This window comes from Coleofasciculus sp. G1-WW12-02, from assembly GCF_040219735.1.
Taxonomy (GTDB): Bacteria; Cyanobacteriota; Cyanobacteriia; order Cyanobacteriales; family Coleofasciculaceae; genus Coleofasciculus.
On the sequence record NZ_JAVJRX010000101.1, the window covers coordinates 1 to 57,671 of the forward strand.

At 45.3% G+C, this 57,671-nt stretch carries 54 protein-coding genes (1 of these 54 running past the window's edge); 19 read left to right on the forward strand and 35 right to left on the reverse strand.

The features are described from left to right. Window positions 1–245 precede the first annotated feature (245 nt). Window positions 246–2,198 carry a glutamine--fructose-6-phosphate transaminase (isomerizing) gene (glmS, locus tag RID09_RS16645; RefSeq protein ID WP_446337045.1) on the forward strand — a complete coding sequence of 651 codons (1,953 nt, stop codon included), beginning with the start codon at window positions 246–248 and terminating at the stop codon, window positions 2,196–2,198. Here the strand turns inward: glmS and RID09_RS16650 are convergent. Then, on the reverse strand, window positions 2,181–2,324 hold the full coding sequence (locus tag RID09_RS16650; protein WP_446337046.1) for a hypothetical protein: 144 nt from the start codon (window positions 2,322–2,324) through the stop codon (window positions 2,181–2,183). The two genes, glmS and RID09_RS16650, sit on opposite strands and share 18 nt — an antisense overlap. A 250-nt stretch (window positions 2,325–2,574) precedes the next feature. Between RID09_RS16650 and RID09_RS16655 the strand changes: the two genes are divergently transcribed. After that, window positions 2,575–2,784 carry a hypothetical protein gene (locus tag RID09_RS16655; RefSeq protein ID WP_446337047.1) on the forward strand — a complete coding sequence of 70 codons (210 nt, stop codon included), beginning with the start codon at window positions 2,575–2,577 and terminating at the stop codon, window positions 2,782–2,784. 8 nt (window positions 2,785–2,792) lie between these two features. Here the strand turns inward: RID09_RS16655 and RID09_RS16660 are convergent, their stop codons facing one another. Then, the gene (locus tag RID09_RS16660; protein WP_446337048.1) at window positions 2,793–3,845 is read right to left on the reverse strand and encodes a pentapeptide repeat-containing protein; all 1,053 of its coding nucleotides are present in this window, start codon (window positions 3,843–3,845) and stop codon (window positions 2,793–2,795) included. Between the two features lie 1,595 nt (window positions 3,846–5,440). Between RID09_RS16660 and RID09_RS16665 the strand changes: the two genes are divergently transcribed. From RID09_RS16665 to RID09_RS16675, 3 genes are all read left to right on the forward strand, one after another. Further along, window positions 5,441–6,463 (forward strand): CHAD domain-containing protein, encoded by a 1,023-nt coding sequence (locus tag RID09_RS16665; RefSeq protein WP_446337049.1) that lies wholly within the window; start codon window positions 5,441–5,443, stop codon window positions 6,461–6,463. Between the two features lie 134 nt (window positions 6,464–6,597). After that, window positions 6,598–7,245: a Crp/Fnr family transcriptional regulator gene (locus RID09_RS16670; RefSeq protein ID WP_446337050.1), complete on the forward strand. Its 648-nt coding sequence runs from the start codon at window positions 6,598–6,600 to the stop codon at window positions 7,243–7,245. 945 nt (window positions 7,246–8,190) lie between these two features. After that, window positions 8,191–8,802, forward strand: coding sequence for an alpha/beta hydrolase (locus RID09_RS16675; protein WP_446337108.1), 612 nt, complete (start codon window positions 8,191–8,193; stop codon window positions 8,800–8,802). 69 nt (window positions 8,803–8,871) lie between these two features. Here RID09_RS16675 and RID09_RS16680 read toward each other — a convergent pair whose 3' ends face one another. From RID09_RS16680 to fraC, 3 genes are all read right to left on the reverse strand, one after another. Then, a complete protein-coding gene (locus RID09_RS16680) occupies window positions 8,872–9,654 on the reverse strand; it encodes an ABC transporter permease (protein WP_446337051.1) in 783 nt (260 codons plus the stop codon). A 56-nt stretch (window positions 9,655–9,710) separates the two neighbouring features. Next, window positions 9,711–10,730, reverse strand: coding sequence for a DUF5357 family protein (locus RID09_RS16685; protein WP_446337052.1), 1,020 nt, complete (start codon window positions 10,728–10,730; stop codon window positions 9,711–9,713). Window positions 10,731–10,809: 79 nt separating this feature from the next. Then, window positions 10,810–11,370 carry a filament integrity protein FraC gene (fraC, locus tag RID09_RS16690; protein WP_446337053.1) on the reverse strand — a complete coding sequence of 187 codons (561 nt, stop codon included), beginning with the start codon at window positions 11,368–11,370 and terminating at the stop codon, window positions 10,810–10,812. A 250-nt stretch (window positions 11,371–11,620) separates the two neighbouring features. On the opposite strand from fraC, the gene RID09_RS16695 reads away from it, so the two are divergent. Next, window positions 11,621–12,754, forward strand: coding sequence for a cob(I)yrinic acid a,c-diamide adenosyltransferase (locus tag RID09_RS16695; RefSeq protein ID WP_446337054.1), 1,134 nt, complete (start codon window positions 11,621–11,623; stop codon window positions 12,752–12,754). A 57-nt stretch (window positions 12,755–12,811) separates the two neighbouring features. On the opposite strand, the gene RID09_RS16700 is transcribed toward RID09_RS16695, so the two are convergent. From RID09_RS16700 to holA, 9 genes are all read right to left on the reverse strand, one after another. Further along, window positions 12,812–13,462 carry a cytosine deaminase gene (locus RID09_RS16700; RefSeq protein WP_446337055.1) on the reverse strand — a complete coding sequence of 217 codons (651 nt, stop codon included), beginning with the start codon at window positions 13,460–13,462 and terminating at the stop codon, window positions 12,812–12,814. 34 nt (window positions 13,463–13,496) lie between these two features. Further along, the gene (locus tag RID09_RS16705; RefSeq protein WP_446337056.1) at window positions 13,497–14,387 is read right to left on the reverse strand and encodes a hypothetical protein; all 891 of its coding nucleotides are present in this window, start codon (window positions 14,385–14,387) and stop codon (window positions 13,497–13,499) included. Between the two features lie 6 nt (window positions 14,388–14,393). Further along, entirely contained in the window at window positions 14,394–15,773 is a 1,380-nt protein-coding gene (locus tag RID09_RS16710; RefSeq protein WP_446337057.1) for an AAA family ATPase, read from the reverse strand. A gap of 165 nt (window positions 15,774–15,938) precedes the next feature. Beyond that, window positions 15,939–16,328 carry a nuclear transport factor 2 family protein gene (locus tag RID09_RS16715; RefSeq protein WP_446337058.1) on the reverse strand — a complete coding sequence of 130 codons (390 nt, stop codon included), beginning with the start codon at window positions 16,326–16,328 and terminating at the stop codon, window positions 15,939–15,941. Between the two features lie 181 nt (window positions 16,329–16,509). Then, window positions 16,510–16,872 (reverse strand): Lin0512 family protein, encoded by a 363-nt coding sequence (locus RID09_RS16720; protein ID WP_446337059.1) that lies wholly within the window; start codon window positions 16,870–16,872, stop codon window positions 16,510–16,512. A 58-nt stretch (window positions 16,873–16,930) separates the two neighbouring features. Further along, entirely contained in the window at window positions 16,931–17,368 is a 438-nt protein-coding gene (gene ureE / locus RID09_RS16725; RefSeq protein WP_446337060.1) for an urease accessory protein UreE, read from the reverse strand. Window positions 17,369–17,394: 26 nt separating this feature from the next. Further along, window positions 17,395–17,865, reverse strand: coding sequence for a DUF4168 domain-containing protein (locus tag RID09_RS16730; protein ID WP_446337061.1), 471 nt, complete (start codon window positions 17,863–17,865; stop codon window positions 17,395–17,397). Between the two features lie 115 nt (window positions 17,866–17,980). Then, the gene (locus tag RID09_RS16735; protein ID WP_446337062.1) at window positions 17,981–18,463 is read right to left on the reverse strand and encodes a DUF4168 domain-containing protein; all 483 of its coding nucleotides are present in this window, start codon (window positions 18,461–18,463) and stop codon (window positions 17,981–17,983) included. 216 nt (window positions 18,464–18,679) lie between these two features. Then, window positions 18,680–19,660: a DNA polymerase III subunit delta gene (gene holA, locus RID09_RS16740; RefSeq protein ID WP_446337063.1), complete on the reverse strand. Its 981-nt coding sequence runs from the start codon at window positions 19,658–19,660 to the stop codon at window positions 18,680–18,682. A gap of 33 nt (window positions 19,661–19,693) precedes the next feature. Here holA and RID09_RS16745 point away from each other — a divergent pair, with 33 nt between their 5' ends. Both RID09_RS16745 and RID09_RS16750 read left to right on the forward strand, forming a co-directional pair. Beyond that, window positions 19,694–20,482, forward strand: a complete 789-nt coding sequence (locus tag RID09_RS16745) for a DUF1868 domain-containing protein (RefSeq protein WP_446337064.1) — start codon at window positions 19,694–19,696, stop codon at window positions 20,480–20,482. 94 nt (window positions 20,483–20,576) lie between these two features. After that, the gene (locus RID09_RS16750) at window positions 20,577–21,899 is read left to right on the forward strand and encodes an IS200/IS605 family accessory protein TnpB-related protein (protein WP_446337065.1); all 1,323 of its coding nucleotides are present in this window, start codon (window positions 20,577–20,579) and stop codon (window positions 21,897–21,899) included. Window positions 21,900–22,002: 103 nt separating this feature from the next. Here RID09_RS16750 and aroF read toward each other — a convergent pair whose 3' ends face one another. From aroF to RID09_RS16775, 5 genes are all read right to left on the reverse strand, one after another. Then, window positions 22,003–23,061 carry a 3-deoxy-7-phosphoheptulonate synthase gene (aroF, locus tag RID09_RS16755; RefSeq protein ID WP_446337066.1) on the reverse strand — a complete coding sequence of 353 codons (1,059 nt, stop codon included), beginning with the start codon at window positions 23,059–23,061 and terminating at the stop codon, window positions 22,003–22,005. Between the two features lie 133 nt (window positions 23,062–23,194). Beyond that, window positions 23,195–23,671 (reverse strand): photosystem II biosynthesis protein, encoded by a 477-nt coding sequence (locus tag RID09_RS16760; RefSeq protein WP_446337067.1) that lies wholly within the window; start codon window positions 23,669–23,671, stop codon window positions 23,195–23,197. 16 nt (window positions 23,672–23,687) lie between these two features. Next, a complete protein-coding gene (rpsO, locus tag RID09_RS16765; RefSeq protein WP_446337068.1) occupies window positions 23,688–23,957 on the reverse strand; it encodes a 30S ribosomal protein S15 in 270 nt (89 codons plus the stop codon). 93 nt (window positions 23,958–24,050) lie between these two features. Further along, a complete protein-coding gene (gene ruvX, locus RID09_RS16770) occupies window positions 24,051–24,485 on the reverse strand; it encodes a Holliday junction resolvase RuvX (RefSeq protein ID WP_446337109.1) in 435 nt (144 codons plus the stop codon). Between the two features lie 74 nt (window positions 24,486–24,559). Further along, window positions 24,560–25,804, reverse strand: a complete 1,245-nt coding sequence (locus tag RID09_RS16775; RefSeq protein WP_446337069.1) for a GNAT family N-acetyltransferase — start codon at window positions 25,802–25,804, stop codon at window positions 24,560–24,562. 357 nt (window positions 25,805–26,161) lie between these two features. On the opposite strand from RID09_RS16775, the gene cruF reads away from it, so the two are divergent. Then, the gene (gene cruF / locus RID09_RS16780) at window positions 26,162–27,100 is read left to right on the forward strand and encodes a gamma-carotene 1'-hydroxylase CruF (protein ID WP_446337070.1); all 939 of its coding nucleotides are present in this window, start codon (window positions 26,162–26,164) and stop codon (window positions 27,098–27,100) included. Window positions 27,101–27,143: 43 nt separating this feature from the next. Further along, window positions 27,144–28,316 carry a 2'-O-glycosyltransferase CruG gene (gene cruG / locus RID09_RS16785; RefSeq protein ID WP_446337071.1) on the forward strand — a complete coding sequence of 391 codons (1,173 nt, stop codon included), beginning with the start codon at window positions 27,144–27,146 and terminating at the stop codon, window positions 28,314–28,316. Between the two features lie 158 nt (window positions 28,317–28,474). Here cruG and rnhA read toward each other — a convergent pair whose 3' ends face one another. Further along, entirely contained in the window at window positions 28,475–29,374 is a 900-nt protein-coding gene (gene rnhA, locus RID09_RS16790) for a ribonuclease HI (RefSeq protein ID WP_446337072.1), read from the reverse strand. 366 nt (window positions 29,375–29,740) lie between these two features. On the opposite strand from rnhA, the gene RID09_RS16795 reads away from it, so the two are divergent. Further along, window positions 29,741–31,864 carry a DNA polymerase III subunit gamma/tau gene (locus tag RID09_RS16795; RefSeq protein WP_446337073.1) on the forward strand — a complete coding sequence of 708 codons (2,124 nt, stop codon included), beginning with the start codon at window positions 29,741–29,743 and terminating at the stop codon, window positions 31,862–31,864. A gap of 160 nt (window positions 31,865–32,024) precedes the next feature. Here RID09_RS16795 and RID09_RS16800 read toward each other — a convergent pair whose 3' ends face one another. Further along, window positions 32,025–33,443: a glycosyltransferase gene (locus RID09_RS16800; protein WP_446337074.1), complete on the reverse strand. Its 1,419-nt coding sequence runs from the start codon at window positions 33,441–33,443 to the stop codon at window positions 32,025–32,027. Window positions 33,444–33,578: 135 nt separating this feature from the next. Between RID09_RS16800 and RID09_RS16805 the strand changes: the two genes are divergently transcribed. Then, window positions 33,579–34,796, forward strand: coding sequence for a bifunctional sterol desaturase/short chain dehydrogenase (locus tag RID09_RS16805; RefSeq protein WP_446337075.1), 1,218 nt, complete (start codon window positions 33,579–33,581; stop codon window positions 34,794–34,796). A gap of 93 nt (window positions 34,797–34,889) precedes the next feature. Here the strand turns inward: RID09_RS16805 and RID09_RS16810 are convergent, their stop codons facing one another. From RID09_RS16810 to galE, 11 genes are all read right to left on the reverse strand, one after another. Then, entirely contained in the window at window positions 34,890–36,170 is a 1,281-nt protein-coding gene (locus RID09_RS16810) for a glycosyltransferase family 4 protein (protein ID WP_446337076.1), read from the reverse strand. A 342-nt stretch (window positions 36,171–36,512) separates the two neighbouring features. Further along, complete coding sequence (locus RID09_RS16815) at window positions 36,513–38,135, reverse strand: glycosyltransferase family 39 protein (protein WP_446337077.1); 1,623 nt, start codon at window positions 38,133–38,135, stop codon at window positions 36,513–36,515. Window positions 38,136–38,167: 32 nt separating this feature from the next. Continuing rightward, window positions 38,168–39,310, reverse strand: coding sequence for a hypothetical protein (locus RID09_RS16820; RefSeq protein WP_446337078.1), 1,143 nt, complete (start codon window positions 39,308–39,310; stop codon window positions 38,168–38,170). A gap of 39 nt (window positions 39,311–39,349) precedes the next feature. Next, window positions 39,350–40,879: a glycosyltransferase family 39 protein gene (locus tag RID09_RS16825; protein ID WP_446337079.1), complete on the reverse strand. Its 1,530-nt coding sequence runs from the start codon at window positions 40,877–40,879 to the stop codon at window positions 39,350–39,352. A gap of 55 nt (window positions 40,880–40,934) precedes the next feature. After that, window positions 40,935–41,684, reverse strand: a complete 750-nt coding sequence (locus RID09_RS16830) for a class I SAM-dependent methyltransferase (RefSeq protein WP_446337080.1) — start codon at window positions 41,682–41,684, stop codon at window positions 40,935–40,937. A gap of 42 nt (window positions 41,685–41,726) precedes the next feature. After that, window positions 41,727–43,031: a glycosyltransferase family 2 protein gene (locus RID09_RS16835; protein ID WP_446337081.1), complete on the reverse strand. Its 1,305-nt coding sequence runs from the start codon at window positions 43,029–43,031 to the stop codon at window positions 41,727–41,729. Between the two features lie 27 nt (window positions 43,032–43,058). Then, window positions 43,059–44,129 (reverse strand): glycosyltransferase family 2 protein, encoded by a 1,071-nt coding sequence (locus tag RID09_RS16840; RefSeq protein ID WP_446337082.1) that lies wholly within the window; start codon window positions 44,127–44,129, stop codon window positions 43,059–43,061. Window positions 44,130–44,174: 45 nt separating this feature from the next. Continuing rightward, a complete protein-coding gene (locus tag RID09_RS16845) occupies window positions 44,175–45,458 on the reverse strand; it encodes a glycosyltransferase family 2 protein (RefSeq protein ID WP_446337083.1) in 1,284 nt (427 codons plus the stop codon). 16 nt (window positions 45,459–45,474) lie between these two features. Continuing rightward, on the reverse strand, window positions 45,475–47,250 hold the full coding sequence (locus RID09_RS16850) for an ABC transporter ATP-binding protein (RefSeq protein WP_446337110.1): 1,776 nt from the start codon (window positions 47,248–47,250) through the stop codon (window positions 45,475–45,477). An 81-nt stretch (window positions 47,251–47,331) separates the two neighbouring features. Continuing rightward, window positions 47,332–48,495 carry a glycosyltransferase family 2 protein gene (locus tag RID09_RS16855; protein ID WP_446337084.1) on the reverse strand — a complete coding sequence of 388 codons (1,164 nt, stop codon included), beginning with the start codon at window positions 48,493–48,495 and terminating at the stop codon, window positions 47,332–47,334. A gap of 23 nt (window positions 48,496–48,518) precedes the next feature. Beyond that, window positions 48,519–49,601: a UDP-glucose 4-epimerase GalE gene (galE, locus tag RID09_RS16860; RefSeq protein ID WP_446337085.1), complete on the reverse strand. Its 1,083-nt coding sequence runs from the start codon at window positions 49,599–49,601 to the stop codon at window positions 48,519–48,521. A gap of 260 nt (window positions 49,602–49,861) precedes the next feature. On the opposite strand from galE, the gene RID09_RS16865 reads away from it, so the two are divergent. Next, entirely contained in the window at window positions 49,862–52,399 is a 2,538-nt protein-coding gene (locus RID09_RS16865; protein WP_446337086.1) for an AAA-like domain-containing protein, read from the forward strand. Window positions 52,400–52,443: 44 nt separating this feature from the next. Here the strand turns inward: RID09_RS16865 and RID09_RS16870 are convergent, their stop codons facing one another. Together RID09_RS16870 and RID09_RS16875 are read right to left on the reverse strand one after the other, a co-directional pair. Then, entirely contained in the window at window positions 52,444–53,340 is an 897-nt protein-coding gene (locus RID09_RS16870; RefSeq protein WP_446337087.1) for an alpha/beta fold hydrolase, read from the reverse strand. A gap of 98 nt (window positions 53,341–53,438) precedes the next feature. Further along, window positions 53,439–54,056: a Uma2 family endonuclease gene (locus RID09_RS16875; RefSeq protein ID WP_446337088.1), complete on the reverse strand. Its 618-nt coding sequence runs from the start codon at window positions 54,054–54,056 to the stop codon at window positions 53,439–53,441. A 366-nt stretch (window positions 54,057–54,422) separates the two neighbouring features. On the opposite strand from RID09_RS16875, the gene RID09_RS16880 reads away from it, so the two are divergent. The 5 genes from RID09_RS16880 to RID09_RS16900 all read left to right on the forward strand — a co-directional run bounded on the left by RID09_RS16880 (window position 54,423) and on the right by RID09_RS16900 (window position 56,857). Then, the gene (locus RID09_RS16880) at window positions 54,423–54,704 is read left to right on the forward strand and encodes a hypothetical protein (protein ID WP_446337089.1); all 282 of its coding nucleotides are present in this window, start codon (window positions 54,423–54,425) and stop codon (window positions 54,702–54,704) included. Between the two features lie 17 nt (window positions 54,705–54,721). Continuing rightward, the gene (locus RID09_RS16885) at window positions 54,722–54,991 is read left to right on the forward strand and encodes a UPF0175 family protein (RefSeq protein WP_446337090.1); all 270 of its coding nucleotides are present in this window, start codon (window positions 54,722–54,724) and stop codon (window positions 54,989–54,991) included. Then, window positions 54,988–55,467: a DUF3368 domain-containing protein gene (locus RID09_RS16890; RefSeq protein ID WP_446337091.1), complete on the forward strand. Its 480-nt coding sequence runs from the start codon at window positions 54,988–54,990 to the stop codon at window positions 55,465–55,467. The genes RID09_RS16885 and RID09_RS16890 overlap by 4 nt, the downstream gene beginning before the upstream one ends. A 261-nt stretch (window positions 55,468–55,728) precedes the next feature. Next, the gene (gene clpS / locus RID09_RS16895; RefSeq protein WP_446337092.1) at window positions 55,729–56,016 is read left to right on the forward strand and encodes an ATP-dependent Clp protease adapter ClpS; all 288 of its coding nucleotides are present in this window, start codon (window positions 55,729–55,731) and stop codon (window positions 56,014–56,016) included. A gap of 22 nt (window positions 56,017–56,038) precedes the next feature. Continuing rightward, window positions 56,039–56,857, forward strand: coding sequence for a CPBP family intramembrane glutamic endopeptidase (locus RID09_RS16900; RefSeq protein WP_446337093.1), 819 nt, complete (start codon window positions 56,039–56,041; stop codon window positions 56,855–56,857). Window positions 56,858–56,897: 40 nt separating this feature from the next. On the opposite strand, the gene RID09_RS16905 is transcribed toward RID09_RS16900, so the two are convergent. Beyond that, complete coding sequence (locus tag RID09_RS16905) at window positions 56,898–57,128, reverse strand: DUF3134 domain-containing protein (protein ID WP_446337094.1); 231 nt, start codon at window positions 57,126–57,128, stop codon at window positions 56,898–56,900. Window positions 57,129–57,191: 63 nt separating this feature from the next. Here RID09_RS16905 and RID09_RS16910 point away from each other — a divergent pair, with 63 nt between their 5' ends. Continuing rightward, a protein-coding gene (locus tag RID09_RS16910; RefSeq protein WP_446337095.1) for a PAP/fibrillin family protein crosses the window boundary here: on the forward strand, window positions 57,192–57,671 show its 5' portion. The gene runs 105 nt beyond the window's last position; only the first 480 of its 585 coding nucleotides appear in the window; the start codon lies at window positions 57,192–57,194; the stop codon falls past the right edge of the window.

Consider the following 57,671-nt stretch of genomic DNA (forward strand, 5'->3'; position numbering starts at 1 on the left):
TCAATATTTTGATGAAAGCGTTGCGAGGTCTTGCACAACTACCGTCGGGCAGACGGAAAGTTACGCCTGGGGATGAGATGACCCCCTGCTCTTGTGGGGAAACCCAAAGGAGTAAGGTTGCTCGACGAGCCAGGAAACCCCGTCAGTAATGAGGGGAATCCCCTCCACGACTCGCAAGCAGGGTGGGGAGGATGTCAAATCGCATAAGATGTTTAAGGCATCATGTTTGAGGAGGGAGCGGTTCAATGTGTGGAATCGTCGGCTATATCGGCACGCAACCAGCGACAGATATTTTAATGGCAGGGTTAGAACGACTCGAATATCGAGGCTATGATTCTGCTGGAATTGCCACCGTCGGGGAAGGAAAAATTCAGTGCGTTCGCGCTAAGGGTAAACTCTATAATTTACGGGAAAAACTTGAACGCACCGAGAACCAAGCCAGACTCGGTATTGGACATACCCGTTGGGCAACTCACGGGAAACCCGAAGAATACAACGCCCACCCCCATACCGACACCCATCATCGCGTAGCCGTGGTGCAAAATGGCATTGTGGAAAACTATCGGGAATTACGGGAAAGCTTAAAAAAACGGGGACATGAATTCCGTTCTGATACCGATACCGAAGTGATTCCCCACCTGATTGCCGAATTTCTCCCCGAACCCTCAACCCCTGATTTTCAAAACCCGAATGCCTTGCTAGACGCCGTGCGCCAAGCGGTGAATCAACTCCAAGGTGCGTTTGCGATCGCACTTATTTGTGCAGACTATCCCGATGAACTCATTGTCGCACGACAACAGGCTCCTTTAATCCTGGGATTTGGTCAAGGGGAATTCTTCTGCGCCTCCGATACCCCCGCCCTTGTCCCCCACACCCATGCAGTGTTGAACCTAGAGAATGGGGAACTAGCACGGTTAACCCCCCTAGGGGCAGAAGTCTACAACTTTAACGGGGAACGTCTTCGCAAATTCCCCCGCACCCTCAACTGGAATCCCGTACAAGTGGAAAAACAGGGATTCCGTCATTTCATGCTCAAAGAAATTTTCGAGCAACCGGGTGTGGTGCGAACCTGTTTAGAGGCTTATGTTAACAGTAATTGGTCTGTGGGAGAAAAGGATGGCATTACCCCAATACCTGATCAAAACCAAGTCGCCGGAGAAACCCCATCCACAACCACGCCGATACAATTGGGACTTCCCGAATCCTTGTATGAGAACTTAGAACACGTTCAGATATTGGCATGTGGCACCAGTTGGCACGCCAGTCTGGTGGGGAAATACCTGCTAGAACAATTAGCCGGAATTCCCACGATGGTACAATATGCCTCAGAATTCCGCTATGCCCCCTCACCTCTGACGCGCAATACCCTCACCATTGGCGTCACCCAATCCGGAGAAACGGCTGATACCCTAGCCGCGTTAGAGATGGAAACACGGCGACGCAGTGGTTTAGGAGTAGAGTATCAGCCGCGATTGGTGGGGATTACCAATCGTTCAGAAAGTTCCCTGGCGCATTTAGTACCGCATATTATTGAAACCTATGCCGGAATGGAAATCGGTGTCGCCGCCACTAAAACGTTTGTCACTCAGTTAGTGGCATTTTACTGTTTAGCCCTAGATTTAGCCTATCGACGCCAAACTCTACCCCCGTCGCGGATTGCCGAAATTATTGAAGGGTTGCGCCAACTTCCCTCCCAGATTGAATTAGTCCTATCCAGTCAGGAGCATTATATTGGAGAGTTAGCCACTGAGTTTGCCGAAACTCAAGATTTTATCTTTTTAGGGCGCGGAATTAATTTCCCCATTGCCTTAGAAGGGGCGCTGAAACTTAAGGAAGTTAGCTATATTCACGCCGAAGGGTATCCGGCGGGGGAGATGAAACACGGACCTATTGCCCTATTGGATGCCAAAGTTCCCGTGGTTGCGATCGCGATGCCTGGTACTGTATATGAGAAGGTGCTATCTAATGCCCAAGAAGCCAAAGCAAGGGATGCGCGATTGATTGGGGTGACACCCATGCATGATCCAGAAGCCGCTCAAACCTTTGATATTTTATTATCAGTGCCTGTAGTCGAGGAATTACTCTCTCCGATTCTGGCGGTGATTCCATTACAGCTTTTGGCATATCATATTGCTGCGCGACGGGGTTTAGATGTCGATCAACCTAGGAATTTGGCAAAATCAGTCACGGTGGAATAACTCCCCACTTCCCAATAATTTCCCGTCTTCTAGCCGCACCTCTGCCCGAATCATCCCCAGTTGCGCCTGTCGTAGGGCTTCTGATGTAATCGCTGCACTCTCTAACTGACGGTAAAATTCGCTCATTTTCATAAACAGCACAGGCTCTCCCAAATTTATAACTCTTGCCCACCTTACCTAAAATCGGCTGATCTATGGGGAGCGTCTTATATGAGATTTTCTCTCATTTGTGACATATATCACTACATAACTTGATCACAGATCACGATTGGCTTTTTAGAAGAATCACAAACCATCTTTTAGAACGATCACAAGATTGACATAGAAAATCATTCATAATTATGACAACAAAAAGAATTTAATATTTCTGAAGTCAATGAACGTTACTCTGCCTCATACAAATATCGAAGATTTAGTGACTCAAATTTTAATGAATCGCTGCATCACCCCCTCCGACCAGCAATTTTTAAACTGTGCGTTACTTTATAAAGATAGTTTAAAGGAGCATGAACGAATTCTCATTGAGCGAGTTTTTTATGGTGTCCGACATGGATTGCTTCAAATTCTGGAATCCACCTCGGTTTAGAGGACGCTCTAGGAGTGTATCCTACCATTGGGCATGATAGTTCCGGCTAAGGAAGCATTACTTAAATCCGCTCCCATTAAATTCGCGCCAATTAAGTTAGCCCCCTTGAGATTAGCATGACTCAAGTTAGCATTAGTTAAATAAGCCAGAAGTAAACCCGCTCGCTTTAGATTTGACTGAGCTAAGTTAGCATGGTCTAAGTTTGCCTCTAGCAAATTAGCCCCTGACAAATTGGCTTTATATAAATTAGCTCGGTTCAGGTTGGCTTTGCTGAGTTGGGCGCTCTGCAAATTGGCTTTTTTGAGGAGCAATCCACTCAGATTGGCGAGACTGAGATTCGCGTTTGGCAAATGGGCGCCAGTCAGATTAGCCCCCGTAAGATTCGCTTGACTCAGATTCGCACCACTCAAGTCAGCCCTTGACAAATTGGCATGACTCAGATCAGCGCCCTTGAGATCTGCATCACTCAAGTCAGCCTCTGTCAAATTAGCATCTCGCAAATCTACCCGATGTAAATAGGCTCGAATTAAGCAAGCGCCCGTCAGGTTGGCTCCCCTTAAGTCGGCTTCGCTGAGAATGGCTCGATTTAACGTAGCACCCTTCAAATCGGCGGCTTTGAGACTAGCACGGCTGAAGGTGGCTCCCGTACAGTTTGCCTTTGCCAGTTTGGCTCGTTTCATTTTGGCATCGATGAGACTGGTGCCAATTAAGGTAGCATGTCGCAAATCCGCGTCGATTAGGGTAGCGCCACTGAGAATCGCACCACTCAAATCAGCTTCCTGGAGAATTGCAGCAGTCATATTAGCTTGGCAAAGCGTGGCTTCAATCAATAGTGTGTTCTTAAGATTAGCCTTGCTTAAATCTGCATCCTTAAGCTGAACACCAATCAGTTTAGCTTTGGCTAAATTAGCTCGCTGCAAATGGGCAGCACTCAAATTAATGCGACTCAGATTCGCTTCAGTTAAATCGGTTCCCATCAAATTCACTCCGGAAAAATTTCGTTCTCCCGTTTCGTGCAAACTCAGAAGTTTGGATTTACTTAAACATTGAATTGATTTCATAAAAACTGCCTGGTTTTATGGCTTTGGTTTGGCTACAGGCTATCCATTATGGTGTCAACTTGCATTCTATAAATTAGGATTCACCTTCTCCATAAATAAAATCATGGATGAATCCCAACAAATATAAAATTGCCCTCAATAAATGGGCAGTCTAAAAAATGGTAAATTTGTTCAGTTTAGGGTTGGAATCTAGATTTCAGTTAATTCCATCTCCCGATAAAATGCTTAGATAATGGATGCCACAGTTTCTGGACTAATTCGATATACCAATCGTTATTGATTCATCAAACTGTCGTTTTTTATTCAAACTTATGAACATAAATCAGCTTGTGGCGAATCCGTTTTTATCACCTCCAAAAGTTGGCATAACTAAAGCATAAATAATAGGTATAACTCATCGCCAATTCACGGTTTTGTTTCTACCAATCTCTGAGGTCAGTGCGGTATAAATAAGTGATCAGCGAATACCTCATCTCAACCTCGTCCATTGAGAAAACTGGAGTTATTTCTCAGGGGAAAACTACGGTTTTCAATGTAAACGCGGTTTAAGAGATATAAAGATAATCAATATCCTGAGCATCAACTAGGAGATAACTGCTCGCTGATATTAGTTATTCCCACCGCTACAAAAAGCCTTTTCCTGACGATGAGTTTTCATGCCAACCAGGTCTGGGCATTAAGCTAGAAAAGTCGCTGATTGCTAATGCCCTAGTGAATTTTACTGCTGCTCCCAAGTCTTGAGGAGGCGTCATACCGTTGGAGTTGGATTGCGTTAGCTAGTTGTTTGTAACTGATCGCCCAATTGTCAGTCGCGGTGACATACTCCCACACCAGAATCTTTGATTTGGTGTGGGCTTCCAAGCTTCACAACTTGGATTTCCTGGTTTTTCCCGTTCGGCTGACGCTCACGGCGGAAGCCTTGCGGGATTTCGACACTTACCTAGACTGAGACGAGTACATTTCAGTCCCCGGTAGACCGTCTGCACAGGCAGTTTCCATTCCCGCCAGCCCTGCGGTACTGGTTAGTTTGATTTGCGTTGGTTGTTGATGATCGAATTCGAGAATCAACTCACACTGCAGCAATTTCAACTAGCTTTGTGAGCAGATGTATCGAAGTCAATGTCAATTTACCACATTGAGGTTAGGGGAGTCGAGTGTATCCCAACGCCCAATTAAAAATTATGGCGTGGGTCTTATTGCTCCCCCTCTCCCCCCACCATTAGATAAAAGGGCTTTAAATAGCCATCTGTCTCCCGATTCGAGATCCCCTCAGACTATACGTCGCCAACAGGTTGACTTTGATTAGTCCAAAGGATGACAAGAAGCCATTTCGAGACAACTCATCCTTTAAAGATAATCCTTAGATGCCAGATCCGGCAAGGTATGATTCATGGCAAAATTTGCCGAAGAAGCCGATTCCGATCAAAAATCATCCCCCAGATGTTCACCTTCCTGTCATTAGGTAGTGGAGATAACAATTTTTGAGTCACGAGTATGGTAGGATATCTTGATACAAATTTTCAGAAAAACAAACGTTTACCCCTATGTTGTTCCCCGGGGGCAAACGTGCCGGATGTCTACCGCACACCATACCGATGATAACCACTCCCTCATCAAACCCAAAGCTCTTGGGCTATTGGGCTTATCTAGCTATTGAAAAACATTTCCAGAGAACCATTCAGTATGAAACTGATGTTCTCAAGGATAAAGATCCTGAAGCGCTACACCAAATGCGTGTAGGGATGCGACGGTTACGAACAGTAGTGAAAGGTTTTGACCCAGCCTTGGTGTTACCCAAAGCCGCTAGGGAGAAAAAGATTGCTAAAGTAGCGCGACGGCTGGGACAACTGCGGGATTTAGACATCATGCAAGATGCGCTGCAAAATCAGTATCTGCCCACTTTGCCCAACTCTGAACAAAAAATCGGCAAAAAAGTATTAGGCACTTTAGCAAAGCGGCGTCACCATGTCTTAGTTCAGGTTAAGAAAACCCTCAACGACAAACCCTATCAGGAAATGAAACTGGCATTTCAAGATTGGTTGCAGACGCCGACTTACGGATTTTTTGCCGAATTTCCCATTGATCAGATTTTGCCTGACTTACTGTTACCGTTTGTGAGTCAGTTTTTCCTCCACCCCGCATGGTTGATGGGCGTAGAATTCTCAGACGGACAGAAGCAGGTGACTCAGGATTTGAGTTTAGAGAATGTCGTTGAACTCTTAAGTAGCCAGAGTTCAGTGTTGCACAGTTTGCGGAAACAAGCTAAACGAGTGCGCTATCAAATGGAATTATTTACTGAATTTTATGATACGCCCTATCAGGATTATGTGAAAGAGATTAAATCTATTCAGGGTACTTTGGGACAAATTCAAGATAGTTTCGTCTTGGCAGAATTTCTATCGGATTGTCTACACTTAGAAATTAAGAAGGAACTACCAACCCTAGTAGAGCAGTTGAGTGGCAATCGTTATCAATTATGGCAGGAATGGCGAGCGCTCCAGGAACGATATCTCCATCCCGAAACCCGCCAGGACTTGCGTCTAATCGTTGTACACCCGCTTACCACCACAACTTATCCCTCACCTGTTAGTGTCGAAGACACACAACATGACAACTAGAATAAATACCTCATAAAAATAAAATATTTAATTGACTTAATCTTTTGATTACCGAGCCTTTACCTTGATTGCTTACAGTAGAGCTGCCCTGCTATACCAGCTTGTGAAAATCTGGCTGGAGAGAGTTGCAGCTCATGATTCCAACTTCCAGAGCCGTTTTGGACGTAAACCCGACTCAATCTTTTGGTCAAGCCGAAATCCAAGATTCACGTCGATTGCATTTTTATGCTAAAGGGGACAAAATTCCCCTAATTGCTCAAGGAGTTTGGCAAGTCTCTCTAGGAGTAGTTCAGCTGAGTACCCTTTGCCAAAATGGAGAAGAGGTGTGGCTTGGTTGGGCAGAACCTTCAATGTTTTTTGGTCGTTGGTTTTCTCTACTGAGTGCTTACCAAGCTATAGCATTGTCTGACGTGCATCTGATTTGGTTTTCTTTAGAAGAGATTAATGATTCACCTCGATTGGCTCAGGTAATATTACCGCAAGTTATACACCGGATACGCCAAAGTGAGGCACTCCTAGCCATCGCGGGTCAGCGTCGAGTTGAAGATCGTTTACAACACTTGTTGCTGTTGATGCAACAGGAAATGGGTCAACCTGTACCCGAAGGGACTCGTTTGAAGATACGCCTGACGCACCAAAACCTTGCCAATGCCATCGGTACGACCCGTGTTACCGTCACCCGACTCCTGAACAAGTTAAAAAATCAGGGCAAGATTAGCTTTGATAGCAATCGCCACATTATTGTTAAACAAGGTAGCTTTAAAAATATTGCTGAGTGGTAAGGAATTAGCTCTCCAACTTCTGCAAGAAGTTGGGGAGCGGGTCAGGGCTGAGTAACTGTAAGTGACATCTCCTACACCAAGTGAGTACAGTATGGTGTAGGCTCTAGAGCGACTCCAGCTATTGCCTCGGACATTGACTGAGCTTTATTAACGACACGGGATGCCCCACCGCGCCGGACAATACAAAAGTTTTGTCACCTGCTCCTTGTACTGCTGGAATTTTACCCGCCCACAGATGCGACTACGTGTAGTCTGTTTCTGGACTCAAGCCTATATCCCAGGTTGTCTTGGTTGAGAGTACAGGCAAGCGGTTAGCTTTTAATTTATTTAACCTGCACCTGATAAGGGTAGCAAATTGAAACTGTTTTGACAACCATGAAACAGTGAACAACGCGAGTATCAGATAGGGAATATGAGCATCTAACCAAGTTCTGCAAATTAACACAAAAAACCCAATCTGATGTTGTCAATCAATGGAGTTCAATACCCCATTGATTGACCGCCTATCCCTCTCACGCCAATCTAAATACAGATATGGCGTGAGGCGTTAGGCGTCCAGCTAAATCATTGGACACCTCTATCGATTTATTACCCAAACCCCCCTGTTGAATCCATGATTGTCCCCTGCGTCTTCCCAGGACGAAGGATAATTTTTTTTTAAGTCAACTGCTATATTTTCTCGGATTGAACGCCAGAGAACGCCACCGTCCGGGAAATTTAGGCATTCCATGACAAAAAATAACCCACTTGATGTCATGGATGTAGCGATCGCTTATCCCGCTCCGGCGAGAATACCCCTACTATACAAGAGAGGGATAGTGGGGAATGAATCACCTCTGGTGAGAAAACTTGTTTTCGTTTCATTCGGATGGTATTCATCCTCGCAGGTATAATACCTTTGTAACCCAAGTATGGTCACAGGTTAAATTTTTCAGGAGTAAGCCCCTGTCTTTGGAGACGATTTCAATTCCACCAGCTACAGGTCAACAACCAGTCGGACTGGTTGTGATTTTGCATGGCTGGGGGGCTAACGCTAAGGATTTGCAACCTCTAGTGCCAGCATTGGCTCTATCTAATTACCATGTTTTGCTACCCAATGCACCCTTTACCCACCCCCATGTGCCTGGAGGCTATATGTGGTATGACTTGGAACGAGAAGATTATCAGGGATTGGCACAAAGTCAGCGTCTTTTGACAGACTGGCTAAAGTCTTTAGAAAGTTTCACCCATATTCCTCTTGGCTCTACTATTGTGATGGGCTTTTCTCAAGGGGGAGCCATGGCTCTAGATGTTGGCTTACATTTACCCTTAGCGGGTTTAGTGTCAATGAGTGGTTATTGGCATCGTACACCTCAAGAGATTGAACCTCCTTTGCCCCCTGTTTTAATCGTTCATGGTAGACAAGATAATGTTGTCCCTTTGAGGGTAGCTCATCGATTGCGGGATTATTTACTCGCCTTAGGCGCCCCGATGCAGTACAAAGAAGTGGATATGGGGCATGAGATTGCGCCTGAAGTGGTAGAAATTGTGCAGGATTTTATTTTGGTGAATACATGAAGTAGGGAACAGGGGTGCACAGGAGGACATGCTTCGCCCAATCCCCAATCCCTAATGCCCAATTACCAATTAAAATTCACGTCGGGAGAAAATCAGAATCGCGATCGCAAGCAGCAAGATCGTGTAGACTATGGCATAAGCGGCATGTCCTAACAGAGTCAAAGAGGAAGGGAGCAACCCATAAACCGCCTCATTTTTCAAATTCAGACGAGATAAATCGGGTAACACTAAGTAAAGAGCTTGGGTTATCGTCTCTAGAGTCGCGTTTTCACTGAGTTTCCCTAACTCCAGCACATCGCGACTCAAATGTCCCATTAAATAAATACCAACGGTTAGGAGTGTGGCTAGAATTGAGCTGGTGAATACGCCAAACATTAGCGCTACAGCTACAATTAGGCTTAACTCTAAAAACTGATAAAGCGCCGAAATCAGTAGGCTGACTAAAGGGTAATTAATGCCATTGAAACTGAGGAGAGCTAAGTAAATAGCTGTCATGGCGATAACCAAAACCGCAAGGACTCCTAGTAACCCTAAATGTTTGCCAATAATTAATTCTGCCCGTGAGATGGGTTTAGGGATTAAAACCAAGACAGTGCGTTTTTCGATTTCCTTATTAATCAAACCTGTCCCGACAAATATGGCAACGAGTACTCCCAAAACACCAATCGCCGCTAAACCTAAATCCATAAATATTTTATCTTCTGTGGTAGCGGCAACTTCCCCCAGGAGTGGTATCGCAACAACCAACAGCAGGGCAAAAAAGCCAATCACATAAAAAATGCGATCGCGAATGACTTCCTGAAACCCATTCGTGGCAATTGTCCAAATTCTACCTAAAGTTTTAGTTGTCATTTGTTTTTTGTTCTTTGTTCTTTGTCAATTCATTCGTTGCGTCTAGAATTCATAATTCATAAAGTTGGAGATTGAGAGGTAACAATCGGTTTAGGAACGCCCCATCCTTCTGCCGGATCGCATTTTACCTGACCGAGAAGACTAATACCGATGTCAGTTCGCCGAGTGACGGATATGATCTGACAAGACTTGGTGAGTAAGTAGGGTTGGGGTTGCGATCGCGGACCTTGCCAAAGGGCTTGTAGGTCTAAGTTATACCCCGAATCCCGGAGCGAAATCTCTCCGGAACTCACTTGCCACAAATTGTCTTCTTTAATATCATCAGAGGTGAGTTCTTGCATCACTTGGGCTTTAATCTGCTCAATCAATTGCTCGCGTTCACTGGGGAGAAGCATTCGCTCGACATCCGACCAAGGTTGATTATCAAGTCGTTCTTCTAAGCGAGATGCCATCAAATCTAAAATGGTAACCCCCCGGGGTAACCTTTGCTGGGATTCCTCGATGGTTATTCTGACAACAAAGGCACTTTGTCTAAATGTATCAGCTGTGATTGTGGGATATTGAACTAACCAGTTTTGCACCAGAAAATAGAATTGAAACCAACTGCTTAATATCAACTGAGTTGTGAATAGCCACACCAGGGGTTGACGTTTGTCTCTATCGGGAATTTTGGGCTTAAAATTGCCATCTAAACAAAGGGGCAATGCGGCAACTACTGCCGATACGAGGGGCCAGAACACTAAAGCATAGGGTGATAATTCTCTTGTAAAAACGCCAGAAAGATAAATAGTAATCAGCGCTCCAGTAATCCAGGGACTTAAGGAAACTTTGCCAATGCTGAAGGCTTTATTGCTACTCGTCGCCCAAAAGACACCTAGAATTAAAAATAACCAACTAAAACTCTCTAATAGAATCTTAAAAATGTTCGTTGCCCAAAATGACATGAGCCAGGAGAAAATACTTAGCCCAATCAAGGTCTGCCAAGAGAAAGCCTTAGAAGGAACAAATACTCCTAATAAGAATTTCAGGGTATTGTTGAACCAATTCAAAAAATTATCAAAAATATTCTTGAGCATCGTTTTGATTTAAAAATAGGGTTTAGGGGCTTCAGGATAGTTAGAATTATCCCGAAGGTATTTCAGGTTAGGGATAGATTCAGAGGGCGCGATTAAACTCCAGAAACCGTAACACCAAAATTAGCAAAATAGCGCTGTAGCTATAGGCATTAGCCAGTAGCACAGCAAAGGCAGGATTAGGTTTTGATTGGGTAATTTTGCGCTTGGGCAAATTAAGCAAGCTGGGTCTTTTATTTGATAAATTGGAACTCGTATTCAACTGTTCCGGGTTATCATGAATCCAGATTTTTAGTAATTCCAACCCCAGCAGTTTGATGATAAAAGTAAAAAAGAAAATACAAATGCCCAGTGAGATTATTAGAGGATTTGCTTGATCTAATCTACTGCCAATGGGATGATCGAAGAAAATAAAACTAACGATTTGATTCTGCAAAAATCGGGGCAATATAGTTTCTAGGAAGAAAAAAGTTAACCAACCAATGACAACGCTCCATAAATTCAGTGAGGTGGCATATTGAATACTGGTTTTCCGAGTGAGTTTTAGCCGTTGGTGCAAAACCCTGGCTTCTAAGGCGATCGCAACCAAGAGGAATAAGATTTGAAAGAGGAGCAGTTGTAGGGGCAAAACAATATCTATCATAATAGTTTCCTTTTGATCGATGTATCAGTTCCTCGTGTAGTGCGGAAAAATTAAGGAGCGATAAAAAAGTAGATATGATAAACCTAACATCCTTGGAGGCTTCTACCTGCTACCTTATTCCCCCATAACGGCAACGGGGATATTTTTATACTATATTAGACTGGCTGGGATAAAAGGGTGAAGGTTATTCTTAATATTCCCAGTTGTATCGTTAAACTGAGTTGGGTTGATAAAGTCCCAAGGATCGTCAATGACTAGGACAGGTATTGGTATTCGCACGGCGGCTGAGCGTACAGAACGCATCACCGGTCAGATTCATGTTTACGATGGCGTGGGTAAGGGGAAGTCTCAAGCCGCATTGGGCGTGGTTTTGCGCTCGATTGGTTTGGGGATCAACTGTGCAGAATCCAGTCGGGTGTTATTGTTACAGTTTCTTAAGGGACCGGGACGGAACTATGATGAGGATGCGGCGATTGAGGCGTTGCGACGGGCGTTTCCTCACTTGATTGATCAGGTTCGCACGGGACGAAGTGAATTTTTTACTAAAGAGGAAGTAACCCGGTTTGACAAGCTAGAGGCGCAGCGAGGGTGGGATGTGGCGAAAGGCGCGATCGCGTCAAATCTCTATTCGGTTGTGGTTCTGGATGAGTTGAATCCCCTGCTGGATTTGGGGTTACTCCCGGTTGAGGAGGTGGTGCAAACCCTGACAAATAAACCCCCGTCTCTGGAAGTGATTGTCACGGGACGAGGAACGCCGCCAGCGCTGTTGGATTTGGCAGATTTACATAGTGAGTCGGTTCCCCACGATCACCCGGTTTCTCGGGAACAGGGGATTGAGGGAATTGAAATTTATACGGGTGCGGGGAAAGGGAAATCGACCAATGCGTTAGGAAAGGCGTTACAAGCCATTGGTCGCGGAATTAGTACGGATAAATCCCACCGGGTTCTGATTATGCAGTGGTTGAAGGGAGGGACAGGGTATACTGAAGACGCCGCGATCGCAGCCTTACGCCAAAGCTACCCAAATCTGGTGGATCATCAGCGTTGTGGGCGAGACGCGATCGTTTGGCGGGGACAGCAGCAAATTTTGGATTATGTAGAAGCAGAACGGGGATGGGAAATTGCCCGGGCGGCGTTAGCGTCAGGGTTGTATAAAACGATTATTCTGGATGAACTGAATCCGACGGTTGATTTGGAACTGTTGCAGGTTGAACCCATTGTCGAGGCGCTGTTACGGAAACCCCGTGATACGGAAGTCATTATCACAGGTCGTTGTAAAAATCAACCCGCTTACTTTGAATTGGCGACTGTCCATTCGGAGATGATTTGTCATAAGCATTATTGTGACAAAGGAGTGGATTTGAAGCGAGGGGTGGATTTTTAATGGTCATGGGTCATTTGTTAGGGAACAGGGGAGTACGTCAACTAAGCTAGAGTGGGGCTATTTCCAATCGACAAACTGGGCATAGAGATAGGCGATCACTTCCCCAATGACGGTTCGTACCCCTTCGCTAGAGTGCCACCACTGTTTAGGATCATACTCTTGAGGTTCAGCCGCAATCACACCGACTCGGATTTCTGGTTCTAATACCGCTTTAAATATAATCCAGCTTCGACGGGCATGAGGTCCTAAGGAATAAAGATTTATCGATTTTACGTCTAATTCGGACGTCGATAACCATTCCCGTAGGGCGATGGCGCTTGCTTGAGTTCGATGTTTAATCACCTTGGGGGCGGGAACAGCTACCAGTTGTTCTGGGTTAAACCCCAAAACGATAAATGTGGCGGCGGTGAGTTCGGCAAAATTCTTGTATTGGGCTAAATAATATCCCTTCGAGACGGGTAAACCCGTGGTAATCAGGTGATTATAAGACCCGCGCTGGAAGAGTGCGATCGCGTCCTTAATTGCATAATCCGGTATCCAGCCTTCCACCACTATGACATCAGCCGTCACGGGAGAGTTAACCGCTAGGAATGGGTAGATAGTGCTGAGAGTGAATACCATTAAAGCAATTATACAAATAAATGTAACTATCCATCCCTGAATAGTCAGAGTCCATTGGCTTTTGCGATGAATGAAACGAATTTTCATTTTAGTTTATATTTGTCATTAACACCAACCTATTTCAAGGACTCAGGCGCTCCAGTAAACGCTGAAATAGATGTTCTTGAGCTAATTCTTCAGCCTCAACACATAGCAATAAATTTACAGCAACATTTTTCGGGTCATGAAAATTTTTTCTATTTTTTGCAACTTTATTCTTTATGTACCAACACAAAATATCAATAAAATCATGACCACGTATCTTACACCTTCGCTCTGTTATCGTATTTGTTTTTAATTCTTGGAGTTTAGTGACGAATATCGACTGACTGTTATACTGGCTATTCTTGTTGAGGTATTTTGCAATAAATGATTCTGTTTCCAATTCGATGGCTGTTCCCTTAAAACTACAGCACTTTCCCAGATCTTTTTCTTTTAACCAAGTCATCTTCAGGTCAAGTGCCTCATTTGTCGCCCTGATCAGAAATAACTCCTCAAGCACTTTCGATAAGTTATCTAAAATTTCATTGACTGGTATGTTAGATAATCCTAAAGCAATTGTCATGAATTTATCCAGTACCTTCTCATTAAACAAGTACATTTCCAGGGAGGAGTAATCGGTAAACAGTAAAATATCACACTCATAATTTTTCTGAAACAACCAATCAAAATCTTTATCCGCAATACAAGTTAAATGAGAAGGAATCTCTGAAAGCTGATGTTTTATATCTAAAGCAAGGGCAATAACACGATCTCGATTATTGTTATTTAATTCAAGTTCATTAAGTCTCTCAGCCGGAATATCAACTGTATCGATTACATATATGGCAAAGTCTTGCTGTCCTTTCTGTTTCAGGAACCATTCTATCAAATCTTTATCTGTCGTACCTTCAACATATATATCACGCAAATCAGGCTCAAGTTCATATCTAGCGACTAATTCCTCAAACTTATGTCGATACTCACTCTCCATTTTTAACTAATCAGCTTGGTTTTCTAACTTGATAACGTTCCGGCGGTATTGAGCCAGTAATTCCAATGAATGAGTGGCAAGCATAAACTGAACTTGACTACCCTCAGTGAGAGCCAGCAATGTCCGAATAAATTGACGCTGCCATTTAATATTTAGGGATATTTCGGGTTCATCAATTATGAAGATTGTTGCTTGTTCGCGGGCAGTTAGCGTATTACAAAATAAAAGTAAGAGTTGCTTTTCTCCAGAAGAAAGCATCTCCGGCAGAATTTCCATGCCTGATTCTGTCATTATACTGATTCCCTCTCGCACATGTAATCGTATCCTTTTGTCTCGAAAAAATATATTATTTATTGTGTCAACAAACAATGTTAATAAATCTTGTGTATATTGCAGAGCATCCATTCTAGCATTTACACTGTCAAGGTAGGGTTGTAAAACGTCCAAGATAATAGAATGTGTATTTTCTGCAGCATTTTTTAATGTATCGATAAGTTTTTGGTTGCTTAGGGGTGACATTAAGCCAAAGCCAGAAAAATCCTCACTACGTTTCTGTTGAACTTTTAGAGCTTCAATCAAATCACCAGGTAATCCTTTTCTTTCCTCTATAGCCGCTTCGCCTGAGTTAATAATTCGGGTAAGTATCTCTTCATAAAGATTATGAACATTAGCAGATCCTGCATTAGAACCCTTCAAGGCTTGCTCACGAATCCACTCCTCAGCTCGCTGTATAGATGTTCTCAAAGCAATATCTGTATGAATGTTCTTAGATTTAATTATAGATAAAGGTCTATATAAACCTTGATCCATATCTTCAAATAGAAATCTTTGAGCTTTTTGCATTTTCATTTTAATATTATAGGGAATAAGAATGTCACTATCATCTTCCTCAAAAGCATCACTACTTAAAACTCGATCATCACCCAGTAAGTAAATATTGATTTGCAAGTTGGATAATGATTGCAAAAAAGCATCATCTTCGCCTCTAAGTTTACCATTGTGATCGACTTTGTAGTTTGCTGTCGTAACATCATCTTTACCTCGCAACAGTTGAACTTGAAATGAGCCAGTCAATTGGTCAGGTTCGCGGCTAGCAACGATATGGGTTCCATCAGCAAGTGAAACTGAAAATTCTGCAAAAGGAATTTGTGCTAATACTGTACGATGACCACGATTTTGCCCTGGTGAAAGAAGATGAAACAGAAGGTTTAAAATAGTCGTTTTACCAGAGCCATTATCTCCATATAAAATTAGAAGTGAATTCTCTAACTGAGTATCTTTATCTTTGAGCTGTAAATTGTATGTATATCTACCAAATAGTCGTTTCACATTAATAGATACCACCGACAGGGGAAAAGCAACTGTATTAATTTCACTGATAACCATGGTAAGCTTTATCACTAACGAGTTGGACAAAATCAAACTTTACGGTTGAAATTAGCAATGAATAGGGAACAAAAGGATCTAAGTCTTTTCACAATCTTTACTCAGTTCCCAAAATTCAGATCGAGTTACTGACTATATTCTAAGAGTTAGGCTTAGGGGAGAAATTCACGATTGTTTTAGTTGGGCTATCATATCAGCGGGATTCCAGTAAGCACGAGTGCTTTGTATTTTACCCGCTTTATTGACTTCAAACACAGTAATTCCTTCAAACGTTACCGTTTTCCCACTCTTACTTAGTCCTTGCATTTTCCACTTAACAGCAGCTTCATTACCCGCTACAAAAATATGATCGATTGTCGATTCCAGTTGTTTAAACATTCCCTGTAGCTGAGCAAAAAAATCCTGAAATCCTTCATGAACTTTTGTGGGAGGTTGTCCTACCGGATCATGACTAATGGCATCTTCGGCAAAGTGATCCAGCCAACCGTCGGGATTCATCGCTGCCACTTTGGTAAAATAGGTTCTGATAAGTGCTTCAATAGCGTCTGTTGACATTGGTTTATTCTCCATTGCTGAATACTTCTAGAGTAAAATTGGTAAAACCCGATGCATCATAATGGCGAATTCCCAACTCGGGTTTTTATGGGTGAGTTACGGCAGATATCTCATTAAATGCTCATTTGACAAGATTAAACTTCCGCCTAACCCACCCAACACAAAATGAATAGTTTCTTCATTAAGTTTCCACTAAAACGGTAACGGCGGCAACAGCAATTAGCATTTCGTCATTTTTATCATTGAGTTCAGGAATGGCTCGACCTTGAACCACCATTCCACCCGATTGTACGGTGAGTGATTTGCGACCAAAGGGTAACATGGCGAGAACCTCCTCCTGTCGCACTTGTTCCGGGTAAGGTACAGCGACTTGCACTTCCACAATCATTTGATTGGGATCGCTCAAACCCGCAACTTCCCAGACACCGGGTAAAGCGTTGTGCGCGATCGCGTTCCGCACAGCCCTAGATGCAGCGACAGTGGGTTCCTGTCCATGTTGGTCTACCCCCATACCCATTTCAATAATCAAACGTTTGCGAGTCATAGCAACTGTTATATCCTAAATAATGCATAACTTGTATTTTGTGACATACTCCCGACACTTATCTGTGATGGTGATACGCGCCAATTTCGGGTTGAAAGGGGACAATTTCTGGCTTCACCTCCACGCCTAACTGATTGAGCATCGCCTGTAAAACGGGGTCAGGTGATAAGCGTAAATAGTGGGGAGTGAGTTCTAAGGGGACATGGCGATTACCCAGATGATAAGCAGCTCGCAGTAAACTCAGAGGATTGGAGGAAGTAATGGTTAAAACAGGTTCGGGTTTCGCCGCAATCTGAACCACCACCTCACCTGTCTGTGATTGGAGTAAATCCCCATCGTTGAGGATAGTCCCTCTCGGTAAACGCAGATACAAACTTTGACCCTCTGGGGTTTCAAAGCGGTAGCGCGTCCGGGTGCGTTCCTCTGCGGTGAGGGAAAGTGTAAAATTAACGGAGATTTCTGTTGCTGAGTTCAATCGTTGCGTCAACATCAGCATAAATCGCCCAACTTGTCAAGCTAAAGTTACCGTTGCAGGCGAATCAGTTCATTCTGAATTTGCCGTTGTAAATCAGGGTCTAATTGGGCAGTATAAGTCATGGCGTTAAATTGAGCCATGCTGAATCCCTGGCTTTCGCCAAGTTCTTTGGCGGTGTTGCAGTAGTTGACTGCAATTCCTTGAACATCAGAAGGGAGTTCTTTGAGGGAATCGGGTTGGGTACAGGTAATACTAGGAATCTGCTCTTGATTCATCTGTTGCTGAATTTCGCTGAAGGCAGTCTGACGGCTACCTTCTATCGCCAGAAGCGCCTTGGCGTAATTTTTGATGTCCTCTTCAGTGATGGTTTCGGCTGGCAATGGGGAGATAGAGGGACTAGCCTCTGGATTGGAGTTAGATGCACATCCAGAGAGGATGAAGGCGAGTGCGGCGATACAACTCGTCCAGGGAATCCTATAGGTTTGCGATCGCGCCTGTATGGGCATGGAATCCGACAAAGTAGCTTTATTTTGACAGGTGTTGACCCTTTGGAACTCAATAAAACTCAGGGTTCGATGTTTTATCTATAGAGTTCCTTACCGAGGGTTATCATACCACAAGAGTGGTTGATCGTTACCTTGATTCTTGCTGTCTTTGTAATGCATCTTGAATCCGTTGTCGTAAATTACCATCTTTTTCCGCCAGACGTGTAATTTGGTTGAATCGAGAGGGGGTTAAATAATTGTTGACCAACGCCGAAGCTTGGTTACAATAATTGTTGGCAATTGCTCGCGCCTCCTGAGACGGCAGTTGATTGATGGTTTCTGATCGATGACACTGGATATCGGGAATGTTGCCATTTACGATTTTTTTAATTTCGTTATAGGCAACTTGACGTAGGGGTTCCATCGATAAAACCGCTCGAGCGTATTTGTTGATATCATCCTCTGGAACGGCTTGTTGAGCATGGACAGCACGGTTGAAGTCCAAGGTTAGGGACTCTCGGGCAAGTTCGGGGATGAACCCAGACAGTAAACCCAAGGTGGTTAGTGCCGTTACAATCAGTGGACGAGAGAAACGAGTCAAATGAGGGTGATTACAGTAAAACGTAATCATGACGATTGCAAATAATTAAAAGTACACAACAAAACCCACAGTGGGCTTGTTTTTCCTGAACTATTTTAGGGGATAGAAGTTCCGCTATTTAGAGATAAGGGGGTAGCTGAGCTGGGGAGCTGGGGGAGCTGGGGGAGCTGGGGGAGCTGGGGAAGTTAACTCAAAACTCTAACCTATTCCCTATTCCCTATTCCCTGACGAATGACGAATGACAAATCAACAGCAAATTTGGCACAGTTTGATCACCTGGGTTTGCAGGGTGGAGAGTTCATCAGCACCTCGTTTGAGGCTGACATCTAACTCTAGCAGGACTCGTAAAGTTGCGGTTAACTGATCTAGACTAAGGTGCTGCACCTCTTTTTTCAGGAAGTAAATACGCTTGGGGTTACCGACTTCGGCGGCGGTAGCAATGACTTTTATATCCTTTTCCCCTTGAGTGATCATTAGCTTGACCCATAACCAGGTGCGAAACTGTCCCACGAGGGTGGCGACGATTCGTAATGGGTGTTCGTTGTTGTTGATTAAGTCAGCAATGAGTCCCAAGGCTTTGGTGGTATCGCCTTTGAGAATACTCTCGGCTAGTTGTAGGCTATTGTGAGTTGTGGTGGTGACTAATGCAGCAACAGCGCGTTCATCTAAGCTAGTTGTCCCATCGCCCGCGTAAAGGCGTAACTTGTCCAGTTCGTTGGCAAGTTGACGGGTATTGTTACCCACCGCATCGGCGAGGAGTTCAGCCGCTAGGGGAGTGAGTTTAACGCCAGTGGTTTGGGCGTAGGATTTAACCTGTTGGACTAATTCCTCGGTTTTCCAGGGGGGGATTAGGGGAAATTCTCGGATTTGGGCGTGTTCTTGTAGCAGCTTGGTGGACTTGAGTCGTTTATCAGGTCGATGATGAGTGGTGAGCAGTAATATAGATTCTGGCGGAATAGCGGGGAGAGTGCGTCCGAGTTCAGCGAGTACTTTGTCGGAACAGTTCTGGCAAACGATGGTATCGACTAACCAGACTAATCGTTTTCCCATTCCAAATGGGGGAGTCATCGCCTGATTGAGTCCCTGAATGAGGGCGTCGGGTTGGTCTGGGGGAATTTTATCATAGTTAAAACTGAGCCAGTTAGAGTCGAGGACGGACTGGCGTAGTTCGTTTACGGCTTGATTCAGGGCAAAGTCATTATCTCCCCAATAAAGATAAATTGGCATAAGGACGTTTAGCGCATTCGGAGGAAATTCAACGTGGATGATACCTATCCAACCTATATCAATCGGGTGGCGAGGATGACTGTATCTGATAGTTATCACTCTCAGTTACCCAATATCCAGGAGTCACCTAAGTTTGAGCGTCTGGCTGATGGCACAACCAAGGCGGTTAATTTTCCAGGATACACGGTGATGACGCCACCATGGGAGGATGAGTCAGAGAATGAGGGGTTTTATAGCAGTTTGCAGGAGTTACAACGGATATTAGAGAAGGAATTTAAATCGAGTTTAATGCTATCGCTTCCGCCTGAGAGTTTTCATTTAACCCTAGCGGATTTAATTTGGGAGAATAGTTATCGGGATACGGTGCAGGATAATCCGGAGTTTGATCAGCAACTTCAGGAACGAATTGGGGAGAGTTTTGAGCAATATAAGGGGTTGTATAGGAATCCCTATCCTATATGCTGGCAGTTTTTCGGCGTGATTGTCATGCCGCGTGCGATTGGGGTTTGTTTGGTGCCAAAAGATGAGGAGTCTTACAAACGAGTGGTTGAGTTCCGGCGCTGTCTTTATCAAAATCCGGGATTGATTGGTTTGGGAGTTGAGCAGCAGTACCATTTTACGGCGCATATTACCCTAGGATACTTCGGGGAAATTCCAGCGCAGCTTGAGCGCGATCGCATCAGTAGTATGTTATCGGATTTGAATGAGCAATGGTTAGCTAAAGATGTTAATTCGTTTTGGGTTAAGCGGGCTCAATTGCGGAAGTTTGATAATATGACCCATTTTTATCGCGAATCGGATTTTCCGGTTGTTGAGTTTTGAGTGTCAGGATGAGATGATAGCAAAGCCTAAAAGTTATGTGATTCCTAGACTTCAGTTTTAGTGTTTTGTCGTTGTTCACTGCTATGATCATTGTATGGGTAACTTGATTGTACGCACAGATCGGTGGCTATTAGCCCCGACACCCGAACAAGTGAAGCACTTAGAGCGAACTGAGAAGATGTATCGTTCTTATGCTCGTGCCTTGATTGGTGTAGTCTTCACTCATTTCGACCAAATCATGAGTGCAGAGTCTTCCTGTGCGGCAACGGAACGACTCATTCATGCCACCAAAAACAATCCCAATCCTCGCTATCAATACTTCGGACGGAATTTCTACAAGTTTCCGTCCTATCTGCGTCGAGCCATTATTCAAGGGGCTATCGGGCAAGTCTCTAGTTTTGTAACTTGTTATTCCCGATGGCAACAGGGACGACGCTCAAAAACAACAGCATCACCTCCAACACTCAATGCCGTTACTAATCTGCACGTTGTTCTGTACAGAGGGCAGTGCATTCTGTTCGAGGAAGATGCCGTTCAGATTAAGGTCTACAACGGCAAGGAATGGGTTTGGGAAAAAATAGCAGTTGTCCAACGCCGAGAGCGTCACAACCTCCCTAACTCCAAAAGTCTGTCACCTTCATTGGTGATGAATCACAAGGGAGTGTTTCTTGCTATCCCATTCGAGGTCACACCACCCAAGCTGGGAAAACCCCAGAAAGTATGTGGTGTTGACCTGGGACTGAATACAATTGCAGTAGCTTCAATCGTGAGTCCTGACGGCACTGTGACTGCACGCCGATTTTTTAATGACTGTGCAGCCGACATAGACCGAAGAGACAAGCGATTGCAGGCTATTCGCCACAAGGCTCGTTTGACCATGAGAAAAACGGGCAAACTGTGCCATCGTTTTTGCCAATCGATTTACCGCAAGGCTCACAACATCAACCGCCAAATCTGCCAGTTGGTTTCTAGGCAACTGGTGAATTGGGCAGTGGAGCATGGAGCCGAGGTTATCGTTTTGGAGAACCTCAAGGGCTGGCGACCTAAGGGCGGAAAGAGAGGCTCTAGCTTGCGTCAGAGATTTCACGGTTGGATGAAGAGTCGCTTGGCTCAACTCATCACCGAGAAATTTGAAGAACTGGGTGGCAAGGTCGAATTTGTCTTTGCTCGTGGCACATCTAGCAATGCGTTTGATGGCTCTGGGGCTGTAAAACGTTCCAAGTCTAACTATGCATTGGCTACGTTTCGGACTGGGAAGCAGTACAACGCCGACCTTAGTGCTAGCTACAACATAGCAGCTAGGTATTGGCTTAAAACCATTAAAGCCACTCGGAGAAATCGCAGTGGGTCTGTTCCGGGCGGAAGTTCCCGGACGGAACCGAGAATACCGGGTCTACTCTGTCATTTATGGAGCTAGACGCCACGCTTCTATTCGTAAGAATGAAGCGTGGAGTATTCACTCAAAGAACAAGGACACGGCATTGCCGTGCCCCTAAGATATCACTGATGTTTTCAAACACTTATACCATCGCCATCGCGGGTTCGTGCCAACGCCCAACGGCTTTACCAATCACCGCCATTTCTGTGACTAAGCTATCAAAGCTATCCGGTGTCAGGGATTGGGGTCCATCGGATAATGCTTTGGCTGGATTGGGATGAACTTCAATCATTAACGAATCTGCACCGGCTGCGATTGCGGCTTTTGCCATCGTTGGCACATACTCAAACCAACCCGTACCGTGACTTGGGTCAATCATAATCGGCAAATGGGTGAGCGATCGCAAAACAGGTAACACTGATAAATCTAGGGTATTGCGGGCATATTTCCGGTCGAATCCTCGTATTCCCCGTTCACACAGAATCACATTAGGATTCCCAGCCGCTAAAACATACTCCGCCGCCATTAACCATTCATCAATGGTTGCCGACATTCCCCGCTTCAACAACACCGGTTTATCCTGGGCGCCTACTTTTTTCAACAGGGAGAAATTCTGCATATTGCGGGCACCGACTTGCACCACATCGGCGACTTCGGAAATTTTATCCACATCCGCTGTATCCATGACTTCGGTAATGATCCCCAAACCCGAAGCCTCCCGCGCGGCGGCGAGTAACTCTAAGGCGCTTTCTCCATGTCCTTGGAATGAATAGGGCGAAGTCCGAGGTTTATAAGCACCCCCCCGCAAAAATCGAGCGCCCGCCGCTTTTACCCGACGTGCTGTCTCGACAATCATCTCTTCGTTTTCTACCGAACAAGGACCTGCTACCAGCACCACCGGATGATTCTCGCCAAAGGTAACGGGTCCATCGGGTGTTGATACCACAACTTCGCCAGCTTCCCCATTACGATACTCACGGCTTGCCCGTTTAAAGGGTTTCTCAACCCGCAGGACTTCTTCTATCCAAGGGCTAATTTCCTGAATTTGCAGGGGGTCTAAAGCCGCCGTTTCACCAACTAAACCGATAACAACCTTGTGTTTACCCACAATCGGTTCCGGAGTCAGACCCTGTTCGCTGAGTTCCTGACTAATGCGATCGATTTCGGCTTCTGGAGAGCCGACTTTCATGACTACAATCATAAGTTTTAAGGTTTAAGTTTTCAATTGGGGAAGTTTTAAGTTTTGAGTTTTGAGTTAACTCCCTCATCTTCCTTCCCCTGTTCCTGGAACTCCTGTCCTCCCGCGAGCCCTGGCAATCTTACCGAAAGCTGGGCTAACTTTTTTTAGCCTCTCTCGCCTCACGCCATGCTGATGTGAGTCGTCCTAGGTTGGTTGTGAATTCCTGCCAACCCAGTAGTGTTCCGGGGATGTCTTCTTCCCAGGATGCGGAAAGGACGCCATAGCTCAAGCCCAACACCCCTAAGCCAAAAAAGCCCATACTTACCAGAACCACAGCGACATTGGGTAATTTGATCTCCAGGTTGACCACCAGAAGATAGCTGACCACAAATGAGAGAATCCCCAACGCTGTCGGAATACCGCACAGCAACGCCATGCGGCGTACCATACGCTTACTCACCTGATCAGGGATAGCCATCGACTCAGAACTGGAAGCCCTGGGTTTATCGGGTTTCGCTTTTGGTTTCGCCTCCGCTTTACTGGCTACAGGTTTTGCCTGTGGTTTCGACTTTTTTTTGCGCTTCTGGCTCGGCTCAAAGGGTAAAGGATTGCGGGAGGGTTGATCAGACATAAGCTTTAATTGGTGTCTAGCCGCGAATACCTAAGCGCTTGATCAAGGCTTGGTAGTGTTCAGGATCGCTTGCACGAATATAACTGAGTAAGCGCTTGCGCTGACCAATCATCTTTAATAATCCCCGACGGGAGGCATGATCCTTTTTATTGGCTTGTAGATGTGTACTCAAACGACTAATGCGATCGCTGAGCATAGCAACTTGCACATCTGCCGAACCCGTGTCGGTTTCATGAGTTTGATAGCTCTCAATAATTTCTTGTTTGCGTTCTTGGGTTAAAGCCATGGATAAACGTTCGTTGGTATAATCCAGCAGTTTTTCATCTTATCACTTTTCCGGCTTGATGGTACTCGCTCCTTGAGAAGCAAGCTACATGGTTCATGGTTCACGGCTTGAGCGACGAGTATCCAGCCACTGTTGGAGTATGATTGCTGCGGCTTTGCGGTCAATCAGAGCTTTATGGCGAGAGGGCGCAAGCTTCTCGGCGTGAAGTAACTGTTCTGCTTCAACGGAGGTTAACCGCTCATCCACATATTCTACGGGTAATTGTAGGGCAGCACTCAAACGACGAGCATACTTTTGCACCTGTCGCGCCTGAAATCCCAGGGTTCCGTTCATTGAATAGGGTAGCCCAATAACTAGAACCTGAACCTCGCGTTGTTCTACGAGTTCTCCCAACTGTGATACATCCTGCTCAAAGGATGTTCGCTTGATTGTGGTTAAACCTGTAGCAATTAAACCGGTGCCATCGCATCCGGCGACACCAATGCGCTTACTACCAACATCTAAGCCTAAGGCTGAGATTTTCTGCATCATTGTGAAAAGAGTCCCTACACAAGCGCCATACCCTCTTTCCAAAGGGTGAAAACGCAAAACTCAAAACTCCCCTAGTCAGCATCTGTAGAATCGGCTGGAGGTTGAATATCCTTCTCCTTCGACTTCTGTTTTGACGAGGGATTGGTTCCATTGGTCTTAGAAGCCGCGTTAGGTTGTTTGGAGAGGGATTCCCACCAGGAGATACGGCTGGGGATGGGAGTACGGGCTGGCTGGAGTCCCTGAAGCACTTCTGATAACTGTAACCCCTCTAATTTCTTCGCTTCCCGGAGTTTATGCCAGACTGAACGAGACATGAGCAGAGTATGCTCGATTCTCTGAGCCTCTAACTGTTCCAGGTAGTCTTCTCGTTCCGGTTGATAGTCGGCTGAAGCCAGATGTAATGACTGGGCAGGATATTGTTGGCTAATCCGTGCCATTTGTGAGAATAACTCTGGATACAGGCAAGTGTAGGCAGGGTGAACGGTGAGCTGGGCTTCGTGGGATCGACTTCCATCTCGGCAAAGGGTGAGTTGAAAATAACCAATAGCCGCTTTCCGCTGGGATTCAAACACATAAGCGTTGATTACTTCAGTGCGATTGAACCACTGCTGGAGTGTCGAGACTAGCGATCGCATAAACCCTGTTTTAAAATCCTCGATATGGCGGTCAAAAACTTGACGCACTAACGGAGGCATGGACGCTGTATCTAGCTGATACAAGAGTTGGGCATCAGCATTGCTCACGGGGAGCAAGTTGGGTAAATCGGGTTCGCGATCGGCTAGTTTAGCTAGAGTACTATCATTAATTTCCCAATATGTCAATTGCGCTAGGGGTTGAAATCCGTTGTGCCGATACAGTGCCAGGGTATCTTTATTATGGATATTGACTTCTAGTAACCAGGTGCGGGCTTCCCAGATGGTCTCGAAGCAATGGCGCAAGAGTGCGGATCCCGTTTCGAGTTTGGCGGGTTTATTACTTGCTCGAGAAGACTGATCAGGAGTAACTAACACCTGTTCCACGCGCCAAGTACTGCGAGTCCGATTAAAGGGCGAGACTTTAATTAATCCCCGCAACTGCTGAAATTGTTCAGCCACATAGAAACAAAAATCATACTGGCAAGGATTCGGGAACCAATTCAAAAGCATCAGCAACCCATACCAGCGTCGAACCTGCTGAAGTTTGCGAATGAAGGTTAACGAACAGCTATTACACTCTTGCTCCGTTGCTTGAGTAGTAAGCTGCTCAATTCTCTCCAAATCGCCGTATTGAATTGGACGAATGACAGTCTTCGCGTTTTCCGGAACAGGTGAAGTCATTTTGAGTAAAGATGCTAGGAAGCCAACAGCAGACAAGAGCAACTTTTTTGCCCTGTAACAAACAGTGACAAGATTAAGGTTACTGCCCTGCCAATATATTAACGATTTTCCCGCCCTGTTCATGGGGACAAGGGAACGGGGACAAGGGAACGGGCACAAGGGAACGGGGAAAATTTCCCCCCTCACCCTCATCATTCACACAGGGGTACTAGGGACTTTTTTCGTAAACATTTGTAAACTATTAATCATTGCTGCTTGTATACCCGCAAACCACTATTGCCTTGCTGCATCTGAATCGGAATGCTGTGTCTTGCCGCTAAGACAAGTCGGGGGTTTTCACCATTTTAGGAGTTTCTCATGAAGCAACTGATCAAAATTGAGCGCTTTTTGTTGATAGGTCATATTGGGGCTATGGCATTTGGACTGGCAGGTCTACTGCTGGTTTTGCCTCACCCGGAATGGATTCTCAGCTTACCACCACAGGGAAAAACCGTATTTCAATGGTCAATGGCTGGGGGTGGAGTCGTCTATATTATTTTGGGGGCACTAGCTGTCGCGATTTATGCCTACCGAACTCTGGGACTGTGGCAATGGTTAACGTTCATGGTACCGGCTATTGTCATTTCCTTGGCAAGTGAACTCCTAGGAACGAGTACAGGTTTCCCTTTTGGACACTATGGTTACTTAAATGGCTTAGGCTATAAAATCGCCGATCTTGTCCCGTTTACGATTCCCTTATCCTGGTTTTATTTAGGATTGGTGTCTTATCTATTGGCTCGTGTGGGGTTAGAGGCTAGAGTAGCGACAAACAGGTCAGTCAGTTGGTTACGTCACTTCGGTGCGATCGCGATTGGTGCTGTCTTACTCACCTCTTGGGACTTCGTTCTTGACCCCGCGATGAGCCAAGCCGCTGTCCCCTTCTGGTTATGGGAGCAACCGGGTGCCTTTTTTGGGATGCCGTATCAGAATTTTGCTGGCTGGTTGGGAACAGGTGCTGTATTTATGACGGTCGCGACTCTATTTTGGCAGAAAACGCCAATGGCATTGTCTAGAAGCCAATTGGGATTACCCTTAGCCGTTTATCTGAGCAACTTTGTCTTTGCGGCTGTGATGAGTATCGGTGCCCAAATATGGGTACCTATCGGCTTAGGCATTCTGTTGGGTGTTGTTCCCGCCGTGGTATTGTGGCGGATGGCAACGACTGCACCGACACCGAATACCGTTGAACAAGCACTACGCGATCGCACTCCAGAGGAGAAAGTGCCTGTAGCATCTATGGGAGTTTCACCTAAGTAATCAGGCTCCCCCTACCCCTCCACACCTCTGCCCCTGTGCTTAAATGATATTTGCCCTCATCCTATTACTGATCCAGATCCCCGCTACTTTAATCCTGCTCTCACGCCTGCTCAAAGGTCCAGGGCGTCGTCCTCCCGTAGAAGCCAAGCTCCCTACCCCCGATCAGTTGGGGGCGGTTAGTGTGGTGGTGCCTACACTCAATGAACGAGAACGGCTCAATCCTTGTCTAATAGGCTTAAGTCAGCAGAGTTACGAAGTACGCGAAATTATTGTGGTGGATTCTCACTCCACCGATGGCACACCGGAGTTAGTCAAAGATGCCCAAATCAAAGATCCACGATTTCGGCTGATGACCGATGACCCATTGCCACCGGACTGGGTAGGACGCCCTTGGGCATTACATCAGGGCTATTTGCACAGTTGTCCCGATAGTCAGTGGATTTTGGGTATAGATGCGGATACCCAACCCCAACCTGGATTAGTGGCGGGGTTAATTCATATCGCTGAAACCTTAGGGTTTGACCTGGTGTCTCTATCACCGCGATTTATTCTCCAGTATCCGGGGGAATGGTGGCTACAACCGGCGCTGCTGATGACGTTGGTCTATCGATTTGGTCCGACAGGTATCACTAGCAATCCCGCCGAACGGGTGATGGCAAATGGGCAGTGTTTTTTATGTCGCCGACAGGTTTTAACTCAACTCGATGGTTATAGCAGCGCCAAGGGTTCATTTTGTGATGATGTGACCCTAGCGCGATATGCCGCCAAACAGGGATTTAAGGTGGGGTTTTTGGATGGTGCTAATGTGCTCAAAGTTCGTATGTATGAGGGCGCTTGGGCTACCTGGCGGGAGTGGGGGCGATCGCTCGATTTAAAGGATGCTTCTAGTCCGGGTCAACTCTGGAGTGATGTATGGCTGCTGCTGAGTACTCAGGCGTTGCCTCTACCTGCCTCTTTAGTGGCTTTGGTGAGTTTGAGCCTGGGCATATCTTCACCCGTCCTCATGAGTGTCCTAGGGTTAAATCTAGGGTTACTGGTAATGCGCTGGGCATTAGTTGGCGCGATCGCTCGTTCTTATGATTTCACTCCATCCTCATCCCCCGCATCTTGGCTATTCTGGCTTTCTCCTTTGGCTGACCCCTTAGCCGTGCTGCGGATTTTCCTGTCCGCTAGGCAAAGACCAAAACAGTGGCGGGGGCGGATTTATGGGAGTTAGGAATGGGAAGATGGAGTAGATGAGGGAGTCGGGGCGGGCGCGAGTCGCATCCCTTGTGAGGTGAGAAACGATAATCGTCAAAAGAGCCCCTACAGGCTCAAAACTCACGCGCCATGCCCTATGCGCCAAGTGAAGGTCAAAACGTCCCCAATCCCTAACTACTCTTCATCACCAGATCTAACTTGGTCTACCCGTTCTAACTGCCATAGAATCTGATTGCCTTCACGCCGCACTCGCGAGACAATCCAGTTGCGCCAGGGCCAATGATCTCCCCGACTGGTGACTGCACTGGCATTGATATCCATTAAATCGGCTAGTTCGGAACTACTAATTAGATAGCCCTCACTAGCGATTTCATCAGCAATGCGTAGGGTTTCGATTAAGTTTCCCAGTTGAGCAACTCTAACTTCGCGGGGTAACTCGTCATTGGAAGTGTTTGGTGAATCCGGTACATCTATCATCGGTTTTTCAGAGGTAGGAAGGACCTGTGGTACATCTTTGTAAACTACCTCAAAAGTGGTCTTTTCATCTGATACCCCTGTTACGGGTGTCTTCCGCGTGGGGGTGCTGGAATTACCAAAGTCCGACAGTTGTGTTAATCTGGGAGATTTACCGTGGGCAAAAGCATTAGCAATTTGATCACAACGCTCATTGCCTTGATTACCACTGTGTCCCCGTACATGTTGCCAAGTGACGAGGGGAGAATTGACCGCATCTAGTTTTTCCCATAAATCTTGATTTAAAACGGCTTTTCCCTGAGAGGTTTTCCAGCCTTTGTTTTTCCAGCCCTTAATCCATTTGGTAATGCCGTTCTTGACGTATTCACTATCCGTGTAGAGGGTAATCGGGTGAGTGTTTCCCGATCTCTGAAGCAGTATCAGGGCTTCAATCGCTGCCAAGAGTTCCATACGGTTATTGGTGGTTTTTGTCGTAGCCCCCCCGATTTCATGCACAGAACCATCGGTAAAATACACAACCGTACCCCAGCCACCTGGACCTGGATTGCCAGTACAGGCTCCATCAGTATAAACACTTTTGATTTGACGAGTTACAAGCATTGTTTTGCATTATGAGTAGACTCCTAAATGGTTTTAGCAGAGTTCCTACCCCATCGGCACAACGGGTGATCAATGAGTTTTGAGTCTGTAGGGGCGGGTTTTACTGATAACGTTCCGGATAAAGCCACCTGAATCGCGAGGGGCTACCTCTTCAACGAAGTAAGAGGTAGGGGGATAGCTACCTGAACTAAACCCGCCCCGACTCATCCTTCGCTTCGTTAGTCGGACATGATTTTGAGTTAGGATCTCAAGTGACAATGATAGATAGTACAATTGTTCATCCTCCCCATCTCCCCCTGCTTCCCCTGCTTCCCCTGCTTCCCCTGCTCCCCCATATCTCCCAGAACCCTTACATCCTGAAGCCGCGTGAGTTACGAACCCCTCCATCACAAATATCGCCCTCAGACGTTTGCCGATTTAGTCGGTCAAGAAGCGATCGCGCAAACTCTCACGAATGCTATTGTTCAAGAGAAAGTAGCCCCAGCTTATTTGTTCTGTGGCCCCAGAGGTACGGGTAAAACCTCGTCAGCGCGGATTTTAGCTAAGTCCCTTAACTGTCTGACTACCGATAAGCCAACGCCTCAGCCTTGCGGTACCTGTGACGTTTGCCGCACAATCGCTCAAGGAACCGCCCTGGATATCACCGAAATTGACGCGGCGAGTAATACGGGTGTGGATAATATTCGCGAAATCATCGAACGCGCCCAATTTGCCCCGGTTCAATGTCGCTATAAGGTGTATGTGGTGGATGAGTGTCACATGCTTAGCAGTGCGGCGTTCAATGCATTACTCAAAACCTTAGAAGAACCGCCGAAACATGTTGTTTTTGTCTTAGCTACGACCGATCCCCAACGAGTTTTACCCACAATTATTTCTCGCTGTCAACGGTTTGATTTTCGCCGCATTCCGTTAGCGGCAATGGTCAAGCATCTTCAGGTTATTGCCACCAAAGAAACCATAAATATTACAACGGATGCAATTACCTTGGTAGCACAAGTGGCGCAAGGGGGATTGCGAGATGCCGAGAGTCTGCTGGATCAACTCAGCTTGTTAGCCGGAGAAATAACCGTTGAGTGTATCTGGGATTTAGTCGGGGCAGTACCCGAACGAGACTTGCTAGCACTGAGTCAAGCGATCGCGAGTAATGATGCTCAAGTCGTTCTCGATTGTTGCCGCAATTTAATGGATAGGGGACGAGAACCTTTAGTTGTGCTGCAAAATTTAGCCGGATTTTATCGGGATTTACTTATTGCGAAAACTGCACCCAATCGTCAAAATTTAGTGGCTGTCACACCGCCTACCTGGAAACAGTTATGCGAATTTGCTCAAACTTTGGATACTGCGGATATTTTACGCGGACAGCAACACTTAAAAGCCAGTGAAGCACAAGTAAAAAATACAACGCAACCGCGCCTATGGCTAGAAGTCACCCTGTTAGGTTTATTACCCGACGCTCTACGGGTTGAACCCGGGGCAACTCAGACGCGATCGCACCAGCCACCGTCACAGGTTAGCCAACCGAAAACACAGCCGCCAGAACCTCAACACCGGACTCAACCTACCTCCCCACCCCCTGCTGCGGCGAATCAAACACCAGCCGCGAAACCTATTTCCCAAATTCCTGAAACTCAACCGCCACCCCAGGTAAAAGCATCGGAGTCACCTCCTCCATCTTCCAATAACGGGACAGTTCCCTCTATTCCTGTTCCAGAACAATCGGCTGATACAGAACAAATTTGGCAACAGATTATTGAAAATTTGCGACCCTATAGTGCCAAAGAATTCTTGCGTCAGCATGGTGATTTAGTGAGTTTTGATGGAACAGTGGCACAGATAGGGATCACAACTAAACCCTTGTTAAAGTATGCCAAAGATAATCTGCAGAATATTCAAGCAGCATTTGAAGCTGTGTATCAGAAACCTATCAAAGTAAACTTCACAGTTATAGGGGGGAAATCGGCTAAACCAACGGCGACGAATCGGGAAGTTGTTACCCCTTCAGAGTCTAAATTGTCGTCAAATGTAGAAGACGAGACGCCTAAGGAAGATAAGAGAGAGATAGAAGAAGAAGATAGAGGAATGGTTATTCCTCAACCCGAAAGTCACCTACCCCAACCGAATCAAACTTTGTCTGATAGGGCTGAGGAAAATATGCCAATTTCCCTACCTCAATCTTCGATATCAGCACCTATAGACGCCGGAGAGTGGGATGAGGAAAAAATACAGGATGCCGTAACGACTATAACAAAATTTTTCAGTGGGAATGTTATTACTCTAGATGACGAATTGAATATGCCGGAGTTGGAGGCGAGTTCATCTACAGAGGACACGAAGCAAATGCATTCCCTTCAATCTCAGTCCTTTAATGATACGGCATCAACGGCAATTCAAGAGAAACCAACGCCAGGAAAAACGCCGGATAATTCTACTCTATTATTCCAGAGACCTGATACATTGGAATACGATAATGACGGTGATATTGCGTTTTAGTTATTTGTCAAGGGAACAGAGTATAGGGAATGATGATTGTTTAGCCGGATTTGATATCACTTAGTAGGGGCGGGTTTAGTCACTTATGGGTGCACCCGAAAAGATAGTAGTGAAAGTGAGCCCCTACACAAGCGCCAGGTTCGCTGAACGAAGCGAAGGGTCAAAACTCAAAGCTTTCCTTCTCCGTGCCTTGATGCACGGTTTTCACCCATTTTAATCGCTTGGGCCGCACGGACATGCGAGCCGTTGTTGCTGACATCACCACCATCCAATGCAGCATGTATAGAACACCGCGTACTGTTTGCAAGGCATGGAGAAATACAGTGCCGACTGTCAAAGGTTCATCCCGTTGAATCCGACGCAATCCCGTAAACATGCCGATGAAAGATAGAGTCAGCGCTAATCCTGTAATCGGACTATAAAGGGGTAAACGAGAGCGAAGCAGCGCCATTAAACAATCAGGTATAGCTGCCGTTGGCAATAGGTACTGAATAATTAAAAATGAGAATAAATCGATGGTTTTGCCAAAACCCAAACGATTACTCGCAATCAGACGCCAGTAATCTAAATAACGCTGATATCCCCCTTCTGCCCAACGACTACGCTGATGCCAGAGGGATAGGGCGCTAGTCACCCCTTCCTCATCCACCGCCGGGAATTCTAGGAAACGAATATCCCATCTATCCAGGTGCAGGCGTATGGTTAAATCCAGGTCATCGGTAATGGTTTGCTCATTCCAGCCGCCACAGCGTTCTAATGCCAAACGGCGCACAAACTGACCATTTCCCCGCAGTTCACCAATCCCATCAATGGCAGTTCGTTGCTGTTGGAAATAGCTATCCAGCGCCATTTCTGCCATCTGTCCTTTTGTCCAGAAATTCAGGGATGCATTCGCGATTGCTTTTCGTACCTGTACCGCCCCAACTTTTGACTGATTAAAGATTGGCAGCACTCGCCGCAGCAGATCTGTGGTCAGATGAGCATCGGCATCAAATACGCCAATAATTTCCCCTTTTGTCAGGGGTAATACCTGATTCAACGCTCCGGATTTACCCCCTGTCGCGTTCCCATCGCGATGAAATACATTTAACTGATCGTATTCTGCCGCGAGTTGCTCTAAGAGGATGGGGGTTTTATCGGTACTGTGATCATTAATTACCCAGAGTTCGCAGCGTTCTTTGGGGTAATCTAAATTGCACAGCATTCTCACCAGGTTCTGAATCACCGCCTCTTCATTTTTAGCCGCTACCAGTAAGGACACATAGGGAAAATCAGCCGGATTGTCTCCCTGTAGCGGTTTCGGCACTCTGAGGGGTCGCGCCACTAATACCCGTATCGCCTGAATACCCAACAGTGCGGTTAAACCAAAGACTAACCAAGAACCCCAGGATAGAAGATGCAGAGTAATTGTCCCACCCCAAATCAGGGTTAGCGCCAACGCCGCTTTGCGTCGTCGCCCTTCGAGTCCCTGAAAGAAAAAGTCACTTTCAAAATCATCTTCAGACCACTCAGACAGCAGAGAGCTAAGGGGATCAAGCTCACTGCTATGATTATTCTCTGTCCAGGAGTTCTCTGGCATAAGCTCCTTGATTTCTCCACCCACACAAATTGTATCTAATTGTATCTTATTTCGTTAATTTTTTTATACTTTGAGGAGTATGCTCTAGGATTTTAACGTTTGCTCTTTCTGAATGGGTGAGGATATAGCATTTGTATGGTGATGTCTTTTGTGAGTACAGCAGCATGGGGACTGGGTTCTGTCCTGTGGGTGGAACTAATCCGCGATTTTTATCACATCCTGTCCCATCATTGGACGCCCTTATATCGGTTGCATGTCTGGCACCATCGGGTATTCAAACCGGATTTAACGTCGGTTAGTGAGCAAATTTATCGCCAAGCTCATTGGTACAATGATTTACCGGAATCCCTGGTCATGTTGCTGTTTAGCCTAGGACTGTGGGGGGTAGCTTATATCTGGACACAACCCCATTGGGTGGCTTTGGCGGGCGTTGTCTATACCTTAAGCTTTTTAGGAGGTGCGATCGCGCGGGGGAGTGGACTCTCCGGTGCGGATGAATTAACCGACTTAACTCATCGTCCGGGACAATTCTTTACTCCTCCCTCAAACTGGACGGTAAATCGCCCCTATCATTGGCGACATCACTTTGATAACCAAAAGGCGTATTATTGTGGCACATTGACCTTCGTCGATAAACTTATGGGTACCGCGCTATCCCTGAAAGGTAAAACTGTAGCCGTTACCGGGGCGTCTGGCACATTGGGGCGATCGCTGTTGTATCATTTGCACCAACGGGGGGCTAAAGTTATCGCATTAACCTCAAAGTCAGACCCGATCATTTTAACGGCAGAGGGCGAACCGCTATCGGTGAAAACGATAACTTGGCAGGTGGGAAACGAATCTGACTTAACGGCTGAGTTAGAATCGATTGATATTCTGATCCTCAATCATGGGATTAACGTCCATGGGGAGAGAACCGCTGACGCGATCGCGAAATCTTATGAGGTGAATACATTCTCCAGTTGGCGGTTACTAGAATTATTTTTGCAGACCGTTCGCACCAATCAAGATATTGCCCGCAAGGAAGTGTGGGTCAATACCTCAGAAGCCGAAGTCAGTCCAGCCGTCAGTCCTCTGTATGAATTAAGCAAACGGGCATTAGGGGATTTAGTCACATTACGCCGCTTAGATGCGCCTTGTGTGGTACGGAAGCTGATTTTGGGACCGTTTAAGAGTAATCTCAATCCCATTGGCGTCATGTCTGCTGATTGGGTGGCACAACAAATTGTTAACTTAGCGGTGCGAGATGTCCGGAATATTATCGTCACGATTAATCCGCTAACCTTTTTGGCATTTCCGATTAAAGAGTTTTTTGTCAGTCTGTATTTCCGACTCTTTAGTCACAAGGGATAGGGAAGCAGGGGTGTAGGGGCGGGTTTTACAGATAACTCATGGCTACACACGGATAACTGAACTAAACCCGCCCTTCTCTGGGAAGCATCACATTTAGGATAGGTTTGAGCTATCACTAAAAAGGAAATCGCGCAATTGCTTGCCTACTGCCTCTAGAGAAAAGCTAGTTTCGACTCGATGTCGGGCACGTTTCCCTAACTCACACCGCCAAGCTGGATCATCGAGAACTCGACCGAGAGCCAGTGCTAGGGCGGTTGCGTCTTCGCGAGGGACAATCAGTCCCCCTGATAACTCACCCTTCTCCAGAATATCAGGTACACCGGGCGCATCAGTAGCCACGACGGGTAAACCACAAGCCATGGCTTCTAGAGGGGCAACGGGGAAACCTTCATGGCGAGACGCAAGGGTATAAATGTCAGCGGCAGAAAGATAATTGCGGATAGCGGTGCGATCCAGGATGTATTCGTTGATCCAGATTACACCGGGTAACTCCATTTGTGAAATCCGTTGACGCAGTTGATCCGCATCGCTACCAGTGCCCACCAGCAGTAGCCGCAAGTCTCGTTCTGGGCGGTGGTGACAAACCTGTTCCCAAGCCGTGGTTAGGATATCGAGTCCCTTACGACGCAGGTCAATTCGCCCATGCCAAACCACCACCTCAGCCTCTGGTGGGATTCCTAGGGTTGCTCTGGTGGTCACGCGATCGCCCTCATCCCATATACTCAAATCTAAGGGGTTGAAAATCGGGGCTATTTTGCTCGAAGGTACACCATACCGAGACTGCACTCGCTGGACTTCCGTCTGGGTGGCGACAATTAAACCAGCGCAAGCTTGCATGGAGAATGGACGCAGGGGACGTTCCAGGCGACTCATCTGGAAATCTCCCCCCTGAAACGTGGCAAATACGGGTAAGCCGATTAATTGCCCTAACAGTACACACATATCAAAGCGAGCATATTCGTATTCTTGACATAAAATCGCCTGACAGCCTTCCTGGCGTAGTTCGTGGGCGAGTATCCTCAAGGGCGTAGCGAGGTAGGGGGCAATGTCTCGTAGTACGGCTGATAACAGGTAACTCGCACCTCGAACCATGCGGCGGTGGATAGCGCGATAGCGTTTAGGGGCAGGCAGTACACAGATCGTCGCACCTGTTGGTAAGTGGGTATAGCGTGTCGGTGTACTCACCTGGGCTGAAATGCAGAATAATACCGTCCGCACGCCAGCAAGTTGCAAGGCGTCGATGTAGCCGAACATCCAGCCCCCTGTCATTTCCTGACAGAATCCCTCAAAGGAGATGCCAATACTGTCGAGAAAGTCTTCAATTAGATCGCCCCAATGCAGTAATGCGATCGCGGGTTTGGGCTGGGTGTTCATTATCGGGGTAATTACAAACAAGTAAGAGTGTACTAGAGCTTTTATAGTTCCCAACTAAAAATGTCGATTAGTGATTGGTTGATGTGATTGAACCGCAGGACTGCTGCAACCAAGAGGATTGCTATGAGAAGATAAGTTGTGGTGTGAGAACCGTTTATTTTCATGGCGCAGCTTTATGCTTAATCTTGGTTACTGGAGTTTAGACTATGATAGCCCTGGAGGATAAAACTACGATCAATGGTTTGCTGCTCTATCCAGCCGTTTGCTGCCAGGATGTGTCCCAATTTCTAATACTTGTTGTGGAAACTGAAGCGACTCTCATCAAGAACAGCAGCAAAAAGATTAGATATCGCCGATAAAAACGTCTGAGGGAATAATCTGATAAATGACCCAGTCACCGCTTTCTTGGGTGAGATTACAACTACGCTCGATATGCTCAGCCAGCATTGGGTAATGATTCCAGATACGCTTTTTATGCCGATTAACAATACCCAGCCAGTCAGCACCCTGATTTCGCAGTTCATTGAATAGTCGGATGGCTTCTTGGTCATCTTCAGGGAGTTCACCCCAAGATTTATCGGGTTCAGCCGGTGGAAATACCCATCCCCGCCTTCGGCTATAGTAAATCGCCACCGGATCACCTAAATTATTTGCCAAAGTAATTACAAGTTCCTCCGGTTGGGAAATCTCTCGCAGAGCAAGTCCAAGTGTATAACTTTCTTGAGCGTAGGGAAGATACATCCACCTCAAATTCCAATGAGCAAATCCACCAATGATCAGTAGTATGACGGCTACAGTTGCTAGTGAAGCAGCCGACGCGGAAGGTACTGCACGACGTCGAGAACGCGCTATTCGGTTGGTGAAGGCTGCGATCGCCATAATTGCATTCCCGGCTAGTGCTGCGGCTGCGGGGTTTATCAGGTGAAGGTTCCAGGGATTGCCAACCAACTCCTTGGCTCCAATAAAATAATAAATAGCAAAAGCTAACATCCACCAATGAAATAACCATGGAGCTTTTTGTAAGTCACCTACTGAGTGTTGATCAGAGTCCGCCTTTTCATGGAGGGGATGAAGGAATAAACCAAAAAACACAAGAGCGATTATCGGTTCAGTCCACATCCAACCATTGAGATGTCGCCCCAGTTGGAGCAAAAATAATTTTTCGTTTAACCAATTCTCTAACCCATAGTCCCACAGCCAATTTCCAGAACCTGCAAAATGATAGGGTGGATAGGAGAGGGAAAGATGTCTTGCCCAAAGGTAATAAGTGATAACGGGTAAGAGTGTGATCACCGCAGCAACACCAATCGTGACTAGCTTCTTCGGGTGCAACATCCGCTTGCGATTGAGAATCGTTAGCATTGCATACAGCATGGGAATGCCGATAATTAAGCCTGGAATTTTCGTTAAGAAGCCCAAAATACCGAATAAACTTGCAAGTATTAGATAGCGCAGGCGTTCGGTTTGGCAGTAAGCTACTAACATCCAGACACTGGTTGTGACTAGAGCAACCATTGCGGGATCAGGAAGGAATGAGCGTTCAACGAAAACGCTTCCCGGTAACAGCGCCATAACTGCAGCACCGACGAGAGCATATTCTTCATTCCACACGCGACGGATCAATTTGTAGAGAGCAAAAATACCCCACAAGCCAAACAGTACAGCGATACTACGCCCAACCCAATCCTGTTGACCGACAATTGTATAAAACAGCGCAGCCAGGTAGGTTACAGTTTGAAATTCACGTCCTTGGTAGTTTGGACCAGGACCTGTCCAATTCACCTCTGGGTAGAAGATATTCCAATTACGGCGGTAGAAGTTTTCCGCCATCATAGCCGTACTAGCCTGTCGCCAACTGAACATATCCGTGAAGGGTTGGCTAATGTGATTAAACCGTAGAATTGCTGCGGTAATCAGGATTGCCAGAAGCAGATACCTTGTCGTGCGGGAACCAGCTATTTTCATTGCACACCCTTAAGTTTAATCGTGGTATTTGATTAGTTTGAATACCTTTCTATTATTGGATCTGGATTAAAATTACCATCTTCATCACTCCGCAACCATTCAGAGTTATTAGGAATCTCATGCCACCAAGGATATTTAGCAATCTTAATGCCACGAGAAATGATGCCTGCCTTATAAGAGAAAGAACTTGGACTGAGGATGAGGATATCTGCGACGACCATACTATGAAAGGTTTTGAATTGATCCTCATCTAGATGATAAACAACATTATCAAGTTGGTCAAAGTCCTGGAAGTTTTCTTTTACTCCTTGAGAAAATACATTAATGTAACATTTTTTATCGGATAATAAGGTTGTAATTGTCTTGACTATTTTTATAAAGTAAGAATTTTCTAACCATCTTTTGCGGAGATTAACATTTTCATCATTGGTCGTTACTATATCTCCTCTCCTGACATGACAAGCAATATTTAATCCATCGTCTTTAAAATTGCACTCAACGGGATTTTTGGCTCTGGAGTTCCAGTATTTCAGTCTCAGAATTTCTGAACTGGGCGTATGATCATAAACATTAGGAGCTGTACAATCACTCTGTAGCTGAAAGAGAATATGACTACCCGGATAGGCAGACTTTATAATTTCACCAATAACATACTGTCCATAATCATCTTCTTTAATCCATCGCACTCTTGGCAATTTTACTATTTTGACTGTTTGATCCTTGATAATTTCATCGTAGACTACTTCTCCATCACCAAAATTAAAAAATTCTTCCCAATTGTAGCCTCCAGCCGTCAAAAGAGGTTGATGAACAAACTTGAGATCATATTTCATCGAATAAATCAAAGCCGCATTCCAGTTGGATAGTTGATGTCCCATTCCTGCGAGTGAATCTGGACGCCCTGTCAAGTAACGTCTCTGGATATTCTTTATGTGAGACTCTGGATGCCAAAGTCCCAATTTTTTCAGGAATTTTGCCAGTAAATAACGCCAATAGGAAGGATAAATCCAAAATCTAAAAGGTGTATAATTAATCAAAGGTTCTGGAATTCCATAATCATTATTTCGCAAATACAAAATTTGCCCTTTTATATCCCTTAGTAAATACTTTATTCCCTCTTTTGAAAGGTAGTACTTTAAAGTAAACAGAGGTTTAATTATCTTTTTAAAATCCATAATTTTATCGACTTTCAAAATAATATTTAAATCATAAAACTACTTTTTTAAACGCAATAACCCCCTACCCTGATTAACTCGCTCCACTTTATAATCGTATTTTTGTTCAATCTCCTTGGATAATACTTTAGACGTGTGAAATAAAAAAATATCTGTGTAATTATTATGAATATTGGGGGTGTTTGGCTCAACCAGTAATAGCAATTTAACTTTAGCATCAAGCAAATAGCTGAGAGAAAATAATTCGCCAGGATTTAGGTAGTAATCTGTACTACTAATTAAAAGAGGACGACTTGTCTGGTTAATAATGGAAGCTATTTGGAAATTATCATTACTAAATTCTTTGTTCCATGCTGTTTTTTGAGGCAAATTCATGGCACAGGAAATAATTCCTATTGAAATCAGCATTGCTGTTATTACTTGCCATATCTTCTGTTGGAAAAGATGAATCGAGGTAATTTTAGTACTGAGAAGATAACTTACAGCCATTTGCACCGATAAATAACTTGGAATTAAATAACGATTGACTGTCGATCTGCGTCCGCCAAAAATTAAGTCGGGTAGTAATAGCAGCAGTAAGGTAATTCCACCTAATGCCAATAAAAATAACCAGCTTTTACGATCTGTTTTCTTTAATAAAAAGTAAACTGAATATCCAATTAAGATTAAAACAGGCGGAGCGACGATAATTAAAGGATTATCGACTTTTTGGAAATCAAAGAAAATCCGCGTCAAATCCCCTAGCCAATTTTTTACTAAAAATGACCCCGATACTTCTTTTGCCGTCCAGCTTACCCCATTGGTGTCGCGTAAATTAATCAACCACGGCAAAAAAGAAAGAACTGCTAATAGGGTACTTATCCCATAAGCCATCAGATTTCGACTGAGGCGAAATCCTTCAATGAGAAAGACATAGACACCGTATGCTAGCACAACCAATAAGGAAAGTGAATGAGAGTAGAGCGCCAGAGATAGGGTGACTCCATAAATTATCCAACTTTGGTTAGTCTGACATTTTATGGCTCTAAGCAGCGCTGCACTGGATAACAAAATGGTCACTGTCCATAAAGCATATTGTCGCGCTTCTTGAGCATATAGTACATGAAAAGGTGATAGGGCGATTAGAGCAACGGCTATCCAAGCTGTTAACGATGACTTGAATAATTCTCGGCACAACCAGTAGGCGCTGGGAAAAACGAGCAAACTAATGACGGCAGATAAACTTCTTATTGCTGTTATTGAGTCACCGAATCCCTGAACCCATAATCGTGCAATGGCGTAATAAAGAGGGGGGTGTTGGGGATCTTCTTCGGCAAGGCGTTTGACTGTATCAACGACACCCCGTTCAGAATTAATCCGTTGGTACTTATGCAAATCTTCAATGCTAATGATCTCACCTGTAAAGACACCCTGAGTTAATTCCTTAAGGGAGTAACCAGAAAGCCGTAAAGATGTGTAAGTTTCATCATGCCAGTAAATTTTTTGATCAAGATTGGCGAAGCGGAAGAATATACCCAGAACTAATAAGGCAATGATAAAAAAGCGGAGTATGTTGGGCGTAAATTTCATACAAATAGATAGACATCATTGATGGCAACAATACTTAATTAAAGGTTAGAATTTTTTAAAGCAACTCTGCCCCGTTCTGCCAAGTTGATGCAGTTTCTGTACCTTTGGCTTCCGGCTTGTGTTGGATGTAACTTAACCAGGTAATGGGACTGAGTAAGGAGCAAAGAAACTCACGCTTAAGAGGTGATAAATGAGAGAAAGCAACATCATGGCAAAGCACCGTGATCGGATTGATAAAAGTGGCATAGCTCTGACAGGATAAACCAATCAGGCTCTTCAGTTCATCTAACGTGTAGCCACGGCGTACATGTCCCCATTCAGCCATGACATCAGTATCACTAGGGCAGATAGGTTTCATAAATCTATAATAGGGAAATCGCCAGTTTTCATTAGGAGTGCTGACTAAGATAAAACCACCTGATCGCAATACTCGCAGTGCTTCTGATACAGCTTTTTCATGCGCTTGAATATGTTCTAAAACATCGAACATTGTAACAGCATCAAAAGAATTATCATTGAACGGTAACGCTGTAGCGTCTCCACAAACAAAACTAACTCGTTCCTGTTGATTGCAGGGAGCATTAGCATACTCAGGATTTAGGTCTAGGTTAGTTACCTTGGCTTGCGGGTATAACAAAGCAGTCAGACCACTCTGACCCCCACCTAGTTCCAGAATATCTTTAAACTTTTGATCTGGGGCAGTGCGATAAATAGCCCGCATCTTTTCCCGGTAGAAAAAACCTTGAGTTAGGGGACGAGAAAAAGGATTTTTGGATAAAAATTGATTGAGTGGAGCTTTGTACATACCTACAATGTAAAGTGACAATCTGAATGGATTAACTTGTAATTAAGAAATATCTGCCAATTTTTCACCAGAGTATCGATGTTGTAAATAAAATTTAATTCCGGCTAAACAGCCCAAAATTTCTACCACTAAGGTTTTGTGCCTGGAACTAAAACCTCTAATAATACCGCCTAATAATACCTTAGTGTAATATCCGGGCAAAATGATAAATAAGCGAATCAAGTTCCCCCAATGTCCATATCTGGCAAATTGAATTAAAAGGGCAGCTACATGTCCTCGCATATATTGATAAATCTGCTGTTTTAAACTCTCTAACTCTTGGCGATGGTAGTGGAAAATTACCGCTGTCGGTTCGTAATAACAAAGCCAACCTTCAGCCAGAACCCTGTACCAAAATTCCGAATCCTCACTACAACCAGATGCTCCAGCTCCTAAACGTTCGTCAAAGTCGCCGACTCGTTCAAAAATTTCGCGGCGAAACGCCATATTTGCCCCCGCACCGATGCGCCAAACCGGGACACCGAGATGTTTAATTGACTCAAAGAATTGTCGATCAAAGATTCGTTTTCGGTATCCCCAGCTAAAGTTTTTTTGACTCGTTTCAAAGGTGAACTGAGATTCAGTTTCTAGTTCGGCGGGTAACACTAATCCCGTCACCGCCATCACTTGAGGATTCTCAAAGCCTTGCTGAATTCGACGAATCCAGTCCGGATGAACAGCTACATCATCATCAGTGAACGCAATAATCTTGCCTGTACTGTGGCGAATGCCTGTATTACGCGCTACACTCAGACCCGGACGCGGTTCTAGTATGTAGCGAACACCAGGTATTTGGGAAACCACTTCCCTTGTTGCCTCTGTAGCGGGTGCGTTGTCTACGACAATAATTTCCTGGGGAGGCTGTGATAAACTTTGGAGCGATCGCAAACATTTTTCTAATTGCTCTGGACGGTCTCGGGTACAAATCACAACGGAAACCGTTTCACTGTCAGATTCTTTTAATAAACATTCATCAAGTCTCTCTAGAGGGCGGTCTAATGCTAATAAAGTATAAAAATCTGGGGGTATAGCTGGGGGCTGGTGTACGGGATGCTCCGATAGCGCCGCTTTAAACCCTTGAGGCAAAAGCCGATCGCCAACGGCAGGCGTAATCGTTTGTACAATTAGATTGGCGAGTTCCGTAGCACTCATCGGTAACTGTGCCGCTGAAATCGCGCGATCGCCCAGGGGAACGCCATGCAACCAAAACACCAGATACAGTCCCTGATAGTCCGGTTCAGCCGATAATGCTGGGATGACTTCACTTAACTCAAGGTGGAGAATTTTCCAAGGAATAAACGTACTCATAAAATCTACTGCTTAATTCACTCGTAATTAATGTCCGGTAACATCCTGGCAACTGACAATTTTTTCACGATTCAATGTCAACATTGAACGGCATTTGCGCCCCAGCAAGCCGATTCCTTCAAAGCAAAGCACGCGAATCATCCAGCGCCAAATTCTGGCAGAACGACTGCACTTGAGTGCTTCTTGAAGTTGGGATACAGTGGCTTCTAGATTGCCAGTAGCGAGGAGATTCCCTGCTGTTTCTACTGCCCAACCCGCATAAGTTTCTCTCGCCTGACTGGTCAATTGGTAAGCGACGGTAGGCGGCAGATAGTCAGGTAGATAGGATTCTATAATTTCTGTTGCTTTACGCATATCTTGAACCAGCTTGTTGGTTTTGACAGAACGTTGCGTTAGCGAACCCAGTCGCTTAACTCGATAGACAGCAACAGGCTCAACTTCAAACCAAATAGGGTACTCCGTCGCTATTCTTACCCACATTTCCCAGTCCTCCCCGCAACATGAAAAACGGCGGTCAAACCCACCCAGTTTTTCGTAAACATCCCGCTTAACCACGATTGAGGGTGTGGTTATCCGTTGTCCGGCAGCAATCTGTTCTAACCAATTTGGTACAATACTACTTTCCGGTTTTTCGAGGTGGGAAATGCTTTGCCAGTGTCCGTATTCGTCCATATAAATATGGCGACAGAACGCCGCACCAATTTCTGAATTTTCCTCAAAAGCCCTTTGAAGTTTACAATAGAAGCCATGCCGCACATAATCATCACCATGGAGGATGTGGATTAACTTCCCATGCGATCGCTCTAAGCAGGTTTCAAAATTGCGGATATAGCCAACATTTTCTGGCTGTCTGTAAAAATGCACTCGACCTTGACCCAGTTCCTTTACTACCGCTTCTGGATCATCCTGGGTAGAATGGTCATCAATCACCTCAATTTGCATCACCTGCGATCCTGGGTCTTGAGCCAACACACTTGCCAAGGTTTCCCGCAGATATTGAGCGCAATTATAAGTAGGAATCATCACCGACCACAAAGGGCGCGGTTCTCCCTCTGGTATCGGTAAAATTGTTGCTCGATAAGGATGTTGCTCACTCATAGCTCATGGGGATCATTACCGGATAATTTGCTAAAAATTGAGAATTTATTTTTGCAGGATAATGTTATCATCTTGAGGGCAGCTAAGTTTTTGAAGCGCTAGCCCTGGCTCTGAAATAAATTGCTGCTTAATCTGCTCAATACGCCTCTGTGAACGAGGATATTCTCCCAAAAGCCCGACAATTCCCCCCCAGAGTTCGGCGAGAATCATTCCCGGCGGTAAAGGATGAAGCCCCATCAAACTCTCTGCAAGCTGGCGTAACTGGTATTGAAACCACCATCCGACCAACAGGCGAAAGCTTAAACGCATGGAGATGTCTTGCTGGTAAGATTTAACCACAAATGCCATAAAACCTAACCCCCACGTCCAATACTGATGGCGGAGTTTTGCCAGTTCCCGACGGTGTTGGTGAAACACCAGGTATTGAGGTTCGTACACTAAAGGATATCCTGCCCGAACTACGCGGTAAAAGATATCCAAATCCCCGCCACCCGGAAGCGGTGCGCCTGTATCTAACGCCTCATCAAAGCCACCCAGTTTGAGTAAAACCTCCCGGCGAAATGCCATATTGCATCCCGCGCCAAAAATTCCGGCTCCGCAGGGATAGAGGGGATTACCGGGTAAGATTTGTCCATGGCGGATTTTCTCAAAACCGCGCCGAAATCCGCCCCTCTTTTCAAAGAGAATTTGTGCCTCTGTGACCAACTCATAAGGCAAAACCAACCCAGTAAACCCACCCGCATCGGGATTTTCTGCCCAAGCTTCTACCAGTCCATTGAACCATTGACGGTCTACAGTTACATCATCATCGAGATATGCCAGAAGTTCACCTGTCGCCTCTTGCAAAGCACGATTGCGAGCAAAATCTAGACCCGCTTTCGGTTCCCTGGTGTAGAACACGGTCGGTAATGTGTCAATTAAATCTTTGGTGCGCTCATCAGACGGTGCATTATCCACCACTAAAATTTCAAAACAAGGCGAACCATCTGATAGTTGTAGCTTAAGTAAAGACTCCAGACATCTTGCCACATTGTCGGGACGGTCTTTCGTACAAATCGCCACTGTTAGGGAAGGAAACTGCTCTGGATTCGCCGGAGACACTAATTCTTCTCGGATACTTTCCTGAAGCAGCTTTGTGCCAATTTCCCGACTCAGGAGTGGTGCTAAATCTTCGGGAGTCAGGACGCTGTTTGGCGGGAGTTCTTGCATCACCAAACCGATGGGTCTGTCTTTACGGCGTAGCACCAAAGCGATACCCGTTTTGTCCTCCTTTGTCTGGAGGGTGGGTAGGGGTTGAGTGACTTCCAAATCAATGATGGAGTAGGACATAAGTCTCGTTTCAGGGTCAAGCTGGAGAACGATGATATTGCAGTCGGTGGAGTTTGGCAAAGAGTCCGTTGAGTTGAAGAAGCTGCTGGAGATTCCCCGACTCAACTACCTGTCCGTTCTCCAGGACAATAATCTGGTCTGCTTTTTCGATAGTGGACAGGCGATGGGCGATGACAATGACGGTACGGTTATGGCTAAAGGTAGTTAGCGCTTCTTGAATTAAGTGTTCTGAAATCGTGTCTAGGGCGTTGGTGGCTTCATCCAGAATCAGAATGTCTGGATTGCGGATAATAGCACGAGCAAGGGCGATGCGCTGTCGCTGACCCCCGGAGAGCCGAATTCCTCGGTCGCCTACTTTGGTATCGTAGCCTTGGGGGAGTTGCATGATAAACTCATGGGCATTGGCTTGTTTGGCGGCGGCAATGATATCGGCTTCTGTTGCGTCTAAGCGACCATAGGCAATGTTCTCCCTGATGGTATTACTGAAAATATAAATGTCTTGACTGACGATTGCCAGATGACAGCGCCAGGATAGTAAATCTAATTCTTTTAAGGGGTGATTGTCTACATAAATTTCGCCTTCAGTAACCTCATAAAAACGGCAAATTAGGTTAACGAGGGTAGACTTCCCCGCACCGGAAGGACCAACAAATGCGGTGGTTTTGCCACTGGGAATGGAGATGGAGATATTGTGTAAAGCGGGTTTATCCTGGGGATTGTAGCGGAAGCTAACGGATTCTAAGGAAATAGCCTGCTGCAATCCTGAAAACGTCAGATTGCCAGAGCGGATGTAGGGCTTGTCCGAGGGTTCCAGAAAGTACATCACATCATCCACCGAACTGGCTAACATCAGCAACTTAACGCGATTGCCACCGAGCAGTTGCATCTGCGGCTGAAGTCGATAGAGAATGAATAGAAAAGTTAGCAGGGTAGGTAATGCCGTCCGGTCTTGCAACAGAGCAATCATCATAATGCTCAACACCAGCAATGCCGAAAGCACCTCATAGAGCGGATTCACGGACGCCGACAACGTATCGAGCTTCATAAAGATACCACGGACTTGCTCAGACGCCTGATCAAACTGCTTTTGCTCGTAAGGTTCCCGTCCAAATGCCCGAATGGTTCTCATTCCTGCTAACCCTTCATACATTCGTCTTCCCAGAGCGACATTCACTTGAACTGCCTTTTGTCCCAAAACTTTGGACTGGCGCGTCACAAACTGGATAATTAGGGAAATCAAAAGCATGATCCCGCCGACTAACAGGGTCAACTTCCAGGAAATCAGTAGGAGTAAGGCGACATAAACAACGGTAGTGCAGGAACTTACAATCAGGTTGACCAATACCCCTAGTGCTTCACTGGTGCGCCATGTCTCAGTTGCCAATGTATTGAGTAATTTGCCAGAATCTTTAGTTTCTAAGAAGCTGTAGCTTACGCTTAATAGCTGATCGAAAATACGAGAGCGCAACCGATGGCTGATACGCGAATTTAACCATGCCAATAGAACCGAGTTACCGTAGGTTAGGCAGTTTTTCAGTACAATAGCGCCAAAGATAAATAGGGGAATAACGACTAGGCGTTGACTGGTAGGAACGGTACTGAGGACTTGGTTGAGAAAGCCGATTAAAGCATTGTCACTGACTGTTGGGTTAGAGGTTTGAGACAAGTTTTGGAGAAAAGGAATGAACAAGCTAACCCCCAATCCTTCCGAAACTGAAGATAAAATTCCCAGGGTAACAATTGCCGGAATTGCCCAGGGGTAAATTTTTAACAGTAGGAGTAGCCTTTTAATGAGTTTTTCCTCTTTAAGCTCTGTTTTTTAGGCGTCAGTGGCAACGAACGGTTAATGGTAAATGGACAACAGGTTCTCTTTTTAATTTAAGGCTGAACCTTCAACGGTTTCATAGTTTAGCTTTATTTTTTTATTCCGAGAAAGCTTAGGAATGAAATAGTGAAAGGCATCGCCAACTAAGACCTTGATCTTGATCGCGCTTTCTTTGCGTTTGATGTCATCAAGAGTCAATCTATTTTTTATATTTTTTGACTTGAACGACTGGTTTTCCGCAACCCCCACTCTCGCTCTCACAAGCTGAAGGACTAACCCTAAAATGCTTTGGAGAGCCAATAAATAAAACCCCAGCCGTAAGTAGGGTGTGACGACATCTGATTTTATCGCTTGTCCTAGCCAAAATAGAGTCGTTTTATGGTCTTTAAAATAATGACTTTGATGGGCAAAGTAAATATATAAACTGCTACTCGAAAATCCATAGAGAGCTGTGGGTATTTCGGGATGTCTTTGTCGTACAGCTTGCATCACTAAATGGTGTGACTTTGCCATTTGAGTAGAATCACGGGACATACTGTTGATAATTTTGCGATAACCAATCAGAAAGTCTGGGACAACTCGGAATTGACAAACGTCAGCGATTCTCAGATAAATATCCCAATCTTCACATCCCTGGGCAGCCTGTTCTTTCAATTGGCAGTTATATCCTCCAATTTGATCAAAACAATTTCGACGAATCATGGAGGCGCTCGCATTGCCAATAAAATTGTGACCGACTAGGGTGACGTAAACCTCTCCCTCAATTTTGGCGGCACGAAATATACCCGTGGGGACATCATCTTGATCAATATCCACTGACCACGAATAAACTAACCCAACAGAGGGATCAGATGCGAGAAAACATTGGACTTGCTTTTCAATATTTTCGGGATACCAAATATCATCCGCATCAATGGGAGCAATGAATTCGCCTTGAGACTTTTCAATGCCTAAATTCCGGGCGGCGGCGACTCCGGCATTTTTCTGTTGCAACAAGACTACCCGTTTATCTTGTTGTGCAATGGCTTGGATAATCTCAGGGGTTCTGTCTTGGGAACCATCATCGACGACTAAAACCTCCAGGTTCTGATACGTCTGAGATAGAACGGATTTTAGTGTCTTTTCAATAAAGGCTTCGGCGTTATAAGCTGGAATAATAACCGAAACCAGGGGTAAGGTAGAAGCTACGCGATCGCGGTTCAGGGTGATCATGAATTTTTGGGTTGCTGCTGAAACTATAAATATGCCCCAGATGCGCCAATGCAAGGCTGAACCATTTGTTTCTCTCGCCAACCGTGGCGTTGTTGATGCCAATGCCAAGCATGGGTGATCATATCCTTAAGTTCTGGGTATTGGGGCTGCCAACCTAAAACCTGCTTGGCTTTTTCTCCAGTGCTGACTAGCATAGGGGGATCTCCTGGGCGGCGAGGGCATTCGATCACTGGGATCGGTTGTTTGGTCACTGTTCTGGCGGTTTCAATCACTTGTTTGACGGAGAAACCTTTGCCACTACCCAGGTTAAAAATTTCACTTTCATCAGTTTGCAATAGTCGAGCTAATCCTAGCAAGTGCGCCTGGGCAATATCACTAACATGAACATAGTCTCGAATACAAGTACCATCTGGGGTAGGATAATCGGTGCCAAACACAGAAATGGATTCTCGCCAACCGAGGGCGCTAAACAACACGGAGGGAATCAGGTGGGGTTCTGGGGTATGATCTTCTCCCAAGCGTCCCGCCGGATCTGCCCCAGCGGCATTGAAGAAGCGGAAACAGATATACTTTAACTTGTATGCCGCCTCAAAATCAGCCAGCATTTTCTCGACCATCAATTTACTACTACCATAGGGATTGATGGGATTTTGTGGTTGTTCTTCCGTAATCGGTAATGACTGGGGGATGCCATAAGTGGCACAAGTGGATGAAAAGACTAACCGTTTCACCGAAGCCGCCACCATCGCTTCCAAGAGCGTCAGGGTTCCCGCCACATTGTTACGGTAATACTTGGCTGGGTTGGTGAAGGATTCCCCCACATAGGCACAGGCGGCAAAGTGGATAACCCCTGTGATAGAGTGAGTGGCAAATACCCGATCCAGTAAGGCGCGATCGCTGATACTCCCCTCAATTAAGGGAACCTGCAAAACGTTTTCCACGAAATCTCGATGTCCGCAGGTTAGATTATCCAAAATAACAACCTGATAACCCGCCTCCTTTAAGGCTTGCACGGTATGAGAGCCGATATATCCGGCTCCCCCTGTAACCAGGAGGGTTGGTGTCTTTTGAGATGCAGTTGCCCAGGTTTTATAGGTTTGGTACACTCGGTTTTGAGCTAGAAGTCTTATAGATTGATATTCTTATAGACTATGTATCATACAATTAGGTGCTAGTTGATACATAAGGGACTACTTTATAAAGTCTTCACACTAATCCCCAAATTATCAGGTTCTTATGAAGATTTCATAAAGTTAATTCATTGAGTGTGGTGTATAAGTTATCAGTCCTGGGAAATAGAACAATTTAGGATACAATCCTGTCAGAGGGAAATTCCGTATTTTCACCGACACCCCAGGTGCGTCCCATGATCGCAGTCCAAAACTCAGTCTATGAGTATCAAGTTGGGGGTTGTCTACCCATTGATGCTCCTACCTACGTCGTTCGACAAGCTGACAATCAACTCTACGAAGCGCTCAAAGCCGGCGAGTTTTGTTATGTCCTTAACGCTCGCCAGATGGGAAAATCGAGCTTACGGGTTCGCACAATGCAGCGCCTGAACCAGGTGGGGTTTGCTTGCACGGCGGTTGACTTGAGTGCGATCGGATGCCAAAACATTACTCTAGAACAGTGGTATGCCGGGATTGTTTACACCTTAGCCAGCAGCTTCGATCTCATGGATGCTGGTGAATTGGAAACCTGGTGGTCTACTCGCCAGACTCTTTCTATTGTGCAACGTTTTAGAACGTTTATCGATGAGGTCTTACTCCGAGCAATTCCTCAGAATTTGGTGATTTTTTTTGATGAAATCGATAGCGTTCTCCGCTTACACTTCCCCGTTGATGATTTTTTTGCCTCGATCAAATCCTGCTATAATCAGCGAAGCAATAATCCCAACTATAAACGCCTCGCCTTTGCTCTCCTCGGTGTCGCCACACCTTCAGATCTAATTCAAGATAAATACCGCAGTACTCCCTTCAATATCGGTCAAGCCATTGAACTTTCGGGTTTTCAGCTAGAAGACGTTCAAGCCTTGGTGCAGGGATTAGTAGGAAAAGTCAGTCATCCTGATGTGATTCTCCAAGAAATTTTAACTTGGACAGGAGGTCAACCTTTTCTCACTCAAAAGCTATGTAAATTAGTCCATCAACATATCGAGAAGCAAGGGCATTTAACTAAAACCTGGGAGACGCGACAACCTAGCCTGCTACAGAGACTTTATTCGGGCAGAAATGTTCAAGCTAAAATCTCAGATTGGGTCGAACAACTGATTCAAAATCAAGTGATTAAAAATTGGGAGGCTTTTGATGAACCTGAACATTTAAGAACTATCCACAATCGCTTGAGCCAAGGTGGAAAGAGTAATCCGGAAATCATTGATCTCTACCAGCAAATTTTACAACGTGGACAAATCGCGGCTGATGAAAGTCGCTCAAAAATGGAATTGCGGTTGACCGGAGTAGTGGTCAAGCAAAATGGCAAATTACGAGTCTATAACCAGATTTACCAGTCTGTCTTTAACCAACAGTGGGTTCAGCAGAACTTTCCTAATCTACCTCAACCTGTTTACGTCCCGAAAAGGGATAACAAGGCGGATAAGCCGGACTTAGACATCCTCTCTAGTGTCGAAGTAGAACTCATCTACAATCACTTAATCGACTGTGTACAACGGGAGTCCCCGGCTCAGTTGATTGAGCGTTTCCGTCAATTGTTCATCCATGGTAATGGCTATCCTGAACCGACAATTTTAGCAGCACTCTACGTAATCACGGCGTCTAAACAGGCTGAAGAAAAGTTTAAAAATATTCTCTATCGCTGCTGTCACATCCTGGTGAACCGTTGGCAAATGACGCCTAAAGAAAATGTCGCGATCGCACATTTACTGGGTCTGTTCCAAAGCCCCCACCAGCCTACCTCTAGCCGTTTGCGACAACTCGTGAAAACCTTTATCGACTCCGAAGAATATCGCACTTTAAAACGTCTTGTGAAAGTAGTCGATGATTCAGTACCAAGTTTTATCGACCTGGAAGAGTATCGAGTCTTAGAATCTCTGGGGGAAGTGGTAGATGATTCAGCAAAGGGAGAGGAGGATTCTACACCAAAACCGAAAAAATTAGCTCACTTAATTAGTCATTATCCCTTCTTATTCTCTTATTGTTTATTGAGTCAAGGCTGTTCCGAGGAAACCCAGCAAACCATCAAAAAACTGCAAGGAGAAAAACAGCAACGATTAGAGGACGAACTTTTGCAGTACGCTACTTATCTAGTTGAGGGAACTACATCCTCAGCTACAAATAGAGAGCAATTGGTGAACAATCCCACTCTATTGAATGATCAGGAATTGTATCTAGCACTGCAACAGTTTGGCGGAAAAGCTGAAAATTCATATACGTACCGTGAGTTGGCTCAAAACTTTCTTCACCAAACTTGCCGAACTCCATCTTATTCCCTGTTTAAAGAAAATTTATATCAGTATCTAGTTACGTCGATCGATCCGAGCTATGGGCAACACAACTTTTATAGATTATTGAATAAGCACCTAACGAATACGCTAACTGAATGTAACAATCATAAAGTGGACACTTCTTTGATTGGAAAAACATGCAGCCAGTTGTTTGATTTGCTCGTTGTTGAAAGTATGGAAAAACCCCAACATTATTGGTTTTGTGATTTAGTCGATAATCTGGGTTCTCTAAAAATGACAGTTTTACTGCTCAAAATTGTCCTATTGTCTCCCCAGTTGATTCGCCCTGACCTTGAAAGACGCTTGGCTATTTTATTTAATCATTACGAATCAACACCGATTGAAGAGATTCTCTATTTAGTTAAATCGATGGAAAATTTAAACGTTGCGTTTATTGTCAATTTTGGCGTCAGAGATTTTTCATGGCTGAACCAGTATTAAATAGGAATTATGAATTTACTGTTCCCTGAGGAATGACAAAATCTTTAGCAATTTTTAATCACCCAAGACTTTAGTCGTTCATTCACTTGGTCGGGAACCTCATCATGGGGACAATGACCGGCTTGGAGATAGTATTCTGTCAGTTGAGGATAATACTGACGGAACTTTGCTCCCCGTTCTTTGGCATTCATCCAGGGATCACCTTCTCCCCATAAGAGTAAGAGGGGACAGCGTAAACTGGCAAGCAGCACATCTATTTTTTCTCCTTGGGGCGATTTGAAGACAGAGGCGAAGACTTTATGCGCTCCGCGATCGCACGAAGGGCGATAGATATCCTCTACCAGTTGGTCAGTAATAGCGCTGTGATCTAAATAGACTTGCTTGAGGGTTCTGCGAATAATTGCCCGTCGCCGCAGGTACTGAAACAATAGGAAACTCGCCCAGGGTTGCAATAGAAGACTTCGCGTCATGCTCTTAAACCCCTTTTGCCCAGAATTCGCGGACTCTGGAACCTTCGTATCGGTAAAAGGACCGGCACTATTAAGCAACACCACCCCCGCCGCAGAATCAGGACACTGCGCCGCGACACACAGCGCACAATAGCCACCTAAAGAGTTTCCTGCCAACACCACAGGCTGACCAATCACCTGGGTGATAAAATCATGCAACTGGTCTCGCCACAAATCACCACTATATTGCCAGTCCGGTTTAGCCGATCGTCCAAACCCTAATAAATCAATTGCCCAAACTTCAAAGTCCTGTTTGAGTTCAGCAATATTCTTGCGCCAGTGATCCGTCGATGCACCAAATCCATGGATAAGTAACAGAGGGGGGTGTTGCGATCGCTTCTCACCTGCTTTGACGTAGTAAATCGACTGTCCTCGCCATTGCCAGTAGATGCCAGGAATGGTTGCTGTTGCTGCAACGGGGGTCGCCTGCATGGTTCTCGATAATGTTAAGTAACGTTAACTAATATAGCGTAAGCGTTAAGGAATGGGGGCGGACAGATCTAAGGCGGATTCAAAAGAGCGATCGCGCTCTACTGTGCTGCCGCAAAAACCTGATCAACTCTCAGCGTTAGGTTGGGTAAAGTGGGCGAGATCAAGCGATCGCCTGCTCGAAATTGCTGTAACTCGTATTCCCCCTCTACCAATTGACAGACTGTTAAAGTAGGTTGTTTGGGATTGCCAATGAAGCGTCGCCCACCTAATGCGGCATAATCCACAATCCAATATTCCTGGATACCCAAGGCTTCATACTCTCCCAGCTTAATCAAGTAATCATCCCGCCAGTTGCTTGAAACGACTTCTATAATCATCTTGATCGATTTGCCCAGAGTGATAATAGAACCACTTTCCCAATCCGGTTCATCAATTAGTGCAGGTTCATCTAGGACAATTACATCCGGTTCATATCCAGAAGTACCATCCAGAGAACGAACAATACATTCTTTAGGAATAAAATAGGGCAAGGAAGCTTGACGAATTGCAGTGCCTAGGTTGTAAGCTAAATCCCCTGACAACTTTGAATGCTTACCTCTCGGTTTTGGCATCTCAATAATTACCCCATGGTGTAACTCATAGCGGCATTCAGCGGTTTCTGGTAGCCACTCAATAAACTCATCAAACGTAATCGGCGGTTGCAAGGCTTGGATCATAGATTCACCTCGTTTTAGCTCTAGAAGTGTGCGATCGCGAACTTCTGCATGAACCGGATACTGGGCAACTTATGAGAGTTAGGGGTGATTTAGGTAAGATTAATTTGTGGGTTGGAACACCCTGCGGCTTGGGTTGTTACAGCTATTCACCATCACAAACAGTTTCCTAACTGTCTCCAGTTTAATCATCGAGGCATTATGCCAGATAGCCAGCCTATCATAGAGAAGACTCTCTTAAAATCAATGGCACTGAAAATTTGCCTTTTCGGATCGTCGAAACCCTTGATAGACCGTAGGGTGGGCAGTGCCCACCAGCCTCATTTGAGCGTGCTATTACTCTTAAGATGTATATAACATCACTCTCCCATGACTGCTCCTAGCGAGTTTCAGGATTACCTAAAAAAAATCTGCCACCGCTACGAACAGTGGTGGGCTGTGGATGCGTTAACTGAAACAATCGCGGCTAAACAGGCAACCTTCTCATTTGAGCAGATGGTGCAAACTGAAGAGAAGAGACAAGAAGATAAGCCACAGACAGTCTCACTGCCAATCCTTAAAGGCATCCAGCATTACATTAAATCCGAGCATATTTTACTGGTAGGTTCCCCATGTGTCGGCAAATCAGGTAATTTCCCGGATATCATATAAGTTAATGAGAAGAAATCATGCAAATCACGATCGAACTTCCTGACAACATCGCCAATCAACTACAACTAAAACCTGCAAACATCTCCCGCCGAATTTTAGAACTTATCGCGGCTGATAACTATCGCCAAGGACACATTGGAGCCGCCCAAGTCCGCCAGATGCTCAACTTCTCATCCCGTTGCGACACTTATGAATTCCTCAAGCGTGAAAAAGCCTACTTGCCTTACACGGAAGATGATTTAGAGCAGGATTCACAAGCGATTCGCAATGTTTTATCCCAAGAATGATTATTGTCTCCAATACCTCCCCAATCAACTACCTCATCTTGATTGGTTACATCAATCTTTTGCCCGAATTGTTTCAACAAATCATTATTCCCCAAGCCGTCTACCGCGAACTGTCTGATGCATCTGCGCCCTCACCTGTTCAAACTTGGATTGCCACTCCACTTGATTGGCTAAAAATCCACCCTGTCAACCAACCTTCGGATACAATTCTTGATCTACTCGATCCGGGAGAACGAGCCGCTATTATTCTAGCCCAAAAACTCAAGGCAGATTTACTCTTACTTGATGATATGAAAGCACGGCGTACCGCGACAGAAAGAGGGCTTGCTATTACGGGTATCCTGGGAATTCTGGATCAAGCAGCAACGATGAAATTGATCGATCTACCTGTTGCTGTTCAAAGCCTTCAGAATACATCCTTTTGGGCTTCCGACAAGTTGTTTCAAAAGTTGTTAGATAAACACTCCCTATTTTGAGAGAAAAAGCTATAGAAAAAGAGCGAGGCTTTGAGAGAACTTCAGGTTAAACGAAAAAACGTGTGTTATTTTACGTTATTTAGTCACACATTAAGACTATAAGGATGGTGGAATCGAGTCAAGATTCGGCTATCTCTACTCGCCAAATCGGGTGATTGGTCTGATAATTGTTGAGTAATATAAAGAAAAAGCTAAAATGGGGAACTGTACCCCAGCAACTATTTTTTTGTAAACACTAGAACGAGAGGGAGAAGCCTAGCCGTGTCTGTGGAAACGATTGAGAAGCGTTCAACATCAACTGTTCGGAAACCCGCACCTCGCTATCGTGTTTTGCTCCACAATGATGATTTCAACCCGATGGAACATGTGGTGCAAGCCTTGATACAGACGGTACCGAGTTTGACTCAGCCGCAAGCGGTCAATATTATGATGGAAGCCCACAACTCAGGAATTGCTCTAGTCATCACCTGCGCTATGGAACATGCCGAGTTTTACTGTGAAACCTTGAAGAATCACGGCTTAACCAGTACGATTGAACCGGATGAATAGGGAGACGTAAGTCCTGAACATTTTGAGACTGAACCTCCCGAAATTGGCACAATACCCAGCACCTGTGCGGCTGGGTTTGTTTGTTGTTACCCTAGGGCTATTTTGGTTACCGTTAGCTGCGCCAATCTACCTTTTAGTCGATGACTCAAACCTAGTCACTATTCTAACGATGGCGCTATTGTTTGGGGAATTTCTCGGGCTACTAAAAGTTTGGGGACGCTCAGTTTACGGAGAACCTCAACTGTTAAAACACTATGGGTTGTACTCCTCTCGGCGCAATGGGATAGACTTGCTCAATGGGTTAAGTATTGGTCTATTTTTTACCCTAGGCTTGTTTGCTTTAGAGGGGGGATTAGGATGGCTAAACTTTCAATCTCCCCCGAAACAACTGGGGCGGATTATTTTAGAAGGATTGCTTAGCGCTCTGGGTATTGGCTTAGCAGAGGAGTTAGTATTTCGGGGTTGGTTACTGGATGAGTTGGAGCGAGACTATTCTCCTAAACTATCTCTTTGGGCAGATGCGCTAATTTTTGCTACGCTGCATTTTCTCAAACCTCTCGCAGAAATTATCCGCACGTTACCGGGATTTCCGGGGTTAGTGCTGTTGGGATTAACCTTAGTTTGGGCAAAGCGAGGACAAGGGCGTTTGGGTTTACCCATTGGTTTACATGGGGGGTTGGTTTGGGGCTATTACATCATTAATGTGGGACAACTGGTGCAGTATTCGGGTCAAGTTTCTCCCTGGATAACCGGAGTCGATGGTAACCCGATCGCGGGATTTATGGGGTTAGCTTTCTTGATGGTGTTAGCTTTGGGGATCAGGGCGCGGTTTATCAAATAAGCGATCGCGCCCTAGTTTATCCTGCTTTTATGCCCGTTTGTTAATCTTCATCGGCTATATCATCATCATCGTCGTCATCATAATCATTGTCATCTACACCCATCAGTTCCGAGATTTCCTCTTCATCATCAGGGACATCCTCCTCGGTAACATCACGCGCCAGCAAACGATTCGTCTGTTCTAACCAATCTAAAACTGAGGTTTCACGCTGAACTGGAATGATGGGAGCGAGTTGTTCACGAGACTCTTCACGCAAAGAAGGATTATACATAGGAAGCTACAGTAAGTCGATATAAATGATACCATATTTAACGGTGGATTGTCAGGACTACAAATGGTTAACAAAGCCACATTACTAGAAGCGATCGCGGGAAAAAATCGGGGGTTATTGGCAACGGAAACTGAAAAAACAGCGATTTTGGCAGCCGTTGCCCAATTAGAAGACCGCAACCCCACGCCACGTCCTCTGGAAGCGCCGGATTTGCTCGAAGGGAACTGGCGATTACTCTACACAACTAGCAGCGATTTGTTAAACTTGGGTCGGTTTCCCCTGTGGCAATTGGGTCAAATTTACCAATGTATTCGCACCGCTGACGCGAAGATTTATAACATTGCCGAGGTTTCTAGTTTGCCTTATCTGGAAGGAATTATCAGTGTAGGAGCGCGGTTTGAACCTGTTTCCGAACGCCGAGTTAATGTCAATTTTAATCGGTCTGTTGTCGGATTACAGCGCTTAATTAAGTATCAATCTCCCACTAATTTTATCCAGCAAATTGAAACGGGAAAAAAATTCGCTGCTCTTGATTTTAACATT

Bases quoted from the DNA above. Each gene is read 5' to 3' on its own strand.
- RID09_RS16655 (WP_446337047.1), top strand. From the start codon at position 2,575: ATGAACGTTACTCTGCCTCATACAAATATCGAAGATTTAGTGACTCAA.
- RID09_RS16720 (WP_446337059.1), bottom strand. From the start codon at position 16,872: ATGACTCGCAAACGTTTGATTATTGAAATGGGTATGGGGGTAGACCAA.
- RID09_RS16650 (WP_446337046.1), bottom strand. From the start codon at position 2,324: ATGAGCGAATTTTACCGTCAGTTAGAGAGTGCAGCGATTACATCAGAA.
- RID09_RS16890 (WP_446337091.1), top strand. From the start codon at position 54,988: ATGATTATTGTCTCCAATACCTCCCCAATCAACTACCTCATCTTGATT.
- RID09_RS16880 (WP_446337089.1), top strand. From the start codon at position 54,423: ATGACTGCTCCTAGCGAGTTTCAGGATTACCTAAAAAAAATCTGCCAC.
- RID09_RS16715 (WP_446337058.1), bottom strand. From the start codon at position 16,328: ATGTCAACAGACGCTATTGAAGCACTTATCAGAACCTATTTTACCAAA.
- cruF (WP_446337070.1), top strand. From the start codon at position 26,162: ATGAAGCAACTGATCAAAATTGAGCGCTTTTTGTTGATAGGTCATATT.
- RID09_RS16680 (WP_446337051.1), bottom strand. From the start codon at position 9,654: ATGACAACTAAAACTTTAGGTAGAATTTGGACAATTGCCACGAATGGG.
- RID09_RS16750 (WP_446337065.1), top strand. From the start codon at position 20,577: ATGGGTAACTTGATTGTACGCACAGATCGGTGGCTATTAGCCCCGACA.
- RID09_RS16685 (WP_446337052.1), bottom strand. From the start codon at position 10,730: ATGCTCAAGAATATTTTTGATAATTTTTTGAATTGGTTCAACAATACC.
- RID09_RS16870 (WP_446337087.1), bottom strand. From the start codon at position 53,340: ATGCAGGCGACCCCCGTTGCAGCAACAGCAACCATTCCTGGCATCTAC.
- RID09_RS16700 (WP_446337055.1), bottom strand. From the start codon at position 13,462: ATGAAAATTCGTTTCATTCATCGCAAAAGCCAATGGACTCTGACTATT.
- RID09_RS16665 (WP_446337049.1), top strand. From the start codon at position 5,441: ATGATAACCACTCCCTCATCAAACCCAAAGCTCTTGGGCTATTGGGCT.
- rpsO (WP_446337068.1), bottom strand. From the start codon at position 23,957: ATGGCTTTAACCCAAGAACGCAAACAAGAAATTATTGAGAGCTATCAA.
- RID09_RS16695 (WP_446337054.1), top strand. From the start codon at position 11,621: ATGACTAGGACAGGTATTGGTATTCGCACGGCGGCTGAGCGTACAGAA.
- rnhA (WP_446337072.1), bottom strand. From the start codon at position 29,374: ATGCTTGTAACTCGTCAAATCAAAAGTGTTTATACTGATGGAGCCTGT.
- RID09_RS16865 (WP_446337086.1), top strand. From the start codon at position 49,862: ATGATCGCAGTCCAAAACTCAGTCTATGAGTATCAAGTTGGGGGTTGT.
- RID09_RS16885 (WP_446337090.1), top strand. From the start codon at position 54,722: ATGCAAATCACGATCGAACTTCCTGACAACATCGCCAATCAACTACAA.
- RID09_RS16775 (WP_446337069.1), bottom strand. From the start codon at position 25,804: ATGACTTCACCTGTTCCGGAAAACGCGAAGACTGTCATTCGTCCAATT.
- RID09_RS16670 (WP_446337050.1), top strand. From the start codon at position 6,598: ATGATTCCAACTTCCAGAGCCGTTTTGGACGTAAACCCGACTCAATCT.
- RID09_RS16840 (WP_446337082.1), bottom strand. From the start codon at position 44,129: ATGAGTGAGCAACATCCTTATCGAGCAACAATTTTACCGATACCAGAG.
- RID09_RS16800 (WP_446337074.1), bottom strand. From the start codon at position 33,443: ATGCCAGAGAACTCCTGGACAGAGAATAATCATAGCAGTGAGCTTGAT.
- RID09_RS16830 (WP_446337080.1), bottom strand. From the start codon at position 41,684: ATGTACAAAGCTCCACTCAATCAATTTTTATCCAAAAATCCTTTTTCT.
- RID09_RS16660 (WP_446337048.1), bottom strand. From the start codon at position 3,845: ATGAAATCAATTCAATGTTTAAGTAAATCCAAACTTCTGAGTTTGCAC.
- RID09_RS16820 (WP_446337078.1), bottom strand. From the start codon at position 39,310: ATGGATTTTAAAAAGATAATTAAACCTCTGTTTACTTTAAAGTACTAC.
- RID09_RS16875 (WP_446337088.1), bottom strand. From the start codon at position 54,056: ATGATCCAAGCCTTGCAACCGCCGATTACGTTTGATGAGTTTATTGAG.
- RID09_RS16735 (WP_446337062.1), bottom strand. From the start codon at position 18,463: ATGATTACGTTTTACTGTAATCACCCTCATTTGACTCGTTTCTCTCGT.
- holA (WP_446337063.1), bottom strand. From the start codon at position 19,660: ATGCCAATTTATCTTTATTGGGGAGATAATGACTTTGCCCTGAATCAA.
- RID09_RS16815 (WP_446337077.1), bottom strand. From the start codon at position 38,135: ATGAAAATAGCTGGTTCCCGCACGACAAGGTATCTGCTTCTGGCAATC.
- RID09_RS16705 (WP_446337056.1), bottom strand. From the start codon at position 14,387: ATGGAGAGTGAGTATCGACATAAGTTTGAGGAATTAGTCGCTAGATAT.
- RID09_RS16805 (WP_446337075.1), top strand. From the start codon at position 33,579: ATGGTGATGTCTTTTGTGAGTACAGCAGCATGGGGACTGGGTTCTGTC.
- RID09_RS16760 (WP_446337067.1), bottom strand. From the start codon at position 23,671: ATGTCTGATCAACCCTCCCGCAATCCTTTACCCTTTGAGCCGAGCCAG.
- ureE (WP_446337060.1), bottom strand. From the start codon at position 17,368: ATGCTGATGTTGACGCAACGATTGAACTCAGCAACAGAAATCTCCGTT.
- RID09_RS16835 (WP_446337081.1), bottom strand. From the start codon at position 43,031: ATGAGTACGTTTATTCCTTGGAAAATTCTCCACCTTGAGTTAAGTGAA.
- glmS (WP_446337045.1), top strand. From the start codon at position 246: ATGTGTGGAATCGTCGGCTATATCGGCACGCAACCAGCGACAGATATT.
- RID09_RS16905 (WP_446337094.1), bottom strand. From the start codon at position 57,128: ATGTATAATCCTTCTTTGCGTGAAGAGTCTCGTGAACAACTCGCTCCC.
- RID09_RS16825 (WP_446337079.1), bottom strand. From the start codon at position 40,879: ATGAAATTTACGCCCAACATACTCCGCTTTTTTATCATTGCCTTATTA.
- cruG (WP_446337071.1), top strand. From the start codon at position 27,144: ATGATATTTGCCCTCATCCTATTACTGATCCAGATCCCCGCTACTTTA.
- RID09_RS16855 (WP_446337084.1), bottom strand. From the start codon at position 48,495: ATGATCACCCTGAACCGCGATCGCGTAGCTTCTACCTTACCCCTGGTT.
- fraC (WP_446337053.1), bottom strand. From the start codon at position 11,370: ATGATAGATATTGTTTTGCCCCTACAACTGCTCCTCTTTCAAATCTTA.
- aroF (WP_446337066.1), bottom strand. From the start codon at position 23,061: ATGATTGTAGTCATGAAAGTCGGCTCTCCAGAAGCCGAAATCGATCGC.
- RID09_RS16710 (WP_446337057.1), bottom strand. From the start codon at position 15,773: ATGGTTATCAGTGAAATTAATACAGTTGCTTTTCCCCTGTCGGTGGTA.
- ruvX (WP_446337109.1), bottom strand. From the start codon at position 24,485: ATGCAGAAAATCTCAGCCTTAGGCTTAGATGTTGGTAGTAAGCGCATT.
- RID09_RS16845 (WP_446337083.1), bottom strand. From the start codon at position 45,458: ATGTCCTACTCCATCATTGATTTGGAAGTCACTCAACCCCTACCCACC.
- RID09_RS16810 (WP_446337076.1), bottom strand. From the start codon at position 36,170: ATGAACACCCAGCCCAAACCCGCGATCGCATTACTGCATTGGGGCGAT.